Origin of the sequence: Noviherbaspirillum aerium, assembly GCF_008929045.1 — a bacterium.
Taxonomy (GTDB): Bacteria; Pseudomonadota; Gammaproteobacteria; order Burkholderiales; family Burkholderiaceae_D; genus Noviherbaspirillum; species Noviherbaspirillum aerium.
Window position 1 is genome coordinate 1 of sequence record NZ_VFAH01000006.1, and the last position, 57671, is coordinate 57671.

Consider the following 57671-nt stretch of genomic DNA (forward strand, 5'->3'; position numbering starts at 1 on the left):
TCGGTGGGCGATCCGAAGACCAACCTGTCGAAGCTGAGGGCGAGGATCGGCATGGTGTTCCAGAACTTCGAGCTGTTTCCGCACCTGTCGATCCGGCAGAACCTGACGATCGGGCAGGTAAAGGTGCTGGGCAGGAGCGAGGAGGAAGCCACCGAGAAGGGGCTGAAGTATCTTGACCGGGTGGGCCTGCTGGCGCAGAAGGACAAGTTTCCCGGGCAGCTGTCGGGTGGCCAGCAGCAGCGGGTGGCGATTGCGCGGGCCCTGTCGATGGACCCGATCGCGATGCTGTTCGACGAGCCGACCTCGGCGCTGGATCCGGAAATGATCAATGAAGTGCTGGACGTGATGGTGGGGCTGGCGCAGGACGGCATGACGATGATGGTGGTCACGCACGAAATGGGCTTTGCGCGCAAGGTGGCCAACCGGGTGGTGTTCATGGATCGTGGCCTCGTCGTTGATGACTGTTCGAAGGAAGAGTTCTTCGGCGCGCCGCGCTCGGAACGGGCGCGTGATTTCCTCGGCAAGATCATCACGCATTGAGCAGTGTGGATTGGTATCGTACCGGTCCTGCCTGTGCCATAGCGCGGACATCGCTGCTCTCCTGGCACAGGCTTTGTGAACTGCTCAGGTGCGGTACGCCAGGCTGGTGTGAGCTGGAATTTTGTTGAAGGCAACTGCGGCGGCATCATGCCTGGGCAAGGAAAAGAGCACGGCAAGGCCGGGGCCTTGCACGCACTGTTGCCGCAGTATCGGCGCGATTGTCATCCGCATCGGGCCAACAGATTTGAGTCACAACGCAGTGCCAGCGGCAATCTGTCCGGGATCGACAGGCAGGGCAAGGTGAAACCGCTCTAGGGTTCCATCAGTTCCTTCAAGTGGTTCAGGCTGCCTTTGAATTCGCTGAGGATGACTGCGTGTTCAATTTCCATCTCTACCAGCGCGCCAGACGCTCCATTGGCTTCCACGAGTTCGCTGATTCTCTTGACGATGTCGGCAGGAGACGAAGCGGGAACGGATGCGCCTTCAGGGATGACATCGGGATCATTGTTGATGGTTGACATGGATTCACTTCTCAGGCCAAGGGCCGCGTCAAAGTCCATGTCGCGGCCGGATATTCCTTCGGGACGGCCGGTGCGGGTGGCCGTCTCCGTATCCTGTCGCCGGCTGTCCAATCCAGTTGGCAGTTCTTCCTTGTGTTGACGTCCGTCCCTTTTTCGTTGGAATGAACCTGGGATCAGCTTTTGAGCCGCCTGAACAACCGGAAAAGCCAGCGTCGTAGTTCCGGCCTTGATCGCTGCGGCGGCGTCACCCATGCCTTTCTGGCTCTTGTATTTATTCAGCAGGATTTGGAAAGCCGTAGGGTTGGCGAGCGATGTGCGTTCCCTGAAGGTCATCGTTAACGATTGCCTGAAAACATCCTCATCTGAAAGCCGCTCCGCTGGCTCTTTCAAGTCATTCTTGGCTTTGTTCATCGCATACAGAATTTGCTCCAGCGATTTATTCACATTGAATGCCTGGGTCTGGGCCTTCATGACCTCACGCCTTATCTGGTGCCTCAGATCGTCGGGTTTGAACCTGAAGCCCGCTGCATACTCTTTCAGCCTGTTCAGATTCGTCATTATGACGACCAGGTAGTCCGAAGACTGACCTTCATTGACGCGTGCCGATGCGGAGAGTGCGTGCGTGGAAGCCGCTCGCCGAAGACGCCAGGCCATATTCCCTCCCATGTGTTGGGGCGGTGCAGGCAAGTGATGCTGCGAGTGTTGCGGTTGCGCCGGCGCACGCAACAGGTCATGACTGCTGTTAGCGGCCGGCGAGCCATACGGATATTGGCGGCTTTTTACCTCGGCATACCTTTCAGCATCCAAGAGGTCGGACATGGAAAGGCTGGTGAATCTGGGAATGGTGGACATTGTTTTCCTGCAAGACTGCGGCTGACGCGCAACTGATTAAATTAGTGGAGCGAAGCATTGCCGCTGTCAGTGACAAACGAACGCCTCGAGTTCCATGCCAGTGAAGGAAAATATTTGACGGCAAATCTACCGTCGTGCAGTTGCCGCTGATATGCCAATGCCAATGCCAATGACACTGTCACCGCCACGAACTTGAGGCCAACAGGCTTCTCTAACCAGTCCATGCGTCGCGTTCCGGATGCCTGCGAAATGCATGCGATCCACCGGGAACGCGCAACGAGCCTCAAGGAGCCCACCATGACGATGACCACACCCAACCGAAACCGGAATCAATCCGCGGACCGGCATCAGATGCAGCAGAAGGAGTCCGGCGACCAGCACATCCTGCCCGAGGATGAACCGAGCACCGATCCGCATCGTCCCCATCGGATCAGCCGGGAAGACATGCAGAAATTGCGTCCCACCGACAATGATCCGGATGATCCCGCGCAGCCCTGATGTGAGTTGAAAAGGCGGCCGGCCCCAATGGCGCGGTCAGGGGGCCGGCACTCCCGCCCTGCTGCGTAACGCTCAGTTTGTCAGGCGCGGAACGGAAGGACTTGTGCGTTTGCCTGGACGTCCTTCAGCGACCATGCGTCCGAGAGGAATTTCGATCCAGCGGTGAAATGCATCGCCGGCAGCAATGCTGGCGAGCCAGGCAATCAGCATGCCGCAGCCCTGTACGACAGCCGACGCATCGCCGAAGCGCGTGAATACGGCGTTGACCAGCAGGCACACCGGAAAGTGCACCAGGAAAACAGCATAGGAAATACGCCCGAAATACTGTACGGCAGGCCATGAAAGCGTCGATGACGCACTCCGGGCGGACCCGAACCGGTACACCGTCGCCAGCAATACCGCGGTTGTCGTTGCAAGCGCGATGCGGCTGCGAAATTCCATCTCCAGCGCCAGTCCGCCGAGGAGAACGATCAGTCCGAGGATGACGGCGGCACGGTAAGCGGAGTCCTTCGCCTGGACCACCCACCAAGCCAGCACGCCGAGTCCATAGCTTCCGAAGAAATACACCGCCCAGGCATCCCAGGCAGCGTCCCGGTTGAAGTAGAACAGCGAAGCACCGACGCCGGCCACCACCAGATGCAAGGCCGCACGCCGTCTTCCCGACGTGGTTGAGGCCCCGGCGGCAAAACGCATCATGCAGGCCAGCAGCAGATAAAGCTGGAAATCGATCGCGACATACCAGGCCCCCGCCGACAGCGATTCAACACCGAACACACCATGCAGCAGCAGCGCATGGGCAAAGACCTGCTGCCAGTCGGGGAATGCGGTGAGCGAATAATGCTCCATCCACATGGACGCCAGCATGGAGGCGAAGACCGCCAGGCCCATGGCAACCGCAAAAGGCGGAGCCAGTTTCAGGAAACGCCGCAAGCCCGCGCGCAATGGCCGGATCTCCTCGGGAACGCCTTGCGGGCAGAACGAACGGGCGGCGAGAAACCCGGCAATGACCAGGAAAATTTGCACGACAATCCGGGCAGGGCCGGCCAGCCAGTCAATGGTGTCGGGAAGCACTGGGCGCACATGATCCGCCATCGGCCCGTAGAAGGCCAGATGATGAAGGACAATCAGGTTGAATGCGACGATCCTGAGAACGTCGATAAAACGGAAATGGTGCATCGAAGCCGCCGCACGAATGCGCAATTGGGATAGCAAAAGAAAAAGGCTGCTATTTTCTCATGCATCAGGGAGACTTGTTTGACTGCAAACAAGCTTCCCCGCCCTCAGGCATTCGGAGGGACTTCGTTGCGGCGACCAGGAAGGAGTGGTCACGTTCGGCTATTTTTCCCGTCCCGACTTCTGTCCATGTAAACCCTGTGGGCGAAGGAGAACCCTCGACGGGCTTATATTAATCCCGAGTCATAACATGACATGGGATTGGTATTGGAGCGGTTTCACCCTGACCTGACCGCCGATCGTGGGCGGATCGCGCACGGTCAGTCGCAGGAACGTAAATCCTGTTATGGGTGAGGACCTGCAAACCTCGTATCAGATCGCTTTCAGCATCAGCGCGATAATGCCGGCACCGATCGTGACACTGAAACAAGCCGTGCTTTGAACACGACGCAGATTGAACAATGCCCGGCGGCGTCCCTGTTTGGATTCTTGATGTAATAAGTGTTCCATGATGTCTCTTTTCCCAGCGCCGCGACCATGCGACGTCATCCAAGTATAGAAAACGGTGCGTGCACACAATGTGATCTACGGCACATCTCTTTGCACGCGACGTATAAAAGCAACGGTTTTGTGTACAAAAGCGATGACACGGCGACACGCCTGTTGTGCTTCATGCATGTTCCAGGTGCTATGCAGCAGCAGTCGGCGAGATCCGCCGCGACGCTCCTGGCCAAATGTCGTTCGCTCCACGTGACGATTACGCCGTGTCAATGGCAATGAGTGGCATGGAGATTCCTTCAGTTCCGCAATAACGATGCATGCATTTTCAGAAACGCGCCGGTATGGGCATGGCGTCACGCTTTCCATGAACTCGCCGCAAGAATGGTTCATTCTTCGGGTCACTGGTCTTACCGTCTACCTCTAGGAGTGGGTCTGAATGAGGGGATTCGGCCCAGCATGTTGCCGGGCCGGATCTGCAAGCCAAAGGATTTTATGGCCTGTATGCAACAAAGCAGGCTTCCTGCTGTCTATGAGAGCATGCCAAAACAAAGTGCCTTATACTGTATGCCCATACAGTCTTTGCAGTCGAAACGTCCATGAAGCTGTTCGAAGTCTATAAACTCCACGCCGCCAAGGAACGTCTTGCCGCCGCCGTGATACCCATTGCGCAGCGGTATCGTACGGCGGGACGCGTCCTGACCTGGCGCCTGATCCACGAAATTGAAAAGGAAGCTCTTGCAACACTCAAGCAGGCCGGCGATCTTGAATGGGAATACGTGCGCATGGCCACTTCCTCGGAATGGGGATATGTTCCCCGCATCAATCAGCCCGCCGATCTGGAGGGTTATGAGGAACTGCCGATCGCATTGACAACCATTCATCGTGCCTATAACACTTGCCATTGAAACAGGCATCACGAGGCAGGCCGATCTGGCAGGAAGATGCATCCGGCGTCGAATACTTTCGGCGCCGGAGTCGACATTCAGTCGAACAAGGCATGTAAATTGCCGCTGCGTGCATGGTGTGCCACTGTCATCAGTTGATTCTTTGTCAATCGATGCAGGGACAGCGGCGGTAATGCATCCAGCGGAAAATAACCAGCGGCGCTGGTTTCCGAAGTGCGCCCGGTAAGCGTGCCGGATTCGGACTTGCACAGGAAAAAACATTTATGCGCATGCGGCATCTGCGGCGGATGATCATGCTTGCGCTTGTCGAACAAGGCCAGCAGGCGCAGCGGAGTGACATGCAGCCCCGTTTCTTCAAACGTTTCGCGCACGACCGCCTCCCCAGCCGATTCGCCGATATCGCACCAGCCCCCGGGCAGCGTCCAGTTGCGGTCGCTGCTTTCCTGAACCAGCAGAATCTTGCCGTCATCATCGAGCACCAGTGCACGGACATCGATCTTGGGCGTCGCATAATGCTCATCCACGTCGATCCAGCCTGCAACGCGGTCAAGGTCTAGCCCCTGCGTATTCGCCATCAGCTCGGCTGAAAGCTGGCGCAAAAGGGTGAATCGCTCAATGTCGTACGGGTCTTTGGAATAGGCAAGGCCGCTCTGGGCGATCGCCAGTACCTGTTCGATGTAAGCCATGACCTCATGGGTGTTGTTGTTATTCATTGCATTAGTGGTTGGGGGTATTGAGGAAGCGCACCGGCACCGCGGCATGTGCATGATGTGCCCCATCCATGCCTGCAGGACACGGCGTAAACATACTGCAGGCGCGGGCTTGATTCATGCCCGGGGAAACACCTGGTCTTCCAGGAGGATCGTGTTCTCGACCACGGCGCCGGGCCGCACCTTGGCGCCGGTCAACAGCACGCTGTTGCGCACGATGGCATCGGCTGCAATCTCCACGCGCGGATACACGATCGAAGTCTCGATGCGCGCATCGCTCTCGCAGTCCTCGCTGACGATCGCATCGGCGATGTTGCGTTCTTCCCTGATATACCGACGCCCATACTGCGGCAGCAATGTCACCGGCATGTCCTCCAGCCGCATGGTTGGCGCTGTCCCGAGCAGCGCAAGCTGCGCGCGGTGATAGCGTTCGACGGTGCCGATGTCCTCCCAGTAATCGGTGAAGGGAAACCCCATGATGATCTCGCCGCCGCGAAGCATGGCGGGGATGACATCGCGGCTGATGTCATGTTGCCAGTCGGTGCGGGACAACACGGCGAGGTAATGCTGAAGCACCTCCGCGCGAAAGATGCAGACCGCGGAAAAGATGGTGTTTGCCACCGGATGAGAGGGTTTTTCGACGAAGCTGCGCAGTCTGCGTTGCGCATCGAATTCCACCATGCCGAACAGGTGGACAAACTCCGGCGCGATTTCCTGGAAACCCATGGTCAGCGCGGCGCCGCTTGCACGGTGATAGTCGATCATGGGGCCGTAATCGAAGTTGTAGACATGGTCCGCATGCAGCACCATCACATCGCTGCAGCCGCAGTCGAAGATATGACGGGCGTTCTTGATCAGCGCATCGGCGGTACCGCTTTCCGGCGGACGCGCCACCGACGCATAGGATGCGTCGAGATCGGCCAGTGTCAGCCCATCGTACGGACCGAGATGGACGCGAAAGCCGGGCTTGCCGCTCCAGGCGGAGAGCAGGTAGCGAATCAGTTTGAGCTCGCTGTAATGCGACAGCAGCAGCACTTCGGGAATGCCGGAGCGGTAGGCATTGTTGAGGCTGAAGTCGATCAGGTGGCAAACGCCGCCGAAGGGAATCAGGGGCTTGAGCCGCGCATGGCCGAGATGGCGCATGCGCTTTCCCAGTCCGCCTGCAAGCAACACGGTTCTCGTCCTGTTCATGTTGAATGTCTGCTCATATTGAATGTCTGCTCACTGACTTGGCTCTGTCTTGACATCGATCCCGGTCCGGCGAAATTTGTCATTAAATATCCTTGCCTTAATGAAGGTCGTTGATCATGCCGGCAGGAACCCGCGAACGGAACATGCCGGAGAACTGGGCCAGCAGCAGCAGGCCGAGGCATGCCAGAGCCGCAATGCTCATCATGCGCCAGCTGAACTGCATTCCGTAGGCGCTCGACAGGCTGCCGAACGCCAGCGGACTGACGACATAGCCGATGTTGCAGACCGTCGAGAGATTGCCGAGCAGGCGCATGCGCATCTGCGGATCGGCGATCGACGTGGACAGGCTGTAGATCGCCGGAATCGCCGGCGACATCAGCAGGCCCGCCGCCAGGAAACCGGCGAGCGCGATCCCGGGCGCTCCGGCGCCGCTGACCCACAGCAGTGCGGCAGCCCCCGCGGCAAAGCCGAATACGATGACCGGCAGGTCGGACAGCCTGCGTCCCATGCCATGCACCGCAAGGCGGCCGATGCAGGCCGCGCCCATGTAGATGCTTGGCCCCCAGCTGGCAAGGAAGGCATCCGCCCCGAGTTCGCGCTGCAGATACAGGGCCGACCAGTGATTGACCGCGTGTTCGAGCACATACAGGAAGAAGCCCATCAGCATGAGCAGGGCCAGCGGCGCGCTGAAGCGCGACTGCGCGCTGCCCGCGTTGCCCGCGTTGCCGCCTGCATCGCGCGCGCGTCGGAAAACGCAGGGAGCTCAGCGAGCTCAGGATAGCGGCCGCAAGCATCAATGCCGCGAGGCCTTCGAAGATATAAGCCGGTTCGACACCTTCCCTCCTCATCCAGCCCACCGCTGGCGCGCTTACCACCACCGCGAGCGGAAAAATTGCCTGACCGACGCTGAACAGCTTCTTTCCCGTCATGTCCTGCGCACAGGCGATCATGCAGGCCAGGGTGACTTCCAGCATGCCGGAGGCCACGCCGCAAACCAGCAGCGCCAGGCCAAGCTCCCTGCCGCTCTGCACATGGCCGAGCCAGAATGTTCCGGCCGCATACACGAGCAGGGTCAGCGGCAGCTGCAGCCTGCCGAGTCGCGACCACAGGCGGCTGCCGATGAACGTGGCGGGAAGCACGCCGACCACGACCATCATCAGCTGCTCGCCGAGCGCCGCGTCGGTCAGCCCCAGCCGGCTCTGCACGGACGGCACCATGGCCCCCCAGCTGGCCCAGAACATGCCCCACATGAGCTTGCTCAGCCAGAGCGGCCAGAACCGGATCAGCACATGTCCGTTGTCATGAGTCAATGCCATTTGTCGTCCTCCGTCCCGGGAAGCTGTGCCGCCATCCCTGGGTCATTATTTATCGATGCGCCGCTTGTGCAGGCCTGCGGAAAATGGAGCAGGCCGCGCCGTCACCGCATGCCATTCATGCAAACGCAGGCGCGGCGATGCCGGACGCGGTCAACCCTGTCCCGTCACCCTGCCTGCGGCCGATGCCGACAATGTCGAGCACCATGTCCAGGCCGCGCGGCAGCGACGGATCCTGCACCTGCGGCAGAAGCAGCGTGGTGACGCCAAGCGCCTGCGCGCCGCCGTCGGTGCTCCAGTTATCGCCGACCATCAGCGCGCGTGCGGGCGTGATATCCAGCTGCTCCAACGCGCTGCGAAACGGTGCGGGCTCCGGCTTGATCGCGCCGAGTTCGAAGGACTGCACCACGACTTCGATGAAACCGCTCATGTGATTGACGTCGAGCGCCGGCCGGATATCCCAGCCGATGTTGCTGATCACCCCGACCGCAATGCCGCGCGCGCTGAGCATGCGCAGCACCGGCAAGGCATCATGGAACGGACGCCACAGCCTGGCATCGCAGAACACCTCGTAGAAGGGCTCCGCAAATGCATGCGGAATGTCTTCGCAGGCATGCACACAGGCGGTCCATGATGCACGATGCAAAGGCAAGGAGAAATCGCAGCTGCGCATGCGCGCTCGCCCCTCGTCGCTGGCGACATAGGCGATGATGCGTTCGATCCAGCGGCTGCAATCGCTTTCGCTGGCAGCTAGCCCGGCATCCGCGCAGCGCGCGGCCATCAGGTCGGGAAGCAACGCCGACCTGCTGTTGAAGAGGGTGTCGGCGAAATCGAACAGGACGGCGTCGAAGCGATACTCGGTGTTTTTCATTGCGGATGCGCTTTCAATGTGAAGTGGTGACGGACACGTGTTGTTTTCAATGCCCGCCGTACGGCAGGATGAGCCGCTTGCCGACGTCATGGCCGCTGTTCATGGCCCTCAGCAAGGCGGGCAATTCATGCAGCGCATGCCGGCCCGTGATCATGCGTTCCAGCAGCGCCGGCGCAATGCCGCCGGACGCGATCAGGTCCAGCGCGCGCAGGAAGTCCTCCCGCTGCAATCCGTAGCTTCCCGCCAGTTCCACCGCATGCCCGTCGGACAGAACAAGACGCTCCCTGCGTTCGTTCAGCCGCAGTCCTTGCACATCCACGCCCAGGTAATCGCCGAAGGAAGGCTCGATGCCGCCGAAGAGAGTGATCCGGCCGCCGCTCGCGGTCAGTGCGACGCCGGCATCGAGCAATTCGCGCGGCACGAACGTGGTCGCCAGCACCGTCAGATCGGCGGGCGTACTTACCCTGTCGAGACGGCTCAGTTCAATGCCCGGCAAGCCGAGTTGCTCGACGAAGCGCAGGCGCTCTTCGGAACGGTTGGCCAGCGTGACGCGCATGCCGCGCCGGCACAGCCCGAGCGCAATGAAGACGCCCATGGTGCCGGCGCCGGCCACAAGCACGCGGTCGGGCAAGGCCGGCAAGCCAGCCAGGGCCGTGCGTACGCAGTGTTCGGCGCAGGCGACCGGCTCGGCCAGCACGTAATGAACGAGCGGCCCGGCCGGGCGCGCCAGCCGGTATAGCGCCGCCTCCAGCGCGGCGGCGGGCGCGTCCAGCGCGACCAGCTCCGCGAAGCCGGAAGTGCGATGCACCACGACATTGGGATCGAGGCTGACGATGTCACCGGGCTTGAACGCCTCCGTTCCCCAGCATTCAATGATGTCCGCCACCAGCTCATGGCCAAACTGGCTGGGCCCCGGCCGCCGTCCCGCCGCCTCCTTGGCGTCGGAGCGGCATACGCCTATCGCATGAGGACGCAGGATGGCGCCGGCATCATGCAGGAACTCGATGTCTATGCCCTGACGCATTGCCACGCCGCGCCCCGCATCGAGGCAGGCTTGCCGGGCATGCTGCAGCGCCTGGCGCACTTTCGCCGAGGGCGAACGGAGGATGGAAGGTTCAGGCATGGATCACCGCGCAGGCCAGTTCGAAACGCTGAAGGATTTCCGCGATGTCGCTGTCCGTGGAAACCAGTGCGGGACGGATTTCGACCACGTTGCCGCGGCCGTGCTCGGATATGCGGATGATGACGCCTTGCTGCAGCAGCGCTTTCTGCAATGCGAGTGCGCGGCCATTATCGGGCAGGTTGGCATCCGGCTTGTCGGGCGCGATGATTTCCATGCCGATCATCAGTCCGGCGCCGCGGACTTCCCCGATGAAGGGAAAGCGCTCGCGCAGGGAAGACAATCCGTCGCACAGCAGCTTGCCGACATGCCTCACGTTTTCCAGGAAGCCGGGCCGCTGGAGAATTTCTATGGTTTTCAATGCCGCCGCCGCCGCGGGCAGCCAGCCGCCGTTGGTGAAGCCATGGAAAAGCTTGTCGAGACCGGTCAGTCTTTCTTCGGTCAGGATCGCGCCTATCGGCAGGCCGACCCCGCTCATGCCCTTGGCCAGCGTCATGACATGCGGCGCGACGCCGAAATAGTCGGCGGCGAACATCTGTCCGCAGCGGCCGAATCCGGTCTGGCATTCATCGAAGATCAGCAGGATGTCGCGCTCCTCGCAGAAGGCCTTCAGGCTGGGCAGGTAATCCACCGGCGGAATGATGTTGCCGCCGACGCCGAGAATCGGTTCCACCAGGACGCAGGCCACGCTGCCGGTACTGGCATAGCGTATGAAGTCGTCGATGCGCGATACGCACAGCATGCCGCAGTGCTCCGGCGACTGCTTGTAGAAACAGCGCGCGCAGTAGGGAGGCGGCACCTGCACGCCGCCGGGGAAGACATTCGGAAACGGTGTCCGGTGCGTGCTGAATCCGGACAGGCCGGTCATTGCAAAGGTCTGTCCGAGATGACTGCGGAACAGCGTGATCACATCGCGCTTGCCGGTGATGTGCTGGGCAATGCGGATCGCGCCTTCATTGGCGGTCGATCCGCCCGGCGAGCGCAGATGGGCGCGCGTCAGGTTCGCGGGAGAGATCGCCACCAGCGCGCGGGCCAGCGCATCAACCGCGGGCGCATTGAAGTTGGAGCTGGAAAACACCAGCTCGTCCATTTGCAGCTTCGCGGCTTCCACCACCTCGGGATGATTGTGGCCGAGAATCAGGTTGAAGGTGCCGGAGACGCAATCGAGGTATTCCCTTCCCTCGTCATCGTAAAGCCGGATGCCCCGCCCCTTGACCATGGCGATCGGGCTGACCGGATAGTAGAACGGCGGCTCCTGCAGCAGGGGCAGCAAGGAATTCATCAGTCAACCTCCAGCGCACTGAGCTGCATGTCGACCCAGCGCGGCAAGTCGAAACCGCGCGCCTTCCGCCGGCGCCGCTCCGCCCTCTCCTGCCGCGGCCCGGCGTCCATGCGAAACGCCTCCAGCAGCTTGCCGGACAGTTCGGCGATGTCGAAGGGATTGATCAAGTCGACCACGTCGGCAAGCGCTTCCGCCGCGCCGGCGCGCTCCGACAGGAGGATCGACGCGTCGCGCCGGTTGAGCAGCGAGGCTTCGAATACGGTCAGGTTCTGGCCGTCGATGGTGGAATTGAACACCAGCACATCGGCTTCCTGCAGGCAGCCGAGGGTATTGCCGACATCGTTCTCGCAGATCACGCGCACGAGTTCGGCGCCGAAATGCTTGTTCGTTCTGGCGGCCTCGGCATGCAGCTGCTCGAGATAGTCGCTGTTGGCCGGCACATAGAGACGATTCGGATTGCAGCGGACCAGCAGGCAGCCGCGTTCGCGCATGGCGATGCTCTGCTCGCAGGCCAACCGGAATGCGGCAATGGCGCGCGGACCGTTCTTGATGGGATCGGTGCGGCCGGAGTGCAGCACCATGAAGCGGCCCGCCACCCAGGCCCGCAGGTCGGGAGGCATTTCCTTTTCACGATAATCGATAGCTTGCGGGCTGTAGCCTAGCGGCATGGCCGCGACGCGCGTGCGATGGCCGGCATATTCGACGGTGAGCCTGTCCATATCCACGCTTGCTTCGGGCAGCAAATCGCGCACGCAGTCCAGGAAGTTTCTGGCCCAGCGTCTGGCAAAGAAGCCGACCACCGACGCGCCCAGCATGCCTTCAATGAACTCCCGCCGCATGTACACCGGCAGCATGCGCCAGTAATCGGCGGAAGGCCAGGGAATGTGGATGAACAGCAGGATGCGCTGGCCGGGATGGGACTGCCTGAGCATGCCGGGCAGCACGGACAGCTGGTAGTCGTGCACCAGTACCGGAGCATCGGGTGAACGTTCAAGCTGCGCTGAAGCGGCGCGCAGAAAGTCTGCGTTGAACAGCTTGTAGTGTTCCCAGGCGCGGCGGATATCGGGGCCGAAGCTGGGCGTGTTCCAGCTGTCCCACAAGGTATTGTTGCAGGCCCAGAGCACATCGGCGGTCATGACTTCCTGCATGTCGGCGAAGACCTGGCCATCGTGCTGCTGCATGTGCACGGTGATCGGACGCTCGCTGGAGGTGAATGCCAGTTTCATTCCTTCCGGATGGCGCTCGCGCATTTCCAGGTCCTCGGCCGTCATTGCCGAGCACATCCAGTCGACATCCAGAAGGCTGGCCATGTCGGCCACCACATTGGCGGTGCCGCCGGGCGCCAGCATGGCTTCAAGTTCGCCGCTCTTTGCATTGCGGCTGTAGGTGAGCGGAGACCGCTTGCTGACCAGGATGAGGCGTTGCGTTGTCACGTTAGGGATTCCCATAAGCTGTTCATTCCTTGTTGATCGGGAGATGCCCGTGCAGCAGGGGCTTCATGTGTACCGCCGCCTGCGCCGGCGAGCGGCATTGCACGTTCGGCCAGGCCGAGAGCAATGCGGGAAGATGGTGGCTGCTCAGGCAGGAATTGCGGGGCCGGCAGAAATAGCGGGAGGCATCGGCGGCGATCGGCCGGATCAGCGACGCATCCAGCTCATATTCGTCGGCGAGAAGGCGGGCCCAGTCGAGGCGGCTGATGCGCTGCGGGCCGGCCACGTGCAGAATGCCCATGACCGACTGCTCGATGCAGCGGGTGTAGATCGCGGCCGCGTCTTCGACGAAAATCGGGGTATTCCACAGGGCATCCGGCACTTCCAGGATGTCGCCCGCGGCCAGCCGCCGCAGCGCCAGCGCAAAGAAATTGATCCAGCCGCGATCCGCCTCTTCCCAGCCGTAGACCAGGCTGGTGCGCGCAATCAGGAAGTCGCCGCTGCATTGCGAGAGCACCTGCTCGGCGGCCAGCTTGGCGCGTCCGTAGGCATTGGCGGGAAGCGGCGGCGCGTCTTCCGCGTAGCTTTCCTGCCTGCCGTCGAACACGTTGTCGGTCGAGACCAGCAGCTTGTATGCGTGCGGCGCCAGCCGGCAGGCGTTGCGGGCGATCACCGCATGGCTGCACATCGCCTCATCCGGACTGTATTCGCAGAGCGAAATATCGGACGGGCCATGCACCAGCACGATGGCATCGGGACGCAGCCGATGCAGCACGGCGGCGAACGCATCGCGATCCGCGGCGTCCAGGCCGAGCCAGGCGAGTTCCGGCGCCAGACCGGCCGGACGGTGGCGCGATGCCAGCGTGGCATCGTGTCCCTCGCTGGCCAGCCTGACGGCGAGACAGCGTCCCACAAAACCTGAGCCGATGATTAAAACCTGCATGATGAATGAAAGCTCCCTTCTGCATTGCGGATTGCCACGCGGCGCGTGATCATTGCGGCGGACGCAGAGATGCGCTGATGCATGAATGCACGGATGCACCTCCTTAACAAGGAAGCGCCGCATGGAAACGACTCTTGCTTAATGCGTGTTCAGGTTCAGATGCATTTCCCGCGCCTCGCCGGCAAGGCGCCGCAGCGCCGACTCGATGAGCCTGTTCGGCAGCTTTGCCCGGTCTTCGATGAACAGGCAGCGGCCAATCTCGACAGGAATGGGGAAGTGCACTGCGCCGCCCCGGTGCTGCTCCGCCTCGTCCAGCGCCGCCTGGCACAAGGCGGGAGTCAGCTCCGGCGCATGGATCGGCAGCCCGGCCTGGCGCAGCACGGCCACGAACCGGTCGCGCTCCTGCGGCTCCATCATGCCGAGCGACTCGGCCAGGGTAACGGTCAGCGCCATGTCGATGGCGACCGCTTCGCCGTGATGCATGCGGTAGCCGGTCGCGGCTTCCAGCGCGGGGCTGAAACAATGGCCCATGTCAACCAGGCGCTGATAGGTCTGGTCTTCATACGGGTTCTTCTGCAGTTCTTCCAGCATCGAGCGGGTGGAACGCCAGATGATTTCCCGCCCTATCTCCCAGGGATCGGAAAAACGGCTTTCGATCAGCGCCTGCTGGTGGCCTTCGCATAACCGGAACAGCTCGTGGTCGGTCACCAGCGCCATCTTCAGTATTTCCGCCATGCCGAAGCGTATGCAGCTTTCCGGCAGCGTGCTCAGAAAGAGCGGGTCGAGCAGGGCCTGGCTGGGCGGATTGAAACAGCCGAAATAATTCTTCTTGCTACCGAGATTGACGCCGCCCTTCAGGCCGATGCCGGCGTCGACCAGCCCGATCAGCGTGGTCGGGATGCGCATGTGTTCGATACCGCGCCGGATCGCCGACGCCGCCATCGCCACCACGTCGGTGCAGACACCGCCGCCAATGCCGACCAGCACGGACTTGCGGTCCATTTTTGCGTCCAGCGCCTCCCGGCAAACGCGTTCGACCGAGGCAAGCGTCTTGTTGATTTCCCCGCCTTCCAGCACATGCACCCGCATGTCCAGTCCACAGTGCCGGATCAGCTGTTCGAGCTGGCGGCCATAGAGCTTGTAGACCGTGGACGTGGTGACGGCGAGCGCCTTGCGCCCCGCCAGCAGCGCCGGCAGTATGGAGTGCTCCGGCGAAAGGATTTCGGCGGTGAGATGGACGCCGTAGTCCTGGCGTTTGCGGCATTCCATGCGAATGCTGTATTGCGGTGCGGGCGCCGCCTGCTGTCGGCGGATGACGCCTTGATGATGTGTTTCAAACACGATAGCTGCTCCTCGTCTTGATTGGGTCAACATGCCTCGGCTGCATCAGGTACCGTGCCGGACGCCGCGGCGGAGCGAACCGGGCAAGCCGGAACGCCAACGACGACGAGACGCAGTTCCCGTTCGCCATGGTTGTAGAGCCCATGCCTGCCGCCGGGCGGATTGTGTGCGACATCGCCGGCGCCGACCTCGACCTGCCGCTCTTCCATGGTAAGAATCCCCTTGCCGTCAATGACGATGTAGACCTCCTCGTCCTCATGGCCATGGGTATGGCAACCGATGCTGTTTCCCGGGGGGATTCTCACCAGGTCCACCCAGTTGATGGCCATGCTTCCCAGCACGCGCGCGAAGGCAATGGTCTCGATGCCGCCGTGCGCGCATTCCCACTTGAACTCTGCTTCGGCGAAGCGGTGGAGCCGCTCAGGCATGCTGCGCCTCGCACTGCCTATGCACCGGCCGCGTCGCCATGAAGTAACCCGCGCCCTCCAATGCCACGGTATCGGGCTGGGTTTCGGTGCGGATGATGGCGCTCCAGTCCTGTCCGGTATCCCACGCGTACCGGCCGGCAAGGTGTGCGAGCAGTTCACGGTACTTGTCGCCGCAGGCGCTGGCGAAGCCGCCGACCAGAACGATCTCCTCGAGTCCCAGCGACAGGTGCAGAAAGGCGAGCGCCTTCGCCAGATGCGATGCCGATACCGTCATGACCTGCACGGTCCAGGGATCGTTGTCGCGGAATGCCGCGACCAGAACCTCGTTGCTCAGGCAGCCGCAGGTATCGCGGGCCAGCCTGGCCGCAAGCGACTTGCCATAGGCCACAGGATCAGCCGCAGCCATGTGGCGGGCCACGCGCAGGGTGCCGCGCCCGGAAGCCACCGCGCCGAGATGAAGACCGCCTCCGCAGTCGCAGGCGAGATCGCCGGCGATCGGCTCGTGAACGCTGAAATGCCCGATTTCGCCGCCTCGTCCGTTCGGTCCGGTACGCGGTTTCGCATCGAGGAACACCTTGAGCCCGATGCCCGACCCGATGGTGACAATGGCGAAATCCCGTCCGCCCTGGGCTACCCGGTAATATCCCGCGGCGCTGACGTCGTTGAGCATGGCGACCGGCACGTCAGGCCAGAGGTCTTGCAGCTTGTCCTGGAGGCGAAAGCCGCCCGGGTCACGCGGGCCGAGCACGGTGGGCATACGCCACAGCGTGCCGTCCGGCGCCATCGGCGACGGCAGCGCGGCGCAGATGCCGGCCAGGTGACACTCCCCGCACAACGCGTCCGCCTCCTGCTTGAGCATGCCAAGCATTTGTTCGACGATCGCTTCGCTTGAAGCGTCTTCCCGGTTCATGAAATTCGGAGTGCAGGTCTTGCGGAACCGCTCCAGGCGACGGTGCTCCTCGTTGTAGAGGCCCGTACGGATACTCGTGCCGCCAATATCGAACACAAGAAAAAATTTTCCCTGACGCATCAGCATTCATTCCTCCCCTGCATTTCAAACCGCTTTGAATTCATGTTAGCGCATTCAAAGCGCTTTGAAACGTTGCCATGATGTCAAATTGAGAAAGCTCAATCAAGTCTCGAAGAGACTAAACAGCGGAATAAACCTGGTTTAGAGACCGGCAGAGGCGATACGGGACAACCACATTTCGCCCCAGCGCCGAGCTGAACAAGGGAAACATGAAATATGCACCCAGCCTTGCATTGCATTGCCACAGCTTAATTGATCCATGTGGCGTATCTAACGCTCCAGAAAAGAAGCTTGCGGGAGTCCAGCGCGCTTATGCTGTTGAAGCGGATTGGCAGAAAAGAACACTTGCGGACGAGATCGCCATATCGGCCGGATCGCAGCTTAATGGTCATGTCATTCCAGATCATGCGTACCTGCTTGGAACCATGGCCCTGTTATGTATCGATTCATCGATCGGAGCATCACCTTCAATACGCAGCCGGAGTTCAGCCTTCCAGCGCCAAAGGCGGTTCCCGATGGCGTGATGGCCTGGCGAGCACGTACCAGAAGTCGGTCAAACCCGGGGCCGAAAACGACCGGTCATGCCGGTTCCTTCATGCAAGCCGGTCAGAGAATCTCATTGATCAGATAGCAGGCATGATCGCTTATCTTGTGGAGCATGCCGCGCCTGTTCCAGTCGTCAAGGGAGAGTTCCGTGGCGCGCGCCGCATACTTTTCGAATATGTCATCCAGCCGGCGGGTGATGGCCGCATCAAGCAGGCCCAGCGTGATTTCGTCATTCGTTTCGAAAGACCTGTCGTCGAAATTGCTGGAGCCGATTGCGCACCATACGCCGTCGATGGTCATGACCTTTTGATGCAGCAGCGTATGCGGATATTCGAACAGGCGCACGCCGCACCGCAGCAGCTTTTCGAAATTGCGATGGCCTGCATGCTGCACCATCGGATTGTCAGAGCCGCTCGCGGACGGCATCAGCACGCGCACGTCGACACCGCGCGATACGGCCTGGCCAAACGCGTCGATCGCGTCCGGTTCGGGAATGAAATACGGATTCTGGATCCAGATACGCTTGCGGGCCAGGCAGATCGCGGTGTGGTGGAGTATCTTGACCGCGGGCGCCGATCCCTCGGGCTTGGCAAAGGCGGCATGCATCACGACATCGCCCTGCGGCGCCAGCGGCGGAAACACCTTGTCGCCGACGAACAGTTCACCGGTCTCGCCGGTCCAGTTTTCACTGAATGCGGATTGCACGCCATGTACGATCGGGCCGCGCAAACGGACGCTGATGTCGCCGAAGTGCTTTCCATCCTCGGCATCGCCCAGCCAGGTATCGACAATGCAATGGCCGCCGACGAATGCTTCGCGTCCATCGACGATCACCATCTTCCGGTGGGTACGGTCGTTGAGCACGCCGATGTTGCGCAGCCGGTAATTATGGAAAAACACCACCTTGCATCCCGCGTCTTCCATTTGCCGGCGCGCCGCATCGCCCAGCTTGCGGGCGCCGTTGCCATCCAGCAGCACCCGCACCTGTCTTCCCGCCGCGGCCTGCCCCGCGAGAGCCTCGGCAATCCGGTTGCCGAGTTCGCCCTCTTTCCACAGGAAGGTTTCAAAATGCACCGAATGCCGTGCGGAACGGATGGAATCGATGAGCGCGTCGAAGAAGGCGCCATTCTCGAGGATGTCGACGGCATTGCCTGGCACGGCCGTGCTGAAGGTCAGTCCTGCCAGTGAGGGAATCAGTTCATCAATCGGAGAATCGCATTCAATGCGCAGCCGGGGATCGCGGTGCCGGCGGATGGACCAGATGATGAGTACCAACAGGGACGCCATGCCGACGAATGCGGATATCCATACAAGCGTCGAAGTGTCCATGAGGTCAATGGGCCGATGTGAGGCTGCGCGATAGGCTGCTGTCGTTATGCTTCCTTTAATTTACCTTAATGCATCAAGAGTGACTTTGCGAAACCGCGGGTTTATTACTCCAATGCTTCGACCGCGAGTTTTACCGTGCTGGTGTTGCCGCTTCGCCAAATCTGCGCACTGAGCGTGCTGCCGGGCCTGGTGCCGCCGATCAGCCGCGCAAGGTCCGCAGTGCTTTGCACCGGCTGCTCGTTGAGCGCGAGGATGACGTCGCCGGGACGAATGCCGGCACGGTCGGCGGGGCCGCCGCGCTGTACCGCCGCGACCAGCGCGCCTTGCGTGTCCTTCATGCCCAGCGTCGATGCCAGGTCCATCGTCAGTTCCTGCAGCTGCACGCCGATGCGGCCGCGCGTGACCTTGCCGGATTGGCGCAGCTGCTCGGAGATGCCTATCGCCAGATCGATCGGAATCGCGAACGAAATTCCCATGTAGCCGCCGGTCTGGCTGTAGATCTGGGAATTGATGCCGACCACCTCGCCGCGCGTGCTGAACAGGGGCCCGCCGGAATTGCCCGGATTGACCGCGACATCGGTCTGGATGAAGGGCACGTAGCTGCCATTGGGCAGCAGTCTCCCCTTGGCGCTGACGACGCCGACCGTGACGCTGTTGTCGAAGCCGAACGGCGCGCCGATCGCGGCCACCCATTCGCCGGCTTCGAGCTTGCCGGGATCGCCGACCTTCACCATCGGCAAACCCTTGGCATCGATCTTGAGCAGCGCCACATCGGTATACGGGTCGGCGCCGACCACCTTGGCCCGGTACTCGCGCTTGTTGGTCAGCTTGACGATGACTTCGTCGGTGTCGGCGATGACATGCGCATTGGTGAGGACGTAGCCGTCCTCGCTGATGATGAACCCGGACCCGAGGCTGGCTGCGATCGCTTCACCGGAATCGGGCTGCTGCTGGCGGCCGAAACGGCGGAAGAATTCGCGCAGCGGATGGCCTTCGGGCAAGGCCGGCACGCCCTGCTGCTGCGCATGGCGCGTGGCGCTGATGTTGACCACCGTGGGGCCCTGCTGCTTGACCAGGTTGACGAAGCTGGGCAATTCCACGCCCGAGCCGGTGACGGGCGCGGGCGTGCCGGCGGGCCCCTGCTGAACCTGCACTCCCTGTTGTCCTTGCGTGGCCGGCGCAGCGGACTGCGGCGCCTGGGGTGCCTGGGGCGTTTGCGGCGCTTCGTCCGTACCGGAGCGCGAACAGGCGATGAGGCTGAGAATCAGGCTGCCGGCGAGGACAAGCTGGCTGCTGCGACGAAGGTTCATATCGGTCACTCCACGAAGGTCGTAATCTGGATGAAAGGCATTATCGGTGAAGCGCACGGGACCCGCCGTGGCCATGGGTTTCGTACCCATGGCCACGGCCCTGCCGGCCCTGCTGGCGATGCTGCACGCCCCGAGCTTTCGCCGGTTCAGGTCGGGCCCGCCCTCTCCTTTTCCGTTTCCGCCGTCGCATCCTTCCTGTCGGTTGCGGCGACCTCCGCATCGGGGTCGGCGTCGGTGTCACGCTCGCTGCTTGCAGTGAAAGCCGGGGCCTCTTCCGCATCCGGTCCATTGAACAGCAGCGCCACCGGCAAGCCCTGCAACACCTCGCTCAGCAGCAGGCGGCCGGCGCTCGGAGCCATCGTTTGCCCGGTCAGCAGTTCGCGCATGTCCGCCGCCATTTCCTGCGGGACGCGGATGGCGGTTTCCTGCCAGCTATCGGGCTGCAGTACGGGCCCGCGTTCGCCGCCGAGCAGGCGGCACGGCAGATGCGCCGCCACCACCACCACCGTCTTGTCCTGGTGACGGCGGGCGAAGGCGATCGCATGCGATGCCAGCGGTCCTTCGATTTCCAGCGGCAGATAGTCGCCCCGCATGAACAGGTCGGGCTGCCGCGCGCGAAAACGCAGCGTGCGCGCGATGACATGCTGCTTGATGGCGCCGCTTTCCCAGGCATCCGTCCCGGGCTCTTCCGCATCGGTGAATTCCAGCGCCTCGCGCCGCGCCGCATAGTCGACCGGCCGGCGGTTGTCGGGATCGACCAGGCTGAAGTCCCAGAAGTCGGTGCCCTGGTACAGATCCGGCACGCCGGGCGAGGTCATGCGCAGCATGGTCTGCGCCAGGCTCTTGATCATGCCGGCCGGCGCGACGGTCTGCACCCAGGCGGCGAGTTCGGGAAGGAAGCGGTTGTCTTCGCCCGGCGTCAGGACCGCATGCAGAAACTTCCTGCAGGCGGCTTCATAGGCTTCGTTCGGCATCACCCAGTCGCTGACCTGCTTGGCTTCGCGCAGCGCCTTGGTCTGCCAGGCTTCGATGCGTTCGGCGAACTGCTTGAGCCCTTCTTCATCGTCCGGCTCAAGACCGACCGGCCAGGCGCCGGCGAGCATCTGGTACAGCATCAGTTCATCGGCGGGATGCGGCGCGATGCCCTCGGGGCCGGCGTCGTCAGCCGGCAATTCGGCGGCCGGCGCTCCGGTGCGTAGCGCGGCATTGAGCTTCATCCATTCGCGCGCGGTGCGGCACCATTCCTCCGGCATCTCGCTGAAGGCGGCAATGCGGGTGCGGACATCCTCGCCGCGCTTGTGATCGTGGGTGGCGGTGGCGAGCATCGAAAACGGAAAACGCTCGGCGCGGACGCGGTTGGCCTCATGGAATTCCTGCACCGGGATCGAGAATTGCGCCGGGTCGGAACCCACCTCGTTGCGCGACAGCAGGCGGCCGTAACGATAGAAGGCGGTGTCTTCCACCGACTTTGCCGACAGCGGCGGCGTCAGCTGCTGGAAGCGGGTGATGGCCCGCTGGTGCAGCGCCCGCACGCGGGGATTGGCCGAATCGCGCGGCGCATCGCCGCCCAGCCAGCGGGCGATGACGTCGAGCAGCGCGCCTTCGTTGCGGTCCACGCTCTGGCGCGCGCATTCCAGCGCGCGGTCGATCACCTGCTGGTCGAGTTCGTCGCGGCCGTTGCTGTCGGCATAGGTGCGGTACACCGGGAAATGCACCAGCAGTTCGGCGAATACGCGGCGGATCGCGCCGAGCGAATAGTCGCGGGTGCGCAGGTCGGTGCGCGCCACCGCATGCAGCGCGCGCGCGGCCGCCTCGAATTCGCCGGACAGGTTGCTGGCCAGCAGCTGCCTTCTGGCCAGCCGCACTTCCTCGTCGAAGCTGTGCTGGTGGTCGGTCAGGTGGCACCACAGATCGGTGAGCGCCTGCTTGCCCTCGCCGTCGTGCAGCAGCGCGCCGACGCGGTCCATGAAGTCGTAGCCGCTGGTGCCGTCGATTTCCCAGTTGCTGCGCAGCTGTTCGTCGGGCGCGAGAATCTTTTCGACGATGATGTAGGCCGGCGCCGGCGGCAGCTCGGGGGGACGCTGCGATGTCAGCGCCTGCAGCCGGCGCCGCAGCTTGCGGCAGTAGGCGCCGGGGTCGGCCAGGCCGTCCACATGGTCGATGCGCACGCCGTCGATCAGGCCTTCGGTGTAAAGCCGGAAGATCTGCGCATGGGTGGCTTCGAACACGTCATCCTGCTCGACCCGCACGCCGGCCAGGTCGGTCACTTCGAAGAAGCGCCGCCAGTTGATGCCGTCGGCCGCGCAGCGCCACCACGCGAGCCGGTAATGCTGGCGTTCCAGCAGGCCGTGCAGCGCTTCGATGCCCTGCGGCGAAGCCGCCGAATAATTGTTGACCGCCACCGCGATGTCGGCGGCGCCTTCGGCGGTCTGGCCGAGCTCGCGCAGGATGCCGAAGCCGGTGTCGGCATTCTGCTGGGTGATGTCGCCGTTCTCGTCCCGGCCTTCCTCGAAGGCGGCGATCGCCGGCGCAAGGCGCGCCGAATCGACCGATTTCAGCAGGTCGGCAACCCCCGCCGCCCCGATGGGAAAGCGGTGCGAATAGTAGCTGGCGTAGAACTTGCCGCGCAGGGCATCGAACTGCAGCTTGATCTCACCGGAGGCGAGCACTTCGCCGTAGGGCTGGCCGAGGAAAGGCGCCATCACCTTGCCCTGCAGGGTTTCGTCGGCGGGGTTCCAGTCGATGTCGAACCAGCGGGCATACGGGCTCTTCTGCCCCCATTCCAGCACATGCTGCCACCAGGGATTTTCCGGACCCACGCCCATGTGGTTGGGCACGATGTCGAGGATCAGCCCCATGCCGGCCTCGCGGATGCGGCGCACCATGCGGCGGAAGCCTTCCTCGCCGCCGAGCTCGGGATTGATGCGGGTCGGGTCGACGATGTCGTAGCCGTGGTTGGAGCCGCTGCGCGCGGTCAGGACGGGCGATGCATAGATGTGGCTGATGCCAAGCGACGCGTAATACGGCACCACCTCGGCCGCCTGGTCGAAGGTGAAGTCTTTATGCAGCTGCAGGCGGGCAGTTGCGCGCGGGATGGACATCAGTGATCTCCTCTTGGGGAACGGGAACGGTTGAGTATGGCCAGCCGCGCCGCCACGGTCGCGTCGTCGAGAATGGTATCGACCGTGTGCGGCATGCGGCGGCGCCAGTTGGGATGTTCATGGATGGTGCCGGGCAGGTTGGGCTGCTCCGTCAGGCCGAGCGCGTCTTCGATCGGCAGCATCGCCAGCGGCGCCGGGGCCTGGCCGATGAAGTCGATCGCCGCTTCCATCGGCGCGGCCTGCGCACTGGCATCCGGCATGCTGCCGCCGGCGCAGCCGATTTCATTGAAGGCCTGCCACAGTTCGCGCCGTTCGCGGTCGCGGCTGTTGCGGGCATCGCCCTCGGTCTCGCCGGTGGCAAGCAGATCGAGGTCGCGCCGCCAGTCGATGTCGCGCCCCTGCCACCAGCCGGCGATGGTTGGCAGGTCGTGCGTGGTGGTGGTGGCGATCGCGCTGCCGGGCCATTCGTCGGGCCGGAAGAAACGGTCCTGGTTGCGCTGGAACAGCAGCACCCGGATGCCGAGCAGGCCGGCGTCGGCCAGCAGCTTGTCGAAGCCCTCCGGCACGGTGCCGAGATCTTCGCCGATGACGATCGCCTTGTGGCGCCAGGATTCGAGCGCAATCAGGCGCAGCAGATCCTGCATCGGATAGGTGAGATAGGCTCCTTGTTCGGGCGATGCGCCGTGCGGCACCAGCCACAGCCGGCCCAGGCCGAGCACATGGTCGATGCGCGCGCCGCCCGCATACGCGAAGGTGGCGCGCAGCATTTCGAGATAGGCGGCGAAGCCCTTGGCTTTCATCGCCACCGGCGAAAAGGCGCCGATGCCCCAGCTCTGGCCCTTGGTGTTCATCACGTCGGGCGGCGCGCCCACCGACAGGCCATTGATGATTTCCGTCTGGCGGCTCCAGGCCTGGCTGCCGGCGCTGTCGGCGCCGACCGCGAGATCCGTGATCAGGCCGATCGGCATGCCGGCCTCGCGCGCGGCCTTCTGCGCACCTGACAGCCCCCTGGCCGCCTGCCACTGCAGGAAGGCATGGAAGCCGACTTCGTCCGCGTGCTCGCGGGCAAAGCTTTCCACATCGGCGCCGCGCGGATCGCGCAGGCCCTGCGGCCAGCTGCGCCAGTCGCCGTTCTCGCCGGCGGCGATGCGCGCCGCATGAATGGCTTCAAAGCGGGCATGGTCGCGCAAGGCGTCGCCTCCTTCGCGCAGGAAGGCATCGAACTCGGCGGTATTGCCGGCCTGCAGATAACGTTCGTACAGCTGGCGCAGGAGCGAAAGCTTCAGCGTTGCGGCGCCGGGCCAGTCGACCAGCGCTTCCTGCTCCAGCCGCGCCAGCTGCTGCGCGGCATCGGGACCGACCGCGGCGACCGCCGCTGCATGGGCTTCCGGCCCCAGCACGGCAGCCGGATCGATGTGCAATGCGTTCAGGAAGAGCCGGCTCGACGGACCGTAGGGACTGAAACGATGGACGTCGGCGGAAAACATCGCATGCACCGGGCTGATCGCCAGCGCCGCCGCGCCATGCCGGGCCGCCTTGCGCGCCAGCGCCGCCAGCGCGCCGAAGTCGCCGATGCCGCCGTCGCCGTCGCGCCGCAGCGAATACAGCTGCACGCCAAGTCCCCACAGGCGCGGGTCGCGCCGCAGGCCGGGCGTGGCCGCCAAAGCATCGGCCACGCCGAAGCAGCGCGGCGGCGCGATGGCCAGCGTGGCTTGCTGATCGCCAGCGATGAGGCGGTGATAGCCGGGACGGTCGATGGCCGGTAGTTCCAGGGCGGCGGAAGCATCGCCGCCGAACTGTCCGCTCAAGGTGTCCGCTGCGTTCCCCGCGCCGCCCTCTTCCAGCTCGATGCGGTAGCTCTTGCCGGCCAGCGAAGCGACATGGCCCAGCTTCACCGGCTGGCCGACCACGCCGGTCACCAGTGGCGGCAGGCTGCCGCCGTCTTCCAGCAGCCTGAGCTTTTCCCTGCTGGCCGCGCAGTCCTCGGCCGTGCCGCAGGGCAGGTCGAGCGCCTCCAGTATCGCGCGCATGGCGTCCGGCGCCACCTTCTTCGGCTCGCCGTTGGCGGCCACCCAGTCCTGTACCAGTCCGGCTGCTTTTGCCAGTTCGATGATGTCGGCGTCGTTCATTCTTCAGGCTCCAGGACCGCGAGGAAGGAATGCGCCGGCAGCTGTCCGCCGGGGGCGGCGTCTTCCACGCCATCGGTTTCAAACAGGATGGTGCCGCCCTTGCCGTCGGCCAGGCGCTCATAGTCGATCTTTACCGGTGCATCGCCGAGATTGGCGGCGACCATCAGGACGCTGCCGTCACCCATCTTCCAGCGGGCCTTCACCGAGGAGGGGCCCAGCACTTCGGAGCCGAGCGCCTTCGCGCCCTGCAGGCGCGGCATGATCTGCTCGCGGCGGATGGTGAGCAGCGCGCGCGTCCAGTCGCGCCAGGCGCCGGCCACGTCGGCGTCGGCCGCCGGGATGGAATCGAGGAAGGTCTGTTCCGCATTCGGATCGGGAATCCTTTCCCGCGTGGCCGGATCGCTGAAAGCGGAGAATTTGGCGAATTCCTGCCGCCGTCCCTCGCGCACCGCATCGGCCAGTTCCGGCGTGAGGTGGCTGGTGAAGTAGAGGAAAGGCTGGGTCGCGCCGAATTCCTCGCCCATGAACAGCATCGGGATGTTCGGCGACAGCAGCAGCAAGGCGCTGGCCGCGCGCAGCGCATGCAGGTCGGCCAGCGTGGTCAGCCGTTCGCCGAAGGCGCGGTTGCCGATCTGGTCGTGGTTCTGCAGGAAGTTGACGAAGGCGGTCGGCGGCAGATGGCCGCTGGACTCGCCGCGCTTTTCGCCGCCGGGATAGATCGAGGCCTCGCCCTGGTAGATGAAGCCTTCGGCAAGGCCGCGCGCCAGCTTTTCCTCGGGCTGGCCGATATAGCCGACGTAATAGCCCTCGCGTTCGCCGGTCAGCAGCACATGCAGCGCGTGATGCATGTCGTCGTTCCACTGCGCGTTGTACAGCAGGCGCGGCGACTGCTCCAGCAGCCTGGCGGAGTTGTCGTCGTTCTCCAGCACCAGGTGCACATGGCGGTCGGACGGCACGGCGGCGCGGATGCGCTCGGCCATTTCAATCAGGAAGTCCTTTTCGCTGATCGCATGCACCGCATCGAAGCGCAGGCCGTCGAAGCGGTACTCGCTCAGCCAGTAGATCGCATTCTCGATGAAATAGTCGCGCACTTGCGGCTTGCGGAAATCGATGGCCTGGCCCCAGGGCGTCTTGATGTCGTCGCGGAAGAAGGATGGCGCATAGGCGCCGAGGTAGTTGCCGTCCGGCCCGAAGTGGTTGTACACCACGTCGAGGAAGACCATGATGCCGTGGTCGTGCGCGGTATCGATCAGGCTCTTGAGCGCTTCCGGCGAGCCGTAGGCCGCGTCCGGCGCATAAGGCAGCACGCCGTCGTAGCCCCAGTTGCGCGCGCCGGGGAAGTCGGCGATCGGCATCAGTTCGATGGCGGTGATGCCGAGCTCGGCCAGCGCCGGCAGCTGCCGGGCGACGCCGGCATAGCCGTCGAAGGCGCCGGGATGCAGTTCATACAGCACCGTCTCGTGCCAGGGCCGGCCCTTCCAGCCGGTGTTGCGCCACTGATAGGCGTTGGGGTCGCAGACGATGCTGGGATCGTGCACGTCGCCGGCCTGGGCGCGGGAAGCCGGGTCCGGCACCGCGAGGCCGTCGCTGACGCGGAAGCGATACTGCGTGCCGGCGCCGACATCGGCTTCGGCTTCGAACCAGCCGTCATCGAGCGCCTGCATCGGCACGCTGCTTCCGTGTTCGATTTCGACGCTGATCTTTTCCTTGCCCGGCGCCCAGAGGCGGAAGCGGGTACGGTTCGGCGCAACGAGCTGCGCTCCAAAGCTGGGATTAAATGTTGACATTGTCGGCTATGAGTAAGACCGCGCTATGCGCGGAGACGTTGATCATGTTGTTGTCCGGACGGCGCTCGGCTTGCTTCCCCTTTTGCCCGCCGGCATGGATGTGGCCTTCGGCGGCGTCCAGCAGCACCCGCCAGGGCATGACTGGCCTGGGCAGGACGAAGCTGCGGTCCTCCGAGTAGGCATTGAGCAGCAGCAGCGAAGCAGAAATCGCGCCTGCCTCGGGATGCGCGGCGATGCGGCGCAGCGCCAGCAGGCGTCCTTCCGAGAAGTCCCAGCGCTCCTGCGTCATGTCGCTGCCCGTCTCGTCGAACCAGCTGATATCGGGCATGCCATGCAAAATTTTCAACGCGGGCGCGAGAAAGCGGGTGCTGCGCAGGGTTGGCGTGGCGAGGCGGGCGGCGATGCAGCGGCGGGTGAAATCGATCAGGGCCCGCCCCTGTTCCGTTTCCGCCAGGCTCCAGTCGAACCACGAGAGCTCGTTGTCCTGGCAATAGGGATTGTTGTTGCCTTGCTGGGTGCGGCCGAACTCGTCGCCGCCCAGCAGCATCGGCGTGCCGTTGGACAACATCAGCGTCATCAGCATGGCCCGCTTCACCCGTTCGCGCGTGGCGCGGATGAGCGGATCGGCGGTCGGCCCTTCCTCGCCCCAGTTGCGGCTGTGGTTTTCGTTGCTGCCGTCGCGGTTGTCTTCGCCGTTGGCCGTGTTGTCCTTGCGGTTGTAGCTGACCAGGTCGTGCAGCGTGAAGCCGTCATGGGCGGTGACGAAATTCACCGAGGCCCAGGAGCGCCGCCGATGGTGGTTGAACAGGTCGGCCGAGCCGAGCAGCCGGGCGGCGACCGCGCCGCGCTTGCCGGCGTCGCCGCGCCAGAAGCTGCGCACATCGTCGCGGAAGCGGTCGTTCCATTCGGCGAAGCCCGGCGGATGATTGCCGACATGGTAGCCGCCTGGGCCGATGTCCCAGGGTTCGGAAATGAGCTTGACGCGCGACAGCACCGGGTCCTGCAGCAGCGCATCGAAGAAGCCGGCGCCCGGGTCGAAGCCGTAATGCTCGCGCCCGAGCGTGACGCCGAGGTCGAAGCGGAAGCCGTCCACATGGAATTCCTGTACCCAGTAGCGCAGCGAATCCATCACCATCTGGATCACGCGCGGATGCGACATGTTGATGGTATTGCCGCAGCCGGTGTCGTTGATGTGATGCCGGCGGTTGTGCGGATGCAGCCGGTAGTAGCTGGCATTGTCGAAGCCGCGGAAGGAAATCGTCGGACCCAGCTCGCCCTCCTCGCAGGTGTGGTTGTAGACCACGTCGAGGATGACCTCGATGCCGGCCGCATGCAGCTGCCGCACCGCCTGCTTCATCTCGTTCGGAGAGCCCTCGGCCAGGTAGCGCGGCTCCGGCGCGAAGAAAGACAGGGTGTTGTAGCCCCAGTAGTTCGTCAGGCCGAGGTTGACCAGCCGGCGGTCCTGCAGGAAGGCGTGCACCGGCAGCAGCTCGACGGCGGTAATGCCGAGGCGCTGCAGGTGCGCGATGATCTGCGGGTCGGCCAGCGCGGCGAAGGTGCCGCGCCTGCGCATCGGTATGTGCTCGGCGCGCATGGTCATGCCGCGCAGATGGGTTTCGTAGATGACGGTCTTGTCCCAGGCAATGTCCGGATGGGTGTCGCCGTGCCAGTTGAAGCTGTTGTCGGTGACCACGCCCTTGGGCATGACGCCGGCACTGTCGCGATGGTCGAAGGACAGGTCAGCGCGCGGCGAGTGATAGCGGTAGCCGTACAGCATGTCGCTCCAGCGCACCTGGCCCTGCAGCTGGCGGGCGTAGGGGTCAAGCAGCAGCTTGTTGGGATTGAAGCGATGGCCCTGCTCCGGCTGGTAGGGACCGTAGGCGCGATAGCCGTAAAGCGCGCCGGCATGCAGGCCGGGCAGATAGCCGTGCCAGATCTCGTTGGTGCATTCCGGCAGGGCGAAACGCGCCACCTCGTGCCGGCCCGAAGGATCGAACAGGCACAGCTCCATCTTGGTGGCGTGCGCGGAAAACACGGCGAAGTTAGTGCCGTAGCCGTCGTAGCTGGCACCCAGCGGATAGGCCGAGCCGGCCTCCATTCTCGGCAGCGAAGTCAGGAAATGCGGTATGCCGATCGCCATGCTCAGACAAGAGGCTGGGCCGGCTTGAGCATCAGCACCGACATCGGCGGCAGCGTCAGCACCAGCGACTGCGGCTGGCCGTGCCGTCCTTCGCTGTCGCTGCGCACTTCGCCGTTGCTCATGCCGGTGCCGCCGTAGACCTGGTTGTCGGTGTTGAGAATCTCGCGCCAGGCCACCTGGCCCGATGATCCGCCCGGCACGCCGATGCGGTAGTTTTCCCGCGCCACCGGCGTCATGTTCATCACCACCAGCAGCGGCGCATCGCCGTCACTGCCCTTGCGCAGGTAGGCGAAAACGCTGTTGGCGCTGTCGTCGCCGATCACCCAGGCAAAGCCTTCATGGCTCGTATCCTTGCGGTGCAGCGCGGGTTCTCCCGCATACAGCCGGTTGAGGTCGCGCACCAGGCGCTGTATGCCGCGATGGCCGGGCACGTCGAGCAGGTTCCAGTCGGGCGAGCCGTCATGGTTCCATTCGGTGTGCTGGGCAATTTCGCAGCCCATGAACAGCAGCTTCTTGCCGGGATGGGTCCACATGAAGCCGAGGTAGGCGCGCAGGTTGGCCAGCTTCTGGTGCACGTCGCCCGGCATCTTGTTGAGCAGCGAGCCCTTGCCGTGCACCACCTCGTCATGCGAGATCGGCAGCACGAAGCGTTCGGAGAATGCGTAGATCAGGCCGAAGGTCATGTCGTGGTGGTGATGCTGCCGGTAGACCGGGTCGTAGCTCATGTAGCGCAGCGTGTCGTGCATCCAGCCCATGTTCCACTTGTGGGTGAAACCGAGGCCGCCTTCCGACACCGGCGCCGACACGCCCGGCCAGGCGGTTGATTCTTCCGCGATCACCATCGCGCCGGGGCAGCGCTCGGCCACCGTCTGGTTGAGGTTGCGCAGGAAGTCGACCGCTTCCAGGTTTTCGCGGCCGCCGTACTTGTTGGGAACCCATTCGCCGGCCTTGCGGCTGTAATCGCGGTAGAGCATGGACGCCACCGCATCCACGCGCAGGCCGTCGACATGGAAATGCTCCAGCCATTCCAGTGCGCTGGCGATGAGGAAGCCGCACACTTCATTGCGGCCGAGGTTGTAGATCAGGGTGTTCCAGTCCTGGTGGTAGCCTTCGCGCGGGTCCTGGTGCTCGTAGAGCGCGGTGCCGTCGAAGCGCACCAGGCCGTGCGCATCCGACGGAAAGTGCGCCGGCACCCAGTCGAGAATGACGCCGATGCCGGCCGCATGGCAGCGGTCGACGAAGGAAGCGAAACCGGCCGGCGTGCCGAAGCGGGCCGAGGGCGCGAACTGGCCCAGCGGCTGGTAGCCCCAGGAACCGCCGAAGGGATGTTCCATGATGGGCAGGAATTCGACATGGGTGAAGCCCATGCCGGCCACATACGGAATCAGGCGGTCGCCGAGTTCATGCCAGTTCAGGCTGCGGCCGTCCTCTTCAAGGATGCGCAGCCAGGAGCCGGCATGCACTTCATACACCGACAGCGGCGCGTCGAGCGCATGGCGCTTGCCGCGCGACGCCATCCAGGCATCGTCGGTCCAGCGGAACGGCACGTCCGAAGCCACCAGCGACACCGTCGACGGCGGCAGTTCTGTGGCGCGCGCGACCGGATCGGCCTTGAGCGGCAGCACATTGCCGTCGGCGCCGACGATCTCGTACTGGTAGCGGGTGCCGCTGCCGAGGCGCGGAACGAACAGTTCCCAGACGCCGGCCTCGACGCGATGGCGCATCGGATGGCGGCGGCCGTCCCACTGGTTGAAGTCGCCCACCACCGAGACGCGGCGCGCATTCGGCGCCCACACGGCGAAGCGGGTGCCGGCGATGCCGTCCACCGTCATCGGGTTGGCGCCGAGGCAGCGTCCGAGTTCGAGATGGCGTCCCTCGGCGAGAAGGTGAATGTCCAGGTCGCCCAGCAGCAGGCCGAAGCGGTAAGGATCCTCGGTGTACTGCACGAAATCGCCGCCTCCCGGGGTCGGCCAGGTAATGCGCAGCAGATAGTCCTGGTTCTGGCCCAGGTTGCCGCCGCTGACGAACAGTCCGGACTGGTTGACGTTGTAGAGCGATTCGATCAGCCGCCCGCCGGCGTCGTTGCCCGGCATGCGTTCGACCAGGTCCACCGCCCGCGCGCCCGGCTGGAAGGTGCGCACCACCGCGCGTTCGCCGGCCGGATGCCTGCCGAAAAAGGAAAACGGGTCGGACAGCCGGCCATGCAGCACGGCGTCCAGGGTTTTCGGATCGATTTCCATCATGTCTTCGGTACGCTCAGCCATGCGACTGTTCTCCTTCTGTCCCGCCCAGCAATTCATCGACAATCTTGGCCATGCCGTTGACCGGGACCGAGACCCAGGTCGGACGGTTGGCCGCTTCATAGCAGACCTCATAGGCCGCCTTTTCCAGCACGAACAGCTGCAGCAGGCCGCGCTCGGCGTCTTCCGATGCCTTGAATGCGCCGGTATAGGCGGTTTCGCGGTAAGCCTTCATGAAGGCCTCCTGGCTGTTCGGCGCATAGTCGCGGATGATCTGCTGCTTGCGCACTTCCTCGGCTTCGTTGAGGTCGGTCGGACCGCTGCGTCCGGCGAAGGCCGCCGCATAGTCGAAGGAGCGGATCAGGCCGGCGACGTCGCGCATCGGGCTCATCTTGTCGCGCCGCATGTGCAGCGGCTTGGCCGGCTCGCCCTCGAAATCGACGATGAACACATCGCCCTGGGCCACCAGCACCTGGCCGAGATGGAAATCGCCATGGATGCGGGTGCGCAGCGTGCCGACGCCGGCGGCGGCGAGCGCATCGAGCTTGCCCAGCAGCGCCTCGCGCTGGCCGATCAGGCGTTCGACGCGGCGGCCCTCGGCCTCGCTGCTCCACTGCGTCTGGCCGCGCAGGACATCGAAGGCGGCTTCCAGCTGCCGGCGCGCGCCTTCCGCCCAGGCCCTAGCATCCTCTTCCGTGGCGGGCTGGGGCGCAAAGTCGGGATTGTCGGTCGGCGTGGCCAGGGCGGCGTGCATTTCGCCGAGGCGGCGGCCGAGATTGGTCGCCAGGCCCACCAGCTCTTCATGCGGATCGGAGATCTCGGTGCTCATGTCGGGCGCCGCCGCTTCCGGCACCGTGGTCTGCTGCATCGCCCGCGACAGCGTGTCGAGCGTCCACTGCCAGGCATCGCCCTGGTTGTCGATGAACTGCTGCAGCAGGATCATCGTGTAGGGCGTGCCGTCGGCCGCGTGGCGCGTCACCTCGCCCAGCATCGCCGGCATGTTGGCAAAGCCGAGCATGGTCAGGTAACGGCCCATCTCGGCTTCCGGATGGATGCCGGGCGCGATGTGGCGGATCACCTTGAGCACGATCTTGTCCTCGATGATCAGCGAGCTGTTGGACTGCTCCGCCGACAGCCGCCGGATCGCCGGTTCCGGGCTGGTCTCGATCTTCTGCAGCGCATCGGTCGGAATGAAGCGCACCTCGCCGTCATCGGAAGGAATGGTGGTGTTTTCGCGCATCAGCTCGACCAGCACATAGGCGAAGGAATCGAGCACGAAGGCATCGGTCAGCAGGCCGACATTGCGGCCGCGACGCACCCGGGCCAGCGCCAGCTGCTGCGGCAGCGCGGTGACGATGTCTTCCTCGCGGATGAAGCCGAAGGGCATCAGGTAGCGTTCGGTGCCGCTGGCGGTGGTGGTTTCCAGTTCTGCCAGCATGGTCGGCATCACGTTGGGCCGCGAGTGCGGCGCCGGCAGGCGCGTGGCCAGCACGATGCGCACCGACTGCAGCGCTTCCTGCTTGGCCGCATACCAGCGCCGCTTCGGCAGGTAGGCCGGCAGGATGTCCTTTTCCAGCACGCCGCGGCGCGGCGGCTCCAGCAGTTCGGTGATGGCGTGGCGCAGCACCAGCGTCTGCAGTTCCGGCAGCGGCTCCGGCGCGGGCGTATGCCAGGTCGGCATGCGGGTTTCGGCGGCCAGCAGGAACCAGTAGAAGCCGTAGGGCGGCAGCGTGAGCAGGTAAGGCAGCTGCCCGATCGGCGGGAAGGCCGAGCCGCCGACCATTTCCAGCGGCACCCGGCCCGCGTAGGCCGACAGGTCGAGCTCCACCGCCTGCGCCGAGCGCGACACGTTGGCCACGCACAGGATGGTTTCGATATTGTCGTCCTTGCCGTGCTCGCGCAGGTAGGCCAGGATGCGGCGGTTGGTCGGATACAGCATGGTCAGCGAACCGCGGCTGAAGGCGCAGTGCTGCTTGCGCACCGCCAGCATGCGGCGCGTCCAGTTCAGCATCGAATACGGATCGGCCGACTGCGCTTCCACGTTCACCGCCTGGAAGCCGTACAGCGGGTCCATGATGGGCGGCAGCACCAGCCTGGCGGGATCGGCGCGCGAGAAGCCGCCGTTGCGGTCGGAAGTCCATTGCATCGGCGTGCGCACGCCGTCGCGGTCGCCGAGGTGGATGTTGTCGCCCATGCCGATCTCGTCGCCGTAGTAGATGATCGGCGTGCCGGGCATCGACAGCAGGAAGCTGTTGAGCAGTTCGGTGCGGCGGCGGTCGCGCTCCAGCAGCGGCGACAGCCGACGGCGGATGCCGAGATTGATGCGGGCGCGCTTTTCCGACGCATAGTAGTTCCAGAGATAGTCGCGCTCCTTGTCGGTCACCATTTCCAGCGTCAGCTCGTCGTGGTTGCGCAGGAAGATGGCCCACTGGCAGTCGGGCGGAATCTCGGGCGTCTGGCGCAGGATGTCGGAAATCGGAAAACGGTCTTCCTGCGCCAGCGCCATGTACATGCGCGGCATCAGCGGGAAGTGGAAGGCCATGTGGCATTCGTCGTTGTCGCCGAAGTACTGCTGCACGTCTTCCGGCCACATGTTGGCCTCGGCCAGCAGCATGCGCCCCGGATAGCTGCGGTCGACCTCGGCGCGGATCTGCTTGAGGATGGCATGCGTTTCGGCCAGGTTTTCATTGCTGGTGCCTTCGCGCTCGATCAGGTAGGGCACCGCGTCCAGCCGCAGGCCGTCGACGCCGAGGTCGAGCCAGAACTCCATCACGCTCAGCACCGCCTTCAGGACTTGCGGATTGTCAAAGTTCAGGTCCGGCTGGTGCGAGTAGAAGCGGTGCCAGAAGAAGGCGTTGGCCACCGGGTCCCAGGTCCAGTTGGATTTTTCGGTGTCGCAGAAAATGATGCGGGTGCCGGCATAGGCCTCGTCGGTATCGGACCAGACATAGAAGTTGCGCTGCGCCGACCCCGGCTTGGCCTTACGCGCGCGCTGGAACCACGGATGCTGGTCGGAGGTATGGTTGATGACCAGTTCGGTAATGACCCGCAGGCCGCGCCGGTGCGCCTCGGCGATGAAACGCCTGGCGTCGGCCATGCTGCCGTAGTCGGGATGCACGCCCTTGTATTCGGCGATGTCGTAGCCGTCGTCGCGGCGCGGCGAGGGATAGAACGGCAGCAGCCAGATGGTGTTGACGCCGAGGTCCGCGATGTAGTCGAGCTTGTCGATCAGTCCGGCGAAGTCGCCGATGCCGTCGTTGTTGGAATCGAAGAAGGACTTCACGTGCAGCTGATAGACGATGGCGTCCTTGTACCAGTGCGGATCGTCGCTGAAGTTGAAGTCCGTTTGCGGAGCTGTTTTTCTCGGTGTACTGCGGCGATCCATATTCAGGCTCCATTGTGGCCGGTGTTGCCGGCGTTGTGACCAGTGTGTCCGGTGTGGCGAACGCGCCAGATGGCGTATGGGCAAACGAAGGGGTCGAGCCGCAGCGACTGGTGCTTGCCGCGCCAGCCGAAGCGGCTGCCGTTGACCAGATCCTCGACCTCCAGCACGCCGTCGTCCGGCACGCCGAACTCCCACAGCGGCAATTCCAGCGTCGCTTCATGCGCATTGAAGGGATCGAGATTGACAGCGACCATGACCACGTTGTCGCCGAAGCGTTCACAGCTGTCGGCCGGCGGCGTGGTCTTGATATAGAACAGGATATTGTCGTTCGATGCCGGCAGGAAGCGGATGTTGAGATGCGTCTGCAGTGCGGGGTTCTCTTTCCGTATCCTGTTGAGCAAGGTGATTTCCTGGATGATGTTGCCGGGCCGCTGCCAGTCCCAGGCGCGGATCTCGTATTTTTCCGAATCCAGATATTCTTCCTTGCCCGGGACCGGCGCGGCTTCACATAACTCAAACCCGCTGTACATTCCCCACAATCCGGACAGCGTGGTGGCCAGCGCGGTGCGGATCAGGAAGCCGGGACGGCCGCTTTTCTGCAGGAACACCGGGTTGATGTCGGGCGTGTTGACGAAAAAGTGCGGCCGGAAGAATTCCTTGACCGGGCTCTGGCTGAGCTCGGTCATGTATTCGGTAAATTCTTCCTTGGTATGGCGCCAGGTGAAATAGGTGTACGACTGCGAATAGCCGACCTTGGCCAGCCGGTACATCATCTTCGGCCGGGTGAACGCTTCCGACAGGAAGATGGTGTCGGGATGGCGGGCGCGCACCTCGCCGATCATCCATTCCCAGAACGGCAGCGGCTTGGTATGCGGATTGTCCACCCGGAACACCTTGACCCCTTCATTGACCCAGAACAGCACCACGTCGCGCAGCGCGGTCCACAAGCCGGGAATCGCGCCTTTCGCATAGAAATCGACGTTGACGATGTCCTGGTACTTCTTCGGCGGATTTTCCGCATAGCGGATGCTGCCGTCCGGCCGCCAGGCGAACCAGTCGGGATGCTCCTTGAGCCAGGGATGGTCCGGCGAGCACTGGATGGCGAAGTCCAGCGCCAGCTCCAGCCCATGCCTTGCGGCCTCGTCGCGCAGGCGACGGAAGTCTTCCAGCGTGCCGAGCTGCGGATGGATCGCATCATGGCCGCCCTCTTCCGAACCGATCGCATACGGGCTGCCCGGATCGTCCGGCCCCGGCGTCAGGCTGTTGTTGCGGCCCTTGCGGTGCTTGCGGCCGATCGGATGGATGGGCGGGAAGTACAGCGTGTCGAAGCCCATGGCCTGGATGGCCGGCAGGCGCTTGATGACGTCATCGAAGCTGCCGTGGCGGGCCGGGTCGCCGCTCTGCGAGCGCGGGAACAGTTCATACCAGCTGGAAAAGCGCGCGGCAGTGCGTTCGACATCGATGCGCAGCGGCTGCTCGCTGCGCACCGCGAACGGCCTGGCGTCGGCCAGCCGCATGGCGTCGGCGGTGGGCTCCGACAGCAGCGCGGTGACGCGCTCGGCATCGCTGGCCGCATTCTTCAGGCTGCCGGCCAGCGCCTTCAGGTAAGCGAAGCTGGAGATGCCGCGGGACTCGGCATGGTCGGCCGCGGCCTGCACCAGCAGGCGTCCCTCTTCCAGCTCCAGGCTGACGTTCAGTCCGGCGCTCGTCTTCTTTTCCAGTTCGTCGCGGTAGGTGGCGAACACATCCTTCCAGGCTTCGACCGCAAACTCGTAGCGGCCGATGCGTGTCAGCGGCAGGGGCGCGGCCCAGCGGTCGTTGGACAGGAAGTGCATGCGGGTTTCCTGCCAGTCCGCCTGGTCGGCGGTGCGCCACAGCAGCGCCACCGCCAGCTTGTCGTGGCCGTCGACAAACACGTCGGCCTCGACGTCGACCACTTCGCCCACGGTGCGCTTGACCGGGAAGCGGCCGTCATCGCAGGCGGGAGAGATCGCTTCGATCGCAATGCGGGGCGATGCGGCCGCCTTCACCGCATCCTGGCCCGCCTGCGGCGACACGATGGGCGGCAGGCGGCGGGTCAGGAACAGCTGGAAGCCGGCCGCTTCCAGCGCCACCGCCGGCGATTCCGACTCCTTGCCGCTGCGGACTTCGGTGGTCCGTCGATCGCTGTCGCGCAAGCCTTCGCTATCTTGCATGCGCTCCCTGCGCTCGACCGGCGCGGGCCAGATCTTGCGGCCGCGCACGAAACCGCCGGCGCGCTCGAGCAACTGGCCTTCGCTGACCGCGCAGGCGCGCATGGGATCGGAATTGGCGACGATCAGCAAGGCTTCGTCGCCGTCGGGCGATGCGCTTTCCCGCAGCAACACCGCGATGCCCGACTCCGCCGTGCTCATCATGCGCAGCCCGCCGCGATGGAAGCGCGCCCCGCTCTCGGCGATGAAGGCATTGGCTTCACGCAAGTCCGCGCTCAGATCGATGCCGGCTTGCTGCTCCCCCTGCCCTGCCAGGCCGGAGGTGCCCGCTTCAAAGCCCTGCGGCACCAGGATGCCGTCGCCGGTGGCGGCGGCCAGGCGCAGCGCGCGCAGGTAGATGCGGCGGCGCGCCTCGGGCTCCTCGTTGCCGGCCAGCCTTGCAATGACCGCTTCGTTCGGACTGTCGGGAAAGGCGATCGGCGGTGCGATGCGCTGCAGCCTCGCATGCTCCTCCATCAGCCAGCGCGCGCGGAAATCCCACCATGCGCCCGAGGAGAAGGTGGCATCGAAACCGCATCCGGCCAGGGCATCCATCTGCTGCGGCGTGCAGCCTGGCGTCCATGCCAGGAAACGCAGCTCGGGACGGCGAGCCTTCACCGCCCCGATCATGCATGACCACAGTGCGGCGGGCGGCTCCCCGACCGAAGTGCAGCGGAAACCGGAGATGCCGGCCGTGGCCCAGGCTTCCAGGCGCTGCTGCCAGTAGCCGCAGATACTGTCGAAGGCGGCCTTGTCGCCATAACGCGGCACCCGCCTGACTTCCTGCAGGGGATCGCGGCGCGGGTCGGGCAGGTCATTGTTGTCGTCGCGCCGCTCGAACCAGTCGGCATGACTTTCCACCACGACAGGATCGCCGCCGATGCTGCCGACATCGAGATCGAGCAGCAGCTTCAGCTTGTGGCGGCCGGCCGCCTGCACCGTGCCGCGCAGCACATGATCGTCGATCGGTTCACCCGCATCCCGCACCAGCAGAACATGATCGAAGCCCATTGCCGCGCATCGCTCAAGTTCGCTGTTGAGTTCACTGGTCGCTCCAGCATGCCTCATGCTGATGGAATAGATTCTCGGCAGAAAGGGCATCATTGTCGGCATCGTCGTCACTGCATCCTCTGAATGAAAAAAGCGCCGTCTTCCCATGCGGAATGGCCGAATGGAAAGTGGTCGGGAAAAATCTTTTCAAATAGAGCATCCAAACTGACAATTTGTTCGCGGGCCGAAACGCAGAAATCGCAAGCTTGGATGGTATTGACGAAGAATAAGGTGACGCGGCCTTCCGCTGCGGCGGGTTGGGGCTTGTCAAATCAGAGGCTTGGGGTACCAGCGCAGAGAGACAGGGAAACGTCGATGGGCATTGCATTCCTGAAACAATGGTGTTCTTTCCGGCTGCTTGCATCGTCTTCGCCTGGAGCGTTTTCGCCCTGACCCGCCTATGGCCTGTTCACACTTCACTTGGGGTGCGAGGGCACCGTAGGGGTTGCAGGGCCAGGCACGACGACGCGTCGTAGCGTTGCTACTGACCGGTTTTCTTCTCTGAAAGACAGCGTTCCACCATGCTCAACAGGGCTCTGGACTGGTATCCGTGCGCCAGCACGAGCAGCTGGCTGACAAACGGAAGATAGGTCGCGTCGCGCTCGGCCAAGCTGTTTGCCCAGCGCACGATGGCCTTCATGTTTCCTAGCCGGGCCAGGCCATGCAGGATGTTCATTTCCTCTTCCGGCGGCGTCAGTAACGCCACCGTCGGCTGCCGTTCCGGCGATCGGGCTTGCGACGATCCATATGTCCAGTTGAGCTTCAAAAGGTCGGCGAGCTGCGTCAAAAGCTGTCCCAGGTGAATCGGTTTGGACAGAAATGCATTGGCTCCGGCCAGCAGGCAATTCGTTTCATCGCTGCCAGAAGCGCTGGCCGAAATCGCAATGATGGGCACGTCCTTGACGGCTGGCAGTTGCCGCAGCCGGCGGGTGGCTTCCAAGCCATCCATCTCCGGCATTACCCTGTCCATCAGGATCAGTGCCGGGCGCAGAACTTGTGCTTTCTCCACGCCATCGCAGCCGTTCTCCGCCGCCACCATCTCGAAGCCCAGCGGACTCAGCATGTCGATCAGCATTGCGCGATTCTCTGCGATATCGTCCACCACCAGCACCTTTTTGCGCGGCCCTTCATAGCCGGTCACGACCAGCTCGGCCGGCAACGCCGCCGGCTCGGCCACCAATACCGGCACTTCCAGTTCGAACCAGAAGGTACTGCCCTCGCCAGCACGGCTGTCGACCCGGATCTCGCTGTCCATCAAGCGCACGATCTCACGGCTGATCGCCAAACCCAGACCCGTCCCCCCGAATCGCCGCCGCATTTCGCCCGCCTGCTCGAAGGGCTGGAAAATCGTTTTCATTTCCTCTTCCCTGATGCCGATGCCGGTATCGTGCACTTCGAAGCGCAATCGGCCGGAAGACAGGCAACGCACCCGCAGCGTCACCTGGCCACAATCGGTGAACTTGATCGCGTTGGCCAGCAGGTTCAGCAATACCTGCCGCAGCAGGCGCGCGTCGACCCGTATTCCATTGGGCAGGTCCGGGGCGATGTCGCTGATGAATTGCAGCCCTTTTTGTGTCGCCTTGACGTTGATTATCTGGGTAATGACATACAAGAAATCCGTCAGCCGGATGTCGGAGGGATTGAGTGAAAGCTTGCCGGCTTCGATCTTTGCAATGTCCAGGATATCGTTGATCAAGGTCAGCAGATGCTCTCCGCTTTGCCGGATCACATCCACGCCGGCGACCTGCCGCGCGTTCAGCGTTGTGTCTTGCCGCAATATCTGCGCATAACCCAGAACGCCGTTCAACGGCGTGCGCAGTTCATGACTGATGTTGGCCAGAAAGGTGCTCTTGGCCCGATTGGCTGCATCGGCCGCTTGCCGCGCCGCCTGTTCCGTCTCCGCGCGTTTGCGCTCGGTCAGGTCAAGTACAAAGGCGACACCGTTTTCCTGCGAACCTTCCAGCAAGGCAGCACCAATCAGCACCGGGAGACGCTTGTCGTCCTTGCGGACAAATTCCTTTTCATAGGGCGAACAGGCGCCGCTACTCCGCAGTTCCTCGATTGCCCGCGCATCTGCGGCCAGGTGTTCCGGCGGTGTCATCTGCGCCCATCGAACCCGACCGCATAGCAAATCTTCCCTGCCGTAACCGGTCAGGTGGAGAAAGGCATCGTTGGCCTCGCTGATTCCGCCATGCAGATCCCAGAAAAAAATGCCGATAATATTGGATTCCATCAGGCGGCGGATGCGTGCCTCGCGCTCCCGCAAGATTTCCTCCATTCGCTTGCGCTCGCTGTTTTCCTGCCGGAGATCGTTATAAAGCAGCGCATTCTCCAGCGAGATCGCGGCTTGCGCGGCCAGTAATTCCAGCACCGTCACGCGTTGCGGCGTGAACGCATGCGTAAGAAGCGTGTTCTCCAGATACAGCAGACCGGTCAGCGTGCCTTGCCGGACGATCGGAATGCACAATACCGATTTCGGCTGGTGCCGGAGCAGGTACGGATCGGTGGAAAATGGATGCGGTTCGGCTGCATCGGCCAAGAGCACTTGCGTGCGGCTGCGCCGCACGTAATTGAGAATCCCCGATGGCAAATCCAATTCCGGCGCCATCGGCGCGAGGTGCAGCTGCACCTGCACTTCCTGCTGCGTCACGCCGGCCCGGGCCGCAAGCATCATGTCGTCGCCGCGGACAAGGATCAATGCGCCGGTTTGCGCGCCCGCATTTTCAAGCATGATGCGTAGCAGCGTGTCGATCAGCTCGTCCAGCACGATCTGGCCGGAGATCGCTTGTGAGGCTTTGGCGACCGACAGCACATCCAATTGCGCCACGCCGTCCAGCGATGCCGCGGAGGGTAAGGCCAACTGCGCGCGCAGATGCGGATAACGCTCGTCGAGTTGTGCAAGCTTGCCATCGCCCCCCCAACGCACAAAGCAGTTGCGCGCTTCATGCAGATAGGTATCGGCGATTTTCTGAAACCCGCGCATCCGGTAAAACGCCGACGCCAATTCATAAGCGATTCCCTGGTTGTGCACGAAGCCGTTTTCGCGGGCCGATTGAATGGCTTGCTCATACAACTGCATGGCTTCGACAGCTTTCCCGTCGATGCGCGCCACCTCGGCGGCGACGAGTGCGTGCTTGTCGAAGAAGGTGGCGGAAGCATTCTCCGCCCATTCCTGCAGCTGCGCGCAATGCATGGACAGTTGGGTACGCAATGCACCACGGCGTGCCGGCGGCAGATTCTCGCAGATTGCCGTGATCGTCAGCGCCGCGTAGTAATGGTAGTCCAGCAGTTGAAGAGTGCCCTCCGAAGACCATAACAGGTCCTTCGCTTTTTCCGCTGCCGAGATCGCCGCTTCGTAGTCGCCTGCCATGAAGCGAATCTGCAGCTTGACGATCCAGTACCAGCAAACCATCGTCGCCATGCGACTCTCGCCCAGCCGCGCCTCGAATGCCGCTTCATCGAAGCTGCCCTGGTCGGTCTGCAAGGTCCGCCCGCGCATGCTCTGGATGAAGTGTTGCTGGCTCACGATGATATTCGTGACGTCACGATACTCGACCTTGCGGGCAAAGCCGGCACCCATCTCCGATTCGCGCCATACCTCGTCAAGCTGATCGCCGCGCGCCAGGAGGGCCGTGAGAAGGCAGTTGCAGCTGTAGCACGCGTAGGCGAGGTCTCCGCTTTCAATGCCGGAGCGGAAGGTCATGCGGAAGAAATCAATCGTTGCCTTCAGGGGCTGCGTCCACACGGTAACATGACCCATCGCCAGATAAAGCTTCGCCTTGTTGGCGACAAGGCCGCGCTTTTCACCGAGATTCATTGCGAGCTTGCCGAACCGGTAGCCGTCCGCATAGCGATGGAAGACCGGACCGAGAAACATGCCCAGCCATGCATAACCGTTAGCCGATGCGCCGGCTATGCCGTGCTTCAACGTCAGATTCGCCATATGAACGAGATGTAACTGGACCAAATTGTTGTCGGTAAAAAACGCAGGGCCGAACAAGGATGACAGCATATTCATGGCGGCCAACATTTCCGGATCGGTCATCACAGGCAGGTCGAGCAGGCTTTCGATCGAGCGTTCGCCCATGTTCTGCCAGAACCTGTCGTACTCGGTTTGCACCTGCTCCCGACTCGGATGCGCCGACAGCTCGATACCGAACAGGCGCAGTCCCTCAATCACATTATCGATCGCGCGCGGACCTTCGGACTTGACTTCACATATCTGCATCTGCAGGTGATACACGGAGGCTTTATCGATGGCCGATACCGCCTGTGGCAGCAGTTCGGGAATGATGCGCTCGGCGGTTTCAATGTTATTGTTCAAAAACTCGCAGGTGGCGCGTTCCAGCCAGAGGTTGAACGTCAATTCATAGCGGCTGCGCCAGAACTCCTCATCCAGCAGGGCCATGCCGGCCGCAAGATAGACGCATGCCGACGGATAGGCCGTTGATGCCTTGGCTCTCCTGCCAGCCCGTAGATTAAGCTCCGCCACCTGCGCTTTCTCGTTAGGGTCGACAAGCAGCGCGCCGCCGTGGTTGAGCTGATTCACGACATCAAAAATCTGTTCATCCAAATCATCGGCTGCCAGACCCTTCATGAGTAAGCGGCCAATGTGCAGATGCATTTCATCGCGGCGCATTTCCGGAATAAGCAGGTAGGCCGCCTGCTGGATGCGGTCGTGCAGAAACTTGGCGCTGCCCTTGTTGTAAATGAGCAGTCCCTCCTGTACGGCGGGAGCGAGACGTTCCTTGACGTCCGGATTACCGCTGGCCAGAACGAGACTGTGCAGATCGAACTTGTTCCCGAGGCAAGCTGCCAATTGCAGTACGTCCTGGGTATGCACGGGAAGTTTCCGCAGTTTTCTCACCATAAGATCGACGACGTTGTCGGCAAAATCCCTGGCCTCGATTTTTCCCAGATCCCATTTCCAGACACAGTCTGTCATGTCATGCCAAAACAAGCCGTCCTGGTGCAATGAAGCAAGGAATTGCGTGAAGAAAAACGGATTGCCTTCGGTTCTTTTGAAGACCTGATGCGTGAGTGCTTCGCTGGCGTTCCTTTCTACATGGAGCGTGTCCGCGACAAGCTGGTTCAAGTGCGTTACCGAAAGCGGAGCGAGCTTGATGTCGATGACTGATGCGCCGCTGTTGCGGATGGACTCGACGCTGGTCATCAGAGGGTGGTCCGCGTCCACCTCGTTGTCACGGTAGGCGCCGATCAGCAACAGGTAGCGGGTGTCGGCATGCGAAAGGATGTGCTCGATGAGCATAATGCTCGGGCCGTCGATCCACTGAAGGTCATCAAGGAAGAGCACGAGTGGATGTTCTCTGCGTGTAAATACGCCCAGAAATTGCCGGAATACCGTGCGGAACCTGTGCTGCGCCTCAACCGGGGGCAAATCCGGCACCGCTGATTGCCGGCCCATGATGACTTCCATCTGCGGCAGGACATTGATGATCAACTGGCCATTCGTGCCGACCGCTTCCTGGATGTCATGGCGCCAACCGGCGATGCTCGCTTCGCTTTCGGCAAGAAGTTGTTGCACCATCGCCCGGAACGCCTGGGTTAACGTGGCGTACGGAATGTCGCGCATGTACTGGTCGAACTTGCCCGAAATGAAATAACCGTGCTCGGCCACGATCGACTTGTGCACTTCGTGGACCAGCGAGGATTTCCCGACGCCCGAGTATCCGGATATCGTCACGAGTGCGGCTCGTCCCGTCGCCGCCATGCCGTCGAATGCGGCGCGGAGCAGCGCGATCTCATGATCGCGTCCGTAAAGCCTGGATGGAATCTGAAAGCGCTCCGAGGCATCGGCCTCTCCCAACGGGAACGATTCGACGCATCCGGATGCGTGCCATTGCGCAATACAGCGCTCGATATCGTGTCGCAGGCCATGTGCGCTTTGATAGCGTTCTTCCGGAAGCTTGGCGAGCAGTTTCATCACGATGTCCGATACCGGCTGTGGCACTGCGGGTGCGATATCGCGCGGCGCTGGCGGAGTGCGCGCAATGTGGCAATGCGCCCACTCCAGGGGATCGCTGGCGGCAAACGGCAAGCGGCCGGTCAGCATCCGGTAGAGGGTTATTCCCAGAGAATAAAAATCGGTCCGGCAATCCAGTGGTCGATTCATGCGCCCGGTCTGCTCCGGCGACATGTAAGCCCAGTCGCCGGCATGCAGGGTGCGCTGCCCCGGCGAGGCAGCGTCTTCACCTTGTGCGATCGCAAGGGCCAGATCCATTATCCGAGGCTGGTTTTCGGGCGTGACCATGATGTTGAGAGGCCGGATATCCTGATGGATGATCCGGGCCGCGTGGAGACCCGCCAAGGCGCGGCTCAAGTGGCTGGCGATGGTCAGGCTTGCCGCCACTGCCATAGGGCGCCCGCTCGCGAGAACGGTTTCGAGCGACTCGCCTGCGAAATTCTCCATCACCATCGCCAGACAATCCCGTTCCTCGATGAGCGATATCGGCTTGGCGATCTCCGCCACGTTCAGGGACTGGAGCAGTAGATACTCTCGTCTGAACCTGGCTGTCCTGACTGAACTTGTGTCTTGAGGGTCGAGCAGTTTCAAGATGACCTGCAATCCGTCCTTCAAGCCAAGAGCCCGGCCGAGAGTGGACCCGGTCGTGGTGCAAATACTGTCAACTATCTGATAGGTCGAAAGTTTCATTTGCTATGCCGCAGTTCTTTTCAAACGATGCAGATGTCTCTCCGATTCAACGGACCGGCGCGGTCGATTTCGTGATAGACCGGTACGCTACGAATTGGGATATGCATCACCGGCGTCCCACCTTCGGCAAGGTGAACTTGAATACCGAACCCTGTCCTATTTCGGATTCCACCCAAATGCGGCCATGATGATGGTCGACGATCCGCTTGCAAAGCGCAAGACCGATACCGGTGCCGGGATACTTTGCGCGGCTATGCAAGCGCTGGAACATCACAAAGATACGCTCGAAATATTCGGGCGCGATGCCAATGCCGTTATCGCGGACAGACACGCACCACGCGTTTCCGGCATCTTCGGCGTCGATACGGATGACCTGAGACCCGTCTTCGCTGAATTTGATGGCATTGGCAATCAGGTTCTGAAATAACTGCGTAAGTTGCGTTTCGTCCCCCATCACGGTAGGAAGATTGCCGCAGACAACCTTGGCGCCGGACTCCTCAATTGCAGTCCCAAGATAACGAAGTGCATCGCTGACGATATCGGCGCACGACGTCGGTTGCAACGCCCTGGCGCGCGAACCGAGGCGCGAGTACGCCAGCAGATCATCGATCAGCGTCTGCATTCGCTTGGCGCCATCGACGGCAAATGCGATGAACTCGTTGGCGTCGGCATCGATCCTGTCCTTATAACGCTGCTCCAGCAACTGCAGGTAGCTGGTAATCATGCGTAGCGGCTCCTGAAGATCATGCGACGCGACATAGGCCAGTTGTTCAAGCTCGGCATTGGAGCGGGCCAGTTCTTCAGTCCGACATGCCAGAACTTCCTCCGCCGCGCTGCGGGCCGCGTTCTCCTGCTGCAAAAGCCGGTTCTGCGTCACCATCATGCGCTGCATGGTCTGAAGCGACAGGTGCGCATTCACGCGCGCGAGGACTTCTTCCACATGGAAGGGTTTGGTGATGTAATCGACACCACCGACTTCATATGCTGTCACCTTGTCGCTGATGTCGGCCAGTGCGGTCATGAAAATGACAGGGATATCCCTGGTTTCCTGAAAGGTCTTGAGGCGGCGGCATGTCTCGAAACCGTCGATGCCCGGCATCATGATGTCCAGCAGGATGAGGTCCGGCTTGGCGAAACGGGCGCGTTCGATGGATTCCTCTCCGTTCTGCGCAACGATGATCTCCAAACCATTGGCGCAGAGGTGCTCGGCGAGCACCGCAATATTGGCCGCCGTATCGTCAACGACCAGGACAACATGCCTTATCGACGGATCAGGGAGGCAATACATTGCACGTTTCTCGCTTCGTGGTGATGACAGCTGCAGTAGCGCCGGTTTGCTTCCTTACTTTGGGGGAAGCGTCACGACCGTCAGCCAGAACTCCTTAATCGTCCGAACAACCGTCGTGAATTGATTGAAATCAACCGGCTTGGTGATATAGCAGTTTGCATGAAGGTTATATGCGCGCAGAACGTCTTCCTCCGCCGACGAGGTCGTCAGAACAACCACGGGAACAGACTTGAGAGAATCGTTCGACTTAATTTCGGCAAGGACTTCACGACCATTCTTGCGTGGAAGATTCAGGTCGAGCAAGATCAGGTCCGGGCGGGGCGCATTTTCGAATGGAGGACGCTTATACAGGAAATCCAGTGCCAGAACGCCATCCTCAATGACATGCAAGGTGTTGGTGATCTTCGCATCCTTCAGTGCTTCGCGGGTCAGCCGCACGTCGCCAGGACTATCTTCTACCAGCAAAATCTCGATCGGGTGGAGGGGCTTTAACACAGCCATGGTCAACCTCTTTGCCATGCGGATGGCGTCCCAGCGGCGTCATCATCTTGCCAACTATATTACCTGTCTAAATCGGAGTTGTCGCCTTAGGCTGTTTGATAGGCTGAAATTCGGTCCGGATCCGCGTCTGCGGCGCTCGATGTACGTCCGTACGCGCGCTCCCGCTCCTCAACGCAAGGCGCTTCCGAACCGCGCGTGTCATGAAGTTGACGCAGACGATTTTGACAGAACCTCAGGGAATGTGATTATCCTGATAAGGGCGGATCTGGCTGACGTCGATACAATAACCCCGGTTGTTCAGCAGTAGTTCAAAATCGTTGCTGGACACAGCCTTGCTATAGAAAAAACCTTGGGCCGATGAACAGCCATGTGCTTGAAGAAAGCTGACCTGCTCGACTGTTTCGACACCTTCCGCCAGTACCTTAAGACCTAGACTATGGGCCATCGAAATGATGGCGGCGACCAGTGCCGTGGCATTTTGGTCGGTGTTAATCTTGCGCACGAATGATTGATCGATCTTAACCGTATTCACCGGGAAGAGCATAAGGTAAGCCAGGCTTGAATATCCTGTCCCGAAGTCGTCTACCGCCAACTGTATGCCGAATTCGCTTAACGCCTGGAGAGCAGTGAGGTTGTCGTCATTACGCTCGAGAAAGACACCTTCGGTAATTTCCAGGTCAACATGAGTGGGTGGCACCCCGGCCTCTACAATTATCGTCTTGATAATCTCATGGAAGCCGGGCTGGTAGAACTGTCGCGGCGACAAGTTTACCGCAACATGCATCCCGATATGTCCCGCTTCATGCCATCGCTTGAGTTCGCTGCACGCCTGACGAAGCGTCCACTCGCCGATCGACAGAATCAAGCCGGTTTCTTCCGCGATGGCGATGAACGGCCCGCAGGAAATCGGATTCTTGCCTGGCTGTCTCCAGCGCAACAGCGCTTCAGCGGAAAATATCACGCCGTGGGCAAGATCCACCTGCGGTTGATAGTGCAGTTCAAGTTCATCATGCGCAAGCGCAAAACGCAGCCGCTGCTCCAACTCCACACGCCGCTGAACCGCGTCGTTCAAAGCGGCGGTAAAGAACTGATAGTTACGCCGCCCATTGCTTTTAGCGTGATACATGGCCGTATCGGCCGCACGCATCAATGCGTCCACCGTCACACCGTCCTGCGGGTATGTGCTTATGCCAATGCTTGCGCTGACATGCATCTGGCAGGCATCAACATCAAAGGGCACGACAAGTGCTTCCTGAATTTTCTGCGCGACAGATGTGACGCTGGTGTTTCCAGGCAGCTTGGGCAAACACAGGACGAATTCGTCACCGCCAAACCGGGCCAGGCTGTCACATTCGCGCAGGCATCCTTGTAACCTTGCAGCAACCGCTTTGAGCAGCCGGTCGCCCATGTGGTGCCCAAATGAATCGTTGATGTGCTTGAAGTTATCGAGATCGATAAAGAGGACGGCTACTTGTGACGTGTTCCGCCTTGCGTGCGCAATGGCCTGTCTGAGCCGGTCTTGCAGGAGGACGCGATTGGGCAATCCGGTTAATGCATCATGGTGAGCCAGGTAAAGGACGTTTTCTTCGGCCAGCTTGCGTTCCGCGATTTCCGACTTCAGCGCAGCGAAAGCATTCGCCAGTTCAGCCGTGCGCTCCTGAACACGATTCTCAAGTTCTGCGTGCGCTTGCCGCAGCGATTCCTCAGCCCGGCTGCGTTCCATCGCATAGCGGATGGAACGGGCAAGCAAGGCGCTATCCACATGCCCTTTTATTAAATAGTCCTGAGCGCCTAACTGAACCGCCTGCAGCGCAACAGCTTCGTCGGATAATCCGCTGAGTACCACCAGGGGAGGCATGCTGGTCAACTGGGCCCGCACCAGCGCCATTGTCTGCAAACCACTGCTTTCAGGCAAACCAAGATCGAGTAAAAGCACGTCGACTTGATTGTTCCTGAGATAGTTAAGACCGCTATTTAACGTGTCATGCCAAGTCAGCTGAAATACCATGTTCCCCGCTGCAGCCAACATGAGCGAGATCAAACGAGCGTCGCCACTATTGTCCTCTATCAGCAGGACATGGATGCATTTTTTGTCCATTACACCAATTCCTGCGGTCGAACGTCCGCTGATAGTGTTGTCTCTCTTCGCTAGATTATTTGCTGGCACGACCATTCTAGGAATTTTAAATTTTTAACGCAAGCGGTCTTTTTTGCATGTTCTTCTATCAATGCATTCCGTATCGCACCGGTGTTGCTGCATGCGCCCGCAGAAGCCGCGGTATCGCCGAGGGCGGAAGCGGAAGGCAATCAAGCGATTTTGATGAAAACCGGAACGCATTTCATCAACGGCGTCGAGACAGGGGCACGGACCGCGCGCGATGAACAACGGCGCTGTGATGTTCAATGCAGCGATCCCGACGTGTAATGACACGCTTGAGCTTGTTAAGCCTGAAGAATCTTCTTTCGCTTCTCCATCATCTTCAGTAACGACGAAGAATGCAGCTATCCCGGAAAGCGGGATTGGTGGTGAAGCAAATGCTCAATGAAGAAAACCGGCGGAAGCCGTCGTACCGGTCACGCCGCCGATTCGGCAATCCAGGCAGCGGGAGCCACTTATCCCTGCAAGTTCACTGTGTCGAGCGAGAACGGCTCCATGCGTATGCGGCGAACCAGGACCATGCCCGGAGCTCGTGGCGGCCGCACGCTTGGAACGTTCAAAGCCACCGTTCAGGGCGATGACTATAGGGCAGCCATGGCCCATAGCCCTGCTTTCCAGGTCATGCGCCATGGAAGCAAGGCATCTCGCAATGCCTCATGCAGCGTGTCCCGCACAGTGGCATGAGATGACGCAAAGTTCCATTGCGAAGCGACTGTTCCAGTGCCGGTCCCGAGACCAGCATGCCGGCGAAGGAATCGGAATGCGTGCCCGAATATTTCAGGGAACCGTTAAAGACCGGATGCTACTCATTAATGAAGTGCGATGAGAGCTTCAATAAGGCGGTTGGCGACACTGCTGAACACCAGGAGCCTCTGCCAAGTCTGGGAGGGAAAATGCAGATCTTTAACAACAGAATACCGGGCAACATGTCGGCGTCGTCGTCGACGAATGCTTCGTCTTCCAGTTCCTCCCACTCCAACATGTCAACGTCATCGTTGGCCAGTAGCTCGACCTCCAATACTTCCCCTTCACAGGCTTCGACCAGCTCGCTTCCTCCCGGGCTGAATGAGGCAGGCCGGGCCGCCCGGTCTTCGCACTTGCGCAGTCTCGGGGGCGGACTGGCGAACAAGTTGCATAAATTGTTCAAGTCCAACCATTCTCATCAAACCCAGCATGGCGCGCCGGCGTCTGCCGCCGACATGATGGCGTCGGCGGGCAGGCTTTTACACGAAGCGAACGTTGGCGCTTACAAGAAATTCTGCGAGCATGAAGCAGGCATTCATCAGGCTCTGGACGCATGGAGCAAGGATTCCGGAACGCTGCACGAAGTGCTGGGTCCCTATATCAAGCCGGCGAACAAAAGGCAGGGGAAAGCGGATACCGACGGCTTGCGCGCCGGCGTAACGGCGTTGTTAAAAGGGATAGACAATGACGCCAACGCGTCTTCCGATTTGAAGGCGGCTGCGAGCATATTGAATGAAACGATCATCTTCAAAGCCTTCGATGAGAAAGGCAAGCTGGCAAGCTTCACTCTTGGGAATTTTGCGGCGCCCGATCAAAACGGCATCGGCAAGATTGATGACCTGAATCTTTCGCCGGAAGACAGGAAGGCGATTACTCAGCGCCTGAACACCGCGCTCGCCGAATTGCGCTCCCTCGGCAAGGCTTACGCCGACGGGCAACAGCTTGCTCCGCCACGACTCCTGGACGATCACAGCTATGTTTTCGCCAGCCAGCGAAATGACACTCGACCGGCGCCTACGTCATCGCCTCTTGGCCCTCAAACCAGCGGTGCCGACCTGCGAAGGCAAAACGCCATGCGCAGGCCTCAAGGCCCGCGCCCTCCCGGACCGAATGGAAAACCGGGCACGCAGCCCCGGAGCGACACCGCACCTTTACAACCGGGTCCGACCGGGATCAAGGGAGGCCAGCCGCATGTGGCGATCCCCGAGCACAAGGTGAGACGTCCGCCGTCGATCTATGGAGATCATGTGGCTCCTGCAACAGTCGCACCGCGTCCTGGAAAAAAGTGATTTCCGGAGAAGGGCCCGGGAGCCCGCCTTTAGCCAACGACGCTCAGCCATACCAATTATTTCGCCTGCGACGCGTGTGGCCCGGCTTATCAATGCGGCTACCGCTTGCCGGAGCTTGTCATTCTGGATTGCAAAATGACCACCTCAGTTGCAGCCGAGGAACAAAACATGCCCATCTTGCATATAGGACATTGCAGATTTCCGGAAGTCAACGGATAGTAATGCTTAACCCGTTGACTGGCGGTCGCTGGCATGCATGGCAAATGCCCGGCCGATCCGGTCCGCCGCCGGCCCCGCGGCCGGAATGGATTGCACGTCGACCCAAAGCGCTTATGAGAGTGTCATGATCATTTACCAGGTATATCCCCGCAGCTTCCAGGATTCCAACAACGACGGCATCGGCGACCTGAGCGGCATCGAACAGAAGCTTCCCTACATCAAGAGCCTTGGCGTCGATGCGGTCTGGATCAGCCCCTTCTTCAAGTCGCCGATGAAGGATTTCGGCTATGACGTGTCGGACTACCGCGCGGTCGATCCCATCTTCGGCACCATGGATGATTTCAAGAGCCTGATGAAGCGTGCCAAGGCGCTCGGTCTGGGCATCATCGTCGACATGGTGATTTCGCATACGTCGGAAGAACATGCCTGGTTCAAGCAGAGCCGCGCCAGGGAAAACAACAAGTCCGATTGGTATCTGTGGGCCGATCCGAAACCCGACGGCAGCCCGCCGAACAACTGGGTCTCGGTATTCGGCGGCCCGGCCTGGCGCTGGGACGCGGAACGCCGCCAGTATTATTTCCATTCCTTCTTTTCCAGCCAGCCCGATCTCAACATGCACAATCCCGATGTGCAGGCCGCGGTACTGAAGGAAATGGACTACTGGCTGGACATGGGCGTGTCGGGCTTCCGGTTCGACGCCTGCAATCATATTTTTCAAGACCAGCTGCTGCGCAACAATCCGCCGCGCCAGGACACCAGCGCCGCGCTGCATCCCTACGGCTTCCAACTGCATGTCTATGACCAGGCGCGCCCCGAAATGGACGCCTTCCTGGAAAAAATCCGCAAGCTGCTCGATGCCTACGGCGCCTTCAGCCTGGCCGAAGTCGGCGGACATGATGCGCTCAAGCTCATGGGCCAGTACACCAGACCCGGCCGCCTGCATTCGGCCTACAGTTTCGCGCTGATGCAGCCCGACAGCAGCGCGCCCTATGTGCGCAATGTGATCAACACGCTGGAGGAAAGCATCAGGTCGCCCGGCACGCCCTGCTATGCATTGAGCAACCACGACAAGCCGCGCGTGGCAAGCCGCTGGCTCAACGGCCGCGATCCGGAGCAAAACGCCAAGCAGGCGCTGGCACTCCTGTTTGCCATGCGCGGCGACATCTGCCTGTACCAGGGCGAGGAACTCGGCTTGCCCCAGGCCGACGTGCCGTATGAACGCCTGCAGGACCCGTTCGGCAAAACCTTCTGGCCCAAGTTCAAGGGCCGCGACGGCTGCCGCACGCCCATGCCCTGGACCGATGCGCCGCATGGCGGCTTCAGCCAGGCCGAGCCATGGCTGCCGGTCGATCCGGTGCACATTGAAATGAACGTCGACAGGCAGGACGCCGACAAGGAATCCATTCTCAACTTCGCGCGCGAGGTAATCGCGCTGCGCAAGGCGCGGCCGGAGTTCAGCCAGGGAAGCATCACGCTGCTCGACGCGCCTGATGGCGTGCTGGCGTTCTCCCGCAACCATGAGGGTTCGGAGATCGTCTGCCTGTTCAACATGGATGTCGTTGCAAGGACAGTGGCACCGGTTGACGTTGGCACGGTGCTCATGAGCAGGAACATGACTGTCGACGGCCGCACGGTGGCATTGGGCGTGAGCGGCTTCTGCTTCCTGCAGGGTTGAATGAGTCGGGACTGCGCAGGCAGTTGAAGAGCGGGATGCAGCTCAGTGCAGGATCGCGTTCGAACCGGAGGAGATGCAGCACAAGGCGCGTGTGTCTTTCCGGTTCCAACCTTTCGGGCAATTCCTCAATGAACTTACATTCGCTATCATCCATGCTTGTCATGTTGCTGCGCGGTCCGGATTCGCACCTGTCGCCATGACGCAAACTGCTTCCGCCAGTGTCCTACCGCTAGGCTGACCGTACCCCGGAATCGGTACCAGTCCAAGGTGCCCCCTTTCAAGGTCATACTTGACGAGGCTATTCGAGAGCACGCGCAGTAGCGACATGCCGGCCTGCGACAGCGGCTCAGACGCAGCCTTTCTTTGCCGAGGGCTTTGGGCCTCGCGTATGCTTTCGCAGTGACTCAGGATTGGCATGCAGCGCTATTTGCAGCGTGGAGCAGCTCCAGTCAATGCCAAACGGGTCTATCGCATCATGCGTGTTCATGGATTGCTTCTGCAGCGGAGGACCATGCCGGCACGGCCTGAACGCCGGCATGATGGCAAGGTCGCCGTTCCCAATAGCAACCTACGTTGGTGTTCTGACGGCTTTGAGTTCCGGTGCGAGAATGGCGAGCCGCTGCGGTTGACGTTTGCCCTGGACTACCGCGACCGGGAGGCCATGAATTGGGTCGCGACGAGCGGCGGCTATAGCGGCGATGTGGTGCGCGATGTGATGTTGGCTGCTGTGGAAAACCGCTTCGACGAGAACCCATCGCCAATCCAGCGCTCCCCTTATCGTGACTTACTGGCTGTAAAACGGACTGAAGGCGAAGGTGCATGAGCACGCGGCCTTTGCGGGCGATATGCATTGCTGGCCTGGCGATCGGCTGCATTGGATTAAGCTTGATATTTGACCGTTCCTGCTCCGCTCCGATCGAGGCATTTGCTTAAGCGGCCTGCCTTGAGATGGTTTCGATAACTCATTACACGCCCGAAATGGCCAGGCAGCGCTCCACCAGTTGGTTGTTCTGCAGGATGATGAGTGTGCCGCCGTCTGCGATCCAGATAACCTGGTCGCTACATGCTCAAGGACACGCCAGCGCGGATAGGGCGAATCCAAGAGTTTTCATGGACAAGTAAATTTTGCTGCACGAGCTATTGATAATTTGATATTGTTTCCATTCTGACCACATGGAAAGCCAATGACAAAATTCTATAGTGACTTCAACAATGATATGGATGCATTGAATTTGCCGGCACCGGATGCACCGTTTGGAACCGTTCAGTCCGCCACGGCCAATGCGGCGACACTGATCGGCTTGATTAAAAAATTCGGAAAAAAGGTCTCAACTGGAGAAATTGTCAGAGCAGGTACGCGTCTTGAGCAACTCGCGGTCATTGGCGGGATCAGCGCGGCCTACTATGCCGGTGCCGTTATCGGGAGTATCGCAGTGGTGACCGGAAGGACCTTATCCGGCGGAACATCTTTAAGCGACGTACTCATGAGCGCACATCAGTATCGCCTGAACACCGACTGGCTCCCCCAGGTGCTCCGAAAATTCCCGGAAATATATCAAACGAAGCAAAAGAAACGGGATGCCTTTCGACTCCGTACGGCGGCGGCATGAAAGACTCGCTTGCGTTATTAATTACGGCGCTCGTAGCATCCGGATTATCCTGGGCATTCTGGAGCTATTTCGGGACTCACGCCACCGAGATTCTTTCAACGATCTTCATCGTCGCCCTTGGCGCCGACAACGTTCGGCTGCGTCGACAGCTTCGACGACGTAATCAGGAATGAGCGGTCTTGTAGATCAACGATGTCTTAGTCGTTATCAAGAACTCCAGCGCGCCTGCCCGACTACTGGAGTCCTCTTCGTCCCTTCAATCAGCATATTGATGTCTCGCTCGATTTCGGATGGAAGTAGCCAAGCTGTGGAAGCGGCTGGTTCTGTTGCAGTAAGCCGGTTCTGATAGAGTGGCCGGTTTGATTGCGAAAGAATTCCCGGTGAACGACGTATTACGTACAGTGCTCAAGGGCTTGCATTATCCGCTGGAGATCATGCTGACTCGCGTGCGCTGGTGCGTGGCGTATCCGCTGAGCCTGCGCATGGACGAAACGTACATGTTCGTCGGCGGACAATGGAAGTATCCTTATCGCGCCGTCGACCGTGACGGTGCCAAGGTCGACTTCCTGCTCACGGCCAAACGCGATCTGGCAGCCGCACGCCGCTTTCTGGAGCACGCCATCGGCCGGCACGGCTTGCCCGACAAGATTGCCATCGACAAGAGCGGTACCAATACCGCTGCTATCAAAAGTGTTGTGGCTGCTATCGGCATGCCGATTGAGCTACGCCAAGTGAAGTATCTCAACAACCCCGTTGAGCAGGATCAACGGGCCGTCAAGCGCATCATCCGGCCCATGCCCGGATTCCGGTTTTTTCGTTGTGCGCACATTCTGTTGGCCGGAATCGAAACGATGCATAGGATCAAAAAAGGATACCTTGACTGCCCTGGCGGGAAAGTGGCGTGCGCTGCCGGCCACTTCTATTCCCTGGCCGCTTGAACGGCCAATAACCGCACGCCTTATCTCGTACTGGCTCCCTTATTGCAACAGAACTCCATCCTCGAACGGTAGAAAGACTACGACGAGTCTCTGCCGCCGCGCAGCGATGGTTAAAGTTCGAGAATTCGCGAGCCTTCGAGCGAGCCCATACTTATTCCACTTTGAGGTTAAGTCGGCGGACAATCTTGCCGTATTCTTCATAATCGGCACGAACACGTTGTTCGAACTTGGCCGGATTTTCGCCAAGCACCTCAATTCCTAATCCGTCGAATCGAGTTCGGACTTCTTTTTCGGCCAGAACCTCGTTAATGTCCTTGCTGATCTTGCTAACCACCAATTCGGGCGTTCCTCGCGGAGCCATCACTCCCCTCCACGCACCGCTTGTAAAGCCACCGAGCTGTGATGCAAGTGTCGGGATCTCAGGAAAAGCCGTCAACGGTTTCTCCGAAGTCACACCAAGCGCACGCAGCTTACCCGATTTTATATGAGGCATGACGACGCTCACCCCTTCGCAGGCGACCTGAATGAGGCCACCCAACAGGTCGGCCATTATTGCACCTGCTCCTTTGTATGGAACATGCGTGACATTAAGCCCGTGCTTATCCCTGATCTGTTCCATGGTCAGGTGAGGCATCGTACCGCTGCCCGAAGAGCCGTAATTTAGTTTGCCCGGATGCCTTTTCGTGTAGTTAATGAGCTCAGTCATATTTCGGACAGGAACTTCTGGAGCTACAACGCAAACCATAGGCCCCTGTATCGCTAGATTCACAAACTCGAAATCCTTGAGTACATTAAAGCCAACCTTGGGGTAAAGGTGGGGATTGATAGCTATCGCCGCTACTGCTGTAAACAATAACGTTTGCCCATCTGGAGCGGCCTTTGCCACAGCGGCAGCACCTAAGTTGCCTGCCGCGCCCGGCCGGTTTTCAACCACCACCGGTTGCTTCCATTTCTCAGAAAGTCGCTGACTGATGGTACGTGCAATAGCATCTGCCGCGTTGCCGGCCGCATAGCTGACAATCAACGTGACCGGTCCTTTCGGATACTCACCCGGGTTGGCCTGAGTGGCGGAGGATGGCATAGCCAAGAGTACGGCCAAACCCGCCACAACGCTTTGAAACATGGTTTTCATAGAGTCTCCTGAAATTGAATCCGCGCAGACATTTGCTTTTTTAATCCGTGACTTGCTGGGACTTTTATAAACTCATAATCAGCACTTACGATGTCACTCCATCCGTTCAGCATATCAATAACGCAGCAGCAGTTGGTAACAGACAGATCGATATGCGCGGTACGTCAGCCAGCTTATCGTTGCAGAACCTGAAAGCCAAGGCCCGGCGATACGACCGAGACATCGCCCTCGCGCAGGCATCGCGTTGAAAGCCCACCGTTAGCCTTTCCTTCCGACACAAATTCCCCGAGCGTGCGTACCTTAGCGGCTGGCACATTTGCAGCGTTCAATGCCTCCTCAAGCGCCGCAGCATTTTGCTCCAACACATACTGCTGCAACCTTTCCTTGAAAAGAATTGAATTGGCGGCCCTGGCAAAAGTGCCGGGTTGAGATGCATCGAGCGGCGGGTTGAACACATCAGGATCAGACGCTAACTCTCCATGACCGAGCACATTAAGCAAGCTAATGACTTGCTTGGGTGTGTTGGCGCCCAGTGCAATCCAGCCGTCGCGGGTCTTGAAAGTGTCCGCAGCAGGACTACCCGAATAACCTTGGTTACCAACCCGTTTGGGCGATGTTCCTTCTGTTAAGGCAGTGCAAGCAAACGGATACATTAATTGCAATGCTGCAGATGTCATTGATACATCAAGCAGCATGCCTTCGCCGGTACGGTCGCGCTCGCGCAAAGCGCTGACGATGGCTAATGCCGCAATAATTCCCGCTGCTGCATCTACTACCGGAAATCCTGTTTTTATCGGAGGAGAGCCTTCCTCGCCACCAAGCATCATCATGCCGGTAATAGCCTGCACGATATGGTCATAGGCTGGGCGCTCCTGCCACTCGCCAGTCCGACCGTAACCTGAAATAGAGCAATATACTATGCGAGGGTTAACTGCCTTTACGTCAGCGAATCCCAAGCCATGTTTTTCGAGTACACCCGGTCGCAGGTTGTCTACGAAAACGTCTGCCGCGGCAGCATGCTTCATGGCTTCATCGCGCCCAGCGGGTGTGGATACATCGATGGAAACACATCGCTTTCCTGCATTTATATTGAGGAACGCTTTTGCCCCGCCTTCACTACGACGCATGACATCACCGCCGTTGGGATTCTCGATTTTAAGCACCTCCGCTCCCATCTGTGCCAGATAGAATGTCGAGAATGGGCCGGCGATGACGTGAGAGAAGTCGACGACCCTAATGTCGCGCAGCGGAGAAAATGAGGTGTCCATAAATTCCTTGAATTAGTATGTGAGAAGGTTGGCTCAGATTGTCGGTGTTCTGATCACAGAGCGAGATGGCGATTCTAAAAAATCCATGTTTTTCATTTCGCTTAACTACCGCTTTCCTTTAGGCCTGCAGCAAACAACCTCAATTTGACCTGACGAGCACATATGTGCGTCATCTATGCCGACTTGTGCAGGAAAACGTCCCGCAACCAAAGTCGGGCCGCGCAGCAAGTCTTTAACCGGACTTCGAGAACTTATGCCGTTGCGACGCAGGCCCTTATT

At 61.4% G+C, this 57671-nt stretch carries 40 protein-coding genes and 3 pseudogenes; 13 read left to right on the plus strand and 30 right to left on the minus strand.

The window, feature by feature from the left end:
* Positions 1-540, plus strand: a 540-nt coding sequence (locus FH061_RS10845) for an amino acid ABC transporter ATP-binding protein (RefSeq protein ID WP_151635847.1), incomplete at its 5' end; no start/stop codon positions are given.
* A gap of 108 nt (positions 541-648) precedes the next feature.
* Positions 649-855 carry a hypothetical protein gene (locus tag FH061_RS30380; protein WP_192805000.1) on the plus strand — a complete coding sequence of 69 codons (207 nt, stop codon included), beginning with the start codon at positions 649-651 and terminating at the stop codon, positions 853-855.
* Here the strand turns inward: FH061_RS30380 and FH061_RS10850 are convergent.
* Positions 852-1913: a hypothetical protein gene (locus tag FH061_RS10850; RefSeq protein WP_151635848.1), complete on the minus strand. Its 1062-nt coding sequence runs from the start codon at positions 1911-1913 to the stop codon at positions 852-854. The two genes, FH061_RS30380 and FH061_RS10850, sit on opposite strands and share 4 nt — an antisense overlap.
* Positions 1914-2210: 297 nt before the next feature.
* On the opposite strand from FH061_RS10850, the gene FH061_RS10855 reads away from it, so the two are divergent.
* On the plus strand, positions 2211-2411 hold the full coding sequence (locus FH061_RS10855) for a hypothetical protein (protein ID WP_151635849.1): 201 nt from the start codon (positions 2211-2213) through the stop codon (positions 2409-2411).
* 72 nt (positions 2412-2483) lie between these two features.
* Here FH061_RS10855 and FH061_RS10860 read toward each other — a convergent pair whose 3' ends face one another.
* Together FH061_RS10860 and FH061_RS30385 are read right to left on the minus strand one after the other, a co-directional pair.
* Positions 2484-3587: an acyltransferase family protein gene (locus FH061_RS10860; protein ID WP_151635850.1), complete on the minus strand. Its 1104-nt coding sequence runs from the start codon at positions 3585-3587 to the stop codon at positions 2484-2486.
* A 369-nt stretch (positions 3588-3956) separates the two neighbouring features.
* On the minus strand, positions 3957-4094 hold the full coding sequence (locus FH061_RS30385) for a hypothetical protein (protein ID WP_192805001.1): 138 nt from the start codon (positions 4092-4094) through the stop codon (positions 3957-3959).
* Between the two features lie 587 nt (positions 4095-4681).
* Here FH061_RS30385 and FH061_RS10865 point away from each other — a divergent pair.
* Positions 4682-4990, plus strand: a complete 309-nt coding sequence (locus tag FH061_RS10865; RefSeq protein WP_151635851.1) for a DUF2471 family protein — start codon at positions 4682-4684, stop codon at positions 4988-4990.
* Positions 4991-5067: 77 nt separating this feature from the next.
* Here FH061_RS10865 and FH061_RS10870 read toward each other — a convergent pair whose 3' ends face one another.
* The 3 genes from FH061_RS10870 to FH061_RS10880 form a co-directional block, all read right to left on the minus strand.
* Complete coding sequence (locus FH061_RS10870; protein WP_151635852.1) at positions 5068-5703, minus strand: NUDIX hydrolase; 636 nt, start codon at positions 5701-5703, stop codon at positions 5068-5070.
* Positions 5704-5817: 114 nt separating this feature from the next.
* A complete protein-coding gene (locus FH061_RS10875; RefSeq protein ID WP_151635853.1) occupies positions 5818-6891 on the minus strand; it encodes a sugar phosphate nucleotidyltransferase in 1074 nt (357 codons plus the stop codon).
* A gap of 97 nt (positions 6892-6988) precedes the next feature.
* Positions 6989-7558 carry an MFS transporter gene (locus FH061_RS10880; RefSeq protein WP_151635854.1) on the minus strand — a complete coding sequence of 190 codons (570 nt, stop codon included), beginning with the start codon at positions 7556-7558 and terminating at the stop codon, positions 6989-6991.
* A gap of 260 nt (positions 7559-7818) precedes the next feature.
* On the opposite strand from FH061_RS10880, the gene FH061_RS10885 reads away from it, so the two are divergent.
* Positions 7819-8196 (plus strand): hypothetical protein, encoded by a 378-nt coding sequence (locus FH061_RS10885; protein ID WP_151635855.1) that lies wholly within the window; start codon positions 7819-7821, stop codon positions 8194-8196.
* 126 nt (positions 8197-8322) lie between these two features.
* Here FH061_RS10885 and FH061_RS10890 read toward each other — a convergent pair whose 3' ends face one another.
* The 8 genes from FH061_RS10890 to FH061_RS10925 form a co-directional block, all read right to left on the minus strand.
* The gene (locus tag FH061_RS10890; protein WP_192805002.1) at positions 8323-9075 is read right to left on the minus strand and encodes an HAD family hydrolase; all 753 of its coding nucleotides are present in this window, start codon (positions 9073-9075) and stop codon (positions 8323-8325) included.
* Positions 9076-9121: 46 nt separating this feature from the next.
* On the minus strand, positions 9122-10198 hold the full coding sequence (locus tag FH061_RS10895) for an MDR/zinc-dependent alcohol dehydrogenase-like family protein (protein WP_151635857.1): 1077 nt from the start codon (positions 10196-10198) through the stop codon (positions 9122-9124).
* Positions 10191-11477 carry an aspartate aminotransferase family protein gene (locus FH061_RS10900; protein WP_225984601.1) on the minus strand — a complete coding sequence of 429 codons (1287 nt, stop codon included), beginning with the start codon at positions 11475-11477 and terminating at the stop codon, positions 10191-10193. The genes FH061_RS10895 and FH061_RS10900 overlap by 8 nt, the downstream gene beginning before the upstream one ends.
* Entirely contained in the window at positions 11477-12910 is a 1434-nt protein-coding gene (locus FH061_RS10905; protein ID WP_151635858.1) for a trehalose-6-phosphate synthase, read from the minus strand. Before FH061_RS10905 ends, FH061_RS10900 begins: the two co-directional genes overlap by 1 nt.
* A 22-nt stretch (positions 12911-12932) precedes the next feature.
* Positions 12933-13850, minus strand: coding sequence for an SDR family oxidoreductase (locus FH061_RS10910; protein WP_192805003.1), 918 nt, complete (start codon positions 13848-13850; stop codon positions 12933-12935).
* A 138-nt stretch (positions 13851-13988) separates the two neighbouring features.
* A complete protein-coding gene (locus FH061_RS10915) occupies positions 13989-15191 on the minus strand; it encodes a sedoheptulose 7-phosphate cyclase (RefSeq protein WP_192805004.1) in 1203 nt (400 codons plus the stop codon).
* Between the two features lie 26 nt (positions 15192-15217).
* Positions 15218-15619, minus strand: coding sequence for a cupin domain-containing protein (locus FH061_RS10920; RefSeq protein ID WP_151635861.1), 402 nt, complete (start codon positions 15617-15619; stop codon positions 15218-15220).
* Entirely contained in the window at positions 15612-16655 is a 1044-nt protein-coding gene (locus FH061_RS10925) for an ROK family protein (protein ID WP_151635862.1), read from the minus strand. Before FH061_RS10925 ends, FH061_RS10920 begins: the two co-directional genes overlap by 8 nt.
* A gap of 203 nt (positions 16656-16858) precedes the next feature.
* Here FH061_RS10925 and FH061_RS10930 point away from each other — a divergent pair, with 203 nt between their 5' ends.
* The gene (locus FH061_RS10930; protein ID WP_151635863.1) at positions 16859-17173 is read left to right on the plus strand and encodes a hypothetical protein; all 315 of its coding nucleotides are present in this window, start codon (positions 16859-16861) and stop codon (positions 17171-17173) included.
* 82 nt (positions 17174-17255) lie between these two features.
* Here the strand turns inward: FH061_RS10930 and FH061_RS10935 are convergent, their stop codons facing one another.
* From FH061_RS10935 to FH061_RS10995, 14 genes and pseudogenes are all read right to left on the minus strand, one after another.
* The gene (locus tag FH061_RS10935; RefSeq protein ID WP_151635864.1) at positions 17256-18524 is read right to left on the minus strand and encodes a phospholipase D-like domain-containing protein; all 1269 of its coding nucleotides are present in this window, start codon (positions 18522-18524) and stop codon (positions 17256-17258) included.
* A 104-nt stretch (positions 18525-18628) separates the two neighbouring features.
* Positions 18629-19834, minus strand: a complete 1206-nt coding sequence (locus tag FH061_RS10940; RefSeq protein ID WP_151635865.1) for a Do family serine endopeptidase — start codon at positions 19832-19834, stop codon at positions 18629-18631.
* A gap of 146 nt (positions 19835-19980) precedes the next feature.
* Positions 19981-22935 carry a malto-oligosyltrehalose synthase gene (gene treY / locus FH061_RS10945; RefSeq protein ID WP_151635866.1) on the minus strand — a complete coding sequence of 985 codons (2955 nt, stop codon included), beginning with the start codon at positions 22933-22935 and terminating at the stop codon, positions 19981-19983.
* On the minus strand, positions 22935-25064 hold the full coding sequence (gene malQ / locus FH061_RS10950) for a 4-alpha-glucanotransferase (RefSeq protein WP_151635867.1): 2130 nt from the start codon (positions 25062-25064) through the stop codon (positions 22935-22937). Before malQ ends, treY begins: the two co-directional genes overlap by 1 nt.
* Entirely contained in the window at positions 25061-26851 is a 1791-nt protein-coding gene (treZ, locus tag FH061_RS10955; protein ID WP_151635868.1) for a malto-oligosyltrehalose trehalohydrolase, read from the minus strand. The genes malQ and treZ overlap by 4 nt, the downstream gene beginning before the upstream one ends.
* Positions 26838-28991, minus strand: coding sequence for a glycogen debranching protein GlgX (glgX, locus tag FH061_RS10960; protein ID WP_151635869.1), 2154 nt, complete (start codon positions 28989-28991; stop codon positions 26838-26840). The genes treZ and glgX overlap by 14 nt, the downstream gene beginning before the upstream one ends.
* Positions 28992-28993: 2 nt before the next feature.
* Positions 28994-31255 (minus strand): 1,4-alpha-glucan branching protein GlgB, encoded by a 2262-nt coding sequence (gene glgB / locus FH061_RS10965; protein ID WP_151635870.1) that lies wholly within the window; start codon positions 31253-31255, stop codon positions 28994-28996.
* Positions 31248-34616: a maltose alpha-D-glucosyltransferase gene (treS, locus tag FH061_RS10970; RefSeq protein ID WP_151635871.1), complete on the minus strand. Its 3369-nt coding sequence runs from the start codon at positions 34614-34616 to the stop codon at positions 31248-31250. Before treS ends, glgB begins: the two co-directional genes overlap by 8 nt.
* A 2-nt stretch (positions 34617-34618) precedes the next feature.
* On the minus strand, positions 34619-37951 hold the full coding sequence (locus tag FH061_RS10975; protein ID WP_225984602.1) for an alpha-1,4-glucan--maltose-1-phosphate maltosyltransferase: 3333 nt from the start codon (positions 37949-37951) through the stop codon (positions 34619-34621).
* Positions 37952-38378: 427 nt separating this feature from the next.
* On the minus strand, positions 38379-44570 hold the full coding sequence (locus FH061_RS10980; protein ID WP_151635873.1) for an AAA family ATPase: 6192 nt from the start codon (positions 44568-44570) through the stop codon (positions 38379-38381).
* A 106-nt stretch (positions 44571-44676) separates the two neighbouring features.
* A pseudogene (locus FH061_RS30940) lies at positions 44677-45411 on the minus strand (sensor histidine kinase); the annotation flags it as partial.
* Positions 45412-45498: 87 nt separating this feature from the next.
* Positions 45499-45858, minus strand: a pseudogene (locus FH061_RS30945) (response regulator); the annotation flags it as partial.
* Between the two features lie 54 nt (positions 45859-45912).
* Positions 45913-46359, minus strand: coding sequence for a response regulator (locus tag FH061_RS10990; RefSeq protein ID WP_151635875.1), 447 nt, complete (start codon positions 46357-46359; stop codon positions 45913-45915).
* A gap of 232 nt (positions 46360-46591) precedes the next feature.
* Positions 46592-48457: a putative bifunctional diguanylate cyclase/phosphodiesterase gene (locus FH061_RS10995; RefSeq protein WP_192805005.1), complete on the minus strand. Its 1866-nt coding sequence runs from the start codon at positions 48455-48457 to the stop codon at positions 46592-46594.
* Positions 48458-48737: 280 nt separating this feature from the next.
* Here FH061_RS10995 and FH061_RS30390 point away from each other — a divergent pair, with 280 nt between their 5' ends.
* The 7 genes and pseudogenes from FH061_RS30390 to FH061_RS11020 all read left to right on the plus strand — a co-directional run bounded on the left by FH061_RS30390 (position 48738) and on the right by FH061_RS11020 (position 54992).
* On the plus strand, positions 48738-48905 hold the full coding sequence (locus FH061_RS30390; RefSeq protein WP_192805006.1) for a hypothetical protein: 168 nt from the start codon (positions 48738-48740) through the stop codon (positions 48903-48905).
* A gap of 352 nt (positions 48906-49257) precedes the next feature.
* On the plus strand, positions 49258-50550 hold the full coding sequence (locus tag FH061_RS11000) for a hypothetical protein (protein ID WP_151635877.1): 1293 nt from the start codon (positions 49258-49260) through the stop codon (positions 50548-50550).
* A 343-nt stretch (positions 50551-50893) separates the two neighbouring features.
* Positions 50894-52444 carry an alpha-amylase family glycosyl hydrolase gene (locus FH061_RS11005; RefSeq protein ID WP_151635878.1) on the plus strand — a complete coding sequence of 517 codons (1551 nt, stop codon included), beginning with the start codon at positions 50894-50896 and terminating at the stop codon, positions 52442-52444.
* Positions 52445-52880: 436 nt separating this feature from the next.
* Positions 52881-53198 (plus strand): annotated as a pseudogene (locus FH061_RS11010) (IS3 family transposase); the annotation flags it as partial.
* A 430-nt stretch (positions 53199-53628) separates the two neighbouring features.
* Positions 53629-54054, plus strand: coding sequence for a hypothetical protein (locus FH061_RS11015; protein WP_151635879.1), 426 nt, complete (start codon positions 53629-53631; stop codon positions 54052-54054).
* Positions 54051-54227, plus strand: coding sequence for a hypothetical protein (locus tag FH061_RS30395; protein ID WP_192805007.1), 177 nt, complete (start codon positions 54051-54053; stop codon positions 54225-54227). The genes FH061_RS11015 and FH061_RS30395 overlap by 4 nt, the downstream gene beginning before the upstream one ends.
* A 261-nt stretch (positions 54228-54488) precedes the next feature.
* The gene (locus FH061_RS11020; RefSeq protein WP_404822445.1) at positions 54489-54992 is read left to right on the plus strand and encodes an IS6 family transposase; all 504 of its coding nucleotides are present in this window, start codon (positions 54489-54491) and stop codon (positions 54990-54992) included.
* Positions 54993-55143: 151 nt separating this feature from the next.
* On the opposite strand, the gene FH061_RS11025 is transcribed toward FH061_RS11020, so the two are convergent.
* Complete coding sequence (locus FH061_RS11025) at positions 55144-56124, minus strand: Bug family tripartite tricarboxylate transporter substrate binding protein (RefSeq protein WP_151635881.1); 981 nt, start codon at positions 56122-56124, stop codon at positions 55144-55146.
* A gap of 173 nt (positions 56125-56297) precedes the next feature.
* Complete coding sequence (locus FH061_RS11030; RefSeq protein WP_151635882.1) at positions 56298-57392, minus strand: CaiB/BaiF CoA transferase family protein; 1095 nt, start codon at positions 57390-57392, stop codon at positions 56298-56300.
* Between the last annotated feature and the right edge of the window lie 279 nt (positions 57393-57671).

Bases quoted from the DNA above. Each gene is read 5' to 3' on its own strand.
- FH061_RS10850 (WP_151635848.1), bottom strand. From the start codon at position 1,913: ATGTCCACCATTCCCAGATTCACCAGCCTTTCCATGTCCGACCTCTTG.
- FH061_RS10855 (WP_151635849.1), top strand. From the start codon at position 2,211: ATGACGATGACCACACCCAACCGAAACCGGAATCAATCCGCGGACCGG.
- FH061_RS10860 (WP_151635850.1), bottom strand. From the start codon at position 3,587: ATGCACCATTTCCGTTTTATCGACGTTCTCAGGATCGTCGCATTCAAC.
- FH061_RS30385 (WP_192805001.1), bottom strand. From the start codon at position 4,094: ATGGAACACTTATTACATCAAGAATCCAAACAGGGACGCCGCCGGGCA.
- FH061_RS10865 (WP_151635851.1), top strand. From the start codon at position 4,682: ATGAAGCTGTTCGAAGTCTATAAACTCCACGCCGCCAAGGAACGTCTT.
- FH061_RS10870 (WP_151635852.1), bottom strand. From the start codon at position 5,703: ATGAATAACAACAACACCCATGAGGTCATGGCTTACATCGAACAGGTA.
- FH061_RS10875 (WP_151635853.1), bottom strand. From the start codon at position 6,891: ATGAACAGGACGAGAACCGTGTTGCTTGCAGGCGGACTGGGAAAGCGC.
- FH061_RS10880 (WP_151635854.1), bottom strand. From the start codon at position 7,558: ATGCTGATGGGCTTCTTCCTGTATGTGCTCGAACACGCGGTCAATCAC.
- FH061_RS10885 (WP_151635855.1), top strand. From the start codon at position 7,819: ATGTCCTGCGCACAGGCGATCATGCAGGCCAGGGTGACTTCCAGCATG.
- FH061_RS10890 (WP_192805002.1), bottom strand. From the start codon at position 9,075: ATGAAAAACACCGAGTATCGCTTCGACGCCGTCCTGTTCGATTTCGCC.
- FH061_RS10895 (WP_151635857.1), bottom strand. From the start codon at position 10,198: ATGCCTGAACCTTCCATCCTCCGTTCGCCCTCGGCGAAAGTGCGCCAG.
- FH061_RS10900 (WP_225984601.1), bottom strand. From the start codon at position 11,477: ATGAATTCCTTGCTGCCCCTGCTGCAGGAGCCGCCGTTCTACTATCCG.
- FH061_RS10910 (WP_192805003.1), bottom strand. From the start codon at position 13,850: ATGCAGGTTTTAATCATCGGCTCAGGTTTTGTGGGACGCTGTCTCGCC.
- FH061_RS10920 (WP_151635861.1), bottom strand. From the start codon at position 15,619: ATGCCTGAGCGGCTCCACCGCTTCGCCGAAGCAGAGTTCAAGTGGGAA.
- FH061_RS10925 (WP_151635862.1), bottom strand. From the start codon at position 16,655: ATGCTGATGCGTCAGGGAAAATTTTTTCTTGTGTTCGATATTGGCGGC.
- FH061_RS10930 (WP_151635863.1), top strand. From the start codon at position 16,859: ATGAAATATGCACCCAGCCTTGCATTGCATTGCCACAGCTTAATTGAT.
- FH061_RS10935 (WP_151635864.1), bottom strand. From the start codon at position 18,524: ATGGACACTTCGACGCTTGTATGGATATCCGCATTCGTCGGCATGGCG.
- FH061_RS10940 (WP_151635865.1), bottom strand. From the start codon at position 19,834: ATGAACCTTCGTCGCAGCAGCCAGCTTGTCCTCGCCGGCAGCCTGATT.
- treY (WP_151635866.1), bottom strand. From the start codon at position 22,935: ATGTCCATCCCGCGCGCAACTGCCCGCCTGCAGCTGCATAAAGACTTC.
- malQ (WP_151635867.1), bottom strand. From the start codon at position 25,064: ATGAACGACGCCGACATCATCGAACTGGCAAAAGCAGCCGGACTGGTA.
- treZ (WP_151635868.1), bottom strand. From the start codon at position 26,851: ATGTCAACATTTAATCCCAGCTTTGGAGCGCAGCTCGTTGCGCCGAAC.
- glgX (WP_151635869.1), bottom strand. From the start codon at position 28,991: ATGGCGATCGGCATACCGCATTTCCTGACTTCGCTGCCGAGAATGGAG.
- glgB (WP_151635870.1), bottom strand. From the start codon at position 31,255: ATGGCTGAGCGTACCGAAGACATGATGGAAATCGATCCGAAAACCCTG.
- treS (WP_151635871.1), bottom strand. From the start codon at position 34,616: ATGGATCGCCGCAGTACACCGAGAAAAACAGCTCCGCAAACGGACTTC.
- FH061_RS10975 (WP_225984602.1), bottom strand. From the start codon at position 37,951: ATGATGCCCTTTCTGCCGAGAATCTATTCCATCAGCATGAGGCATGCT.
- FH061_RS10980 (WP_151635873.1), bottom strand. From the start codon at position 44,570: ATGAAACTTTCGACCTATCAGATAGTTGACAGTATTTGCACCACGACC.
- FH061_RS10990 (WP_151635875.1), bottom strand. From the start codon at position 46,359: ATGGCTGTGTTAAAGCCCCTCCACCCGATCGAGATTTTGCTGGTAGAA.
- FH061_RS10995 (WP_192805005.1), bottom strand. From the start codon at position 48,457: ATGGACAAAAAATGCATCCATGTCCTGCTGATAGAGGACAATAGTGGC.
- FH061_RS30390 (WP_192805006.1), top strand. From the start codon at position 48,738: ATGAACAACGGCGCTGTGATGTTCAATGCAGCGATCCCGACGTGTAAT.
- FH061_RS11000 (WP_151635877.1), top strand. From the start codon at position 49,258: ATGCCGGCGAAGGAATCGGAATGCGTGCCCGAATATTTCAGGGAACCG.
- FH061_RS11005 (WP_151635878.1), top strand. From the start codon at position 50,894: ATGATCATTTACCAGGTATATCCCCGCAGCTTCCAGGATTCCAACAAC.
- FH061_RS11015 (WP_151635879.1), top strand. From the start codon at position 53,629: ATGACAAAATTCTATAGTGACTTCAACAATGATATGGATGCATTGAAT.
- FH061_RS30395 (WP_192805007.1), top strand. From the start codon at position 54,051: ATGAAAGACTCGCTTGCGTTATTAATTACGGCGCTCGTAGCATCCGGA.
- FH061_RS11020 (WP_404822445.1), top strand. From the start codon at position 54,489: ATGCTGACTCGCGTGCGCTGGTGCGTGGCGTATCCGCTGAGCCTGCGC.
- FH061_RS11025 (WP_151635881.1), bottom strand. From the start codon at position 56,124: ATGAAAACCATGTTTCAAAGCGTTGTGGCGGGTTTGGCCGTACTCTTG.
- FH061_RS11030 (WP_151635882.1), bottom strand. From the start codon at position 57,392: ATGGACACCTCATTTTCTCCGCTGCGCGACATTAGGGTCGTCGACTTC.